At 61.3% G+C, this 57,671-nt stretch carries 49 protein-coding genes and 1 pseudogene (1 of these 50 running past the window's edge); 34 read left to right on the top strand and 16 right to left on the bottom strand.

Annotated features, from left to right (window positions below):
* The 7 genes from ACP7D4_RS07590 to ACP7D4_RS07560 form a co-directional block, all read right to left on the bottom strand.
* On the bottom strand, nt 1-54 hold the beginning of the coding sequence (locus ACP7D4_RS07590; RefSeq protein WP_426103256.1) for an ExbD/TolR family protein. 378 nt of this gene lie to the left of the window's left edge; only the first 54 of its 432 coding nucleotides appear in the window; it begins with the start codon at nt 52-54; its stop codon lies off the left edge, out of view.
* Between the two features lie 72 nt (nt 55-126).
* Nucleotides 127-567 (bottom strand): ExbD/TolR family protein, encoded by a 441-nt coding sequence (locus ACP7D4_RS07585; protein WP_426103254.1) that lies wholly within the window; start codon nt 565-567, stop codon nt 127-129.
* A gap of 5 nt (nt 568-572) precedes the next feature.
* Nucleotides 573-1,511: a MotA/TolQ/ExbB proton channel family protein gene (locus ACP7D4_RS07580; protein WP_426103252.1), complete on the bottom strand. Its 939-nt coding sequence runs from the start codon at nt 1,509-1,511 to the stop codon at nt 573-575.
* A gap of 83 nt (nt 1,512-1,594) precedes the next feature.
* Entirely contained in the window at nt 1,595-2,257 is a 663-nt protein-coding gene (locus tag ACP7D4_RS07575; RefSeq protein WP_426103250.1) for an energy transducer TonB, read from the bottom strand.
* Nucleotides 2,258-2,948: 691 nt separating this feature from the next.
* Complete coding sequence (locus ACP7D4_RS07570) at nt 2,949-4,475, bottom strand: SpoVR family protein (RefSeq protein WP_426208478.1); 1,527 nt, start codon at nt 4,473-4,475, stop codon at nt 2,949-2,951.
* 13 nt (nt 4,476-4,488) lie between these two features.
* Nucleotides 4,489-5,757: a YeaH/YhbH family protein gene (locus ACP7D4_RS07565; protein WP_426103248.1), complete on the bottom strand. Its 1,269-nt coding sequence runs from the start codon at nt 5,755-5,757 to the stop codon at nt 4,489-4,491.
* Between the two features lie 97 nt (nt 5,758-5,854).
* Nucleotides 5,855-7,777, bottom strand: a complete 1,923-nt coding sequence (locus ACP7D4_RS07560; protein ID WP_426208476.1) for a PrkA family serine protein kinase — start codon at nt 7,775-7,777, stop codon at nt 5,855-5,857.
* A 573-nt stretch (nt 7,778-8,350) separates the two neighbouring features.
* Between ACP7D4_RS07560 and ACP7D4_RS07555 the strand changes: the two genes are divergently transcribed.
* Both ACP7D4_RS07555 and ACP7D4_RS07550 read left to right on the top strand, forming a co-directional pair.
* Nucleotides 8,351-9,358 carry an adenosine deaminase gene (locus tag ACP7D4_RS07555; protein ID WP_426208474.1) on the top strand — a complete coding sequence of 336 codons (1,008 nt, stop codon included), beginning with the start codon at nt 8,351-8,353 and terminating at the stop codon, nt 9,356-9,358.
* A gap of 36 nt (nt 9,359-9,394) precedes the next feature.
* Nucleotides 9,395-11,950 carry an ABC transporter permease gene (locus ACP7D4_RS07550; protein WP_426208472.1) on the top strand — a complete coding sequence of 852 codons (2,556 nt, stop codon included), beginning with the start codon at nt 9,395-9,397 and terminating at the stop codon, nt 11,948-11,950.
* Nucleotides 11,951-11,980: 30 nt separating this feature from the next.
* Here ACP7D4_RS07550 and ACP7D4_RS07545 read toward each other — a convergent pair whose 3' ends face one another.
* Together ACP7D4_RS07545 and ACP7D4_RS07540 are read right to left on the bottom strand one after the other, a co-directional pair.
* Complete coding sequence (locus ACP7D4_RS07545; RefSeq protein ID WP_426103240.1) at nt 11,981-12,982, bottom strand: response regulator; 1,002 nt, start codon at nt 12,980-12,982, stop codon at nt 11,981-11,983.
* 29 nt (nt 12,983-13,011) lie between these two features.
* The gene (locus ACP7D4_RS07540) at nt 13,012-14,307 is read right to left on the bottom strand and encodes a sensor histidine kinase (RefSeq protein ID WP_426208470.1); all 1,296 of its coding nucleotides are present in this window, start codon (nt 14,305-14,307) and stop codon (nt 13,012-13,014) included.
* 170 nt (nt 14,308-14,477) lie between these two features.
* Between ACP7D4_RS07540 and cqsA the strand changes: the two genes are divergently transcribed.
* From cqsA to ACP7D4_RS07525, 3 genes are read left to right on the top strand one after another with little or no spacing between them, the layout of a single operon-like run.
* Nucleotides 14,478-15,719: an alpha-hydroxyketone-type quorum-sensing autoinducer synthase gene (cqsA, locus tag ACP7D4_RS07535; protein WP_426208468.1), complete on the top strand. Its 1,242-nt coding sequence runs from the start codon at nt 14,478-14,480 to the stop codon at nt 15,717-15,719.
* A complete protein-coding gene (locus ACP7D4_RS07530; RefSeq protein ID WP_426104769.1) occupies nt 15,719-16,120 on the top strand; it encodes a group II truncated hemoglobin in 402 nt (133 codons plus the stop codon). The genes cqsA and ACP7D4_RS07530 overlap by 1 nt, the downstream gene beginning before the upstream one ends.
* Nucleotides 16,121-17,434 (top strand): DNA recombination protein RmuC, encoded by a 1,314-nt coding sequence (locus ACP7D4_RS07525; protein ID WP_426104758.1) that lies wholly within the window; start codon nt 16,121-16,123, stop codon nt 17,432-17,434. It begins immediately after the preceding gene.
* 403 nt (nt 17,435-17,837) lie between these two features.
* Here ACP7D4_RS07525 and glp read toward each other — a convergent pair whose 3' ends face one another.
* The 4 genes from glp to ACP7D4_RS07505 all read right to left on the bottom strand — a co-directional run bounded on the left by glp (nt 17,838) and on the right by ACP7D4_RS07505 (nt 24,198).
* Nucleotides 17,838-19,121 carry a gephyrin-like molybdotransferase Glp gene (gene glp / locus ACP7D4_RS07520; protein ID WP_426208466.1) on the bottom strand — a complete coding sequence of 428 codons (1,284 nt, stop codon included), beginning with the start codon at nt 19,119-19,121 and terminating at the stop codon, nt 17,838-17,840.
* On the bottom strand, nt 19,118-19,741 hold the full coding sequence (gene mobA, locus ACP7D4_RS07515; protein ID WP_426104755.1) for a molybdenum cofactor guanylyltransferase MobA: 624 nt from the start codon (nt 19,739-19,741) through the stop codon (nt 19,118-19,120). Before mobA ends, glp begins: the two co-directional genes overlap by 4 nt.
* Nucleotides 19,742-20,872: a GTP 3',8-cyclase MoaA gene (gene moaA / locus ACP7D4_RS07510; RefSeq protein WP_426208464.1), complete on the bottom strand. Its 1,131-nt coding sequence runs from the start codon at nt 20,870-20,872 to the stop codon at nt 19,742-19,744. It lies immediately after the preceding gene.
* A gap of 113 nt (nt 20,873-20,985) precedes the next feature.
* On the bottom strand, nt 20,986-24,198 hold the full coding sequence (locus ACP7D4_RS07505; RefSeq protein ID WP_426208462.1) for an Rne/Rng family ribonuclease: 3,213 nt from the start codon (nt 24,196-24,198) through the stop codon (nt 20,986-20,988).
* 688 nt (nt 24,199-24,886) lie between these two features.
* Between ACP7D4_RS07505 and ACP7D4_RS07500 the strand changes: the two genes are divergently transcribed.
* The 5 genes from ACP7D4_RS07500 (at nt 24,887) to ACP7D4_RS07480 (ending at nt 29,126) form a co-directional block, all read left to right on the top strand.
* Nucleotides 24,887-25,879, top strand: coding sequence for an RluA family pseudouridine synthase (locus ACP7D4_RS07500; RefSeq protein ID WP_426104751.1), 993 nt, complete (start codon nt 24,887-24,889; stop codon nt 25,877-25,879).
* A gap of 58 nt (nt 25,880-25,937) precedes the next feature.
* Nucleotides 25,938-26,597: an HAD-IIIA family hydrolase gene (locus ACP7D4_RS07495; RefSeq protein ID WP_426208460.1), complete on the top strand. Its 660-nt coding sequence runs from the start codon at nt 25,938-25,940 to the stop codon at nt 26,595-26,597.
* Nucleotides 26,576-26,986, top strand: a complete 411-nt coding sequence (locus ACP7D4_RS07490; protein WP_426208459.1) for a Rieske (2Fe-2S) protein — start codon at nt 26,576-26,578, stop codon at nt 26,984-26,986. The genes ACP7D4_RS07495 and ACP7D4_RS07490 overlap by 22 nt, the downstream gene beginning before the upstream one ends.
* 7 nt (nt 26,987-26,993) lie before the next feature.
* Nucleotides 26,994-27,992: a S49 family peptidase gene (locus ACP7D4_RS07485; RefSeq protein ID WP_426208458.1), complete on the top strand. Its 999-nt coding sequence runs from the start codon at nt 26,994-26,996 to the stop codon at nt 27,990-27,992.
* Nucleotides 27,993-28,388: 396 nt separating this feature from the next.
* Nucleotides 28,389-29,126, top strand: a complete 738-nt coding sequence (locus ACP7D4_RS07480) for a GNAT family N-acetyltransferase (protein ID WP_426208456.1) — start codon at nt 28,389-28,391, stop codon at nt 29,124-29,126.
* Nucleotides 29,127-29,135: 9 nt separating this feature from the next.
* Here the strand turns inward: ACP7D4_RS07480 and ACP7D4_RS07475 are convergent, their stop codons facing one another.
* Entirely contained in the window at nt 29,136-29,474 is a 339-nt protein-coding gene (locus tag ACP7D4_RS07475; protein WP_426104743.1) for a hypothetical protein, read from the bottom strand.
* 233 nt (nt 29,475-29,707) lie between these two features.
* On the opposite strand from ACP7D4_RS07475, the gene ACP7D4_RS07470 reads away from it, so the two are divergent.
* Nucleotides 29,708-30,427 (top strand): pseudouridine synthase, encoded by a 720-nt coding sequence (locus ACP7D4_RS07470; RefSeq protein ID WP_426208454.1) that lies wholly within the window; start codon nt 29,708-29,710, stop codon nt 30,425-30,427.
* Nucleotides 30,424-31,422 (top strand): fumarylacetoacetate hydrolase family protein, encoded by a 999-nt coding sequence (locus ACP7D4_RS07465; RefSeq protein WP_426208453.1) that lies wholly within the window; start codon nt 30,424-30,426, stop codon nt 31,420-31,422. Before ACP7D4_RS07470 ends, ACP7D4_RS07465 begins: the two co-directional genes overlap by 4 nt.
* On the opposite strand, the gene ACP7D4_RS07460 is transcribed toward ACP7D4_RS07465, so the two are convergent.
* Nucleotides 31,419-31,907, bottom strand: coding sequence for a DUF6328 family protein (locus tag ACP7D4_RS07460; RefSeq protein ID WP_426208452.1), 489 nt, complete (start codon nt 31,905-31,907; stop codon nt 31,419-31,421). The two genes, ACP7D4_RS07465 and ACP7D4_RS07460, sit on opposite strands and share 4 nt — an antisense overlap.
* Nucleotides 31,908-32,605: 698 nt before the next feature.
* Here ACP7D4_RS07460 and ACP7D4_RS07455 point away from each other — a divergent pair.
* From ACP7D4_RS07455 to ACP7D4_RS07350, 22 genes and pseudogenes are all read left to right on the top strand, one after another.
* Nucleotides 32,606-34,576: an SLBB domain-containing protein gene (locus ACP7D4_RS07455; RefSeq protein ID WP_426208450.1), complete on the top strand. Its 1,971-nt coding sequence runs from the start codon at nt 32,606-32,608 to the stop codon at nt 34,574-34,576.
* Between the two features lie 57 nt (nt 34,577-34,633).
* Nucleotides 34,634-35,860: a GumC family protein gene (locus tag ACP7D4_RS07450; RefSeq protein ID WP_426208448.1), complete on the top strand. Its 1,227-nt coding sequence runs from the start codon at nt 34,634-34,636 to the stop codon at nt 35,858-35,860.
* Nucleotides 35,861-35,915: 55 nt separating this feature from the next.
* Complete coding sequence (pseB, locus tag ACP7D4_RS07445; protein WP_426208446.1) at nt 35,916-36,929, top strand: UDP-N-acetylglucosamine 4,6-dehydratase (inverting); 1,014 nt, start codon at nt 35,916-35,918, stop codon at nt 36,927-36,929.
* A complete protein-coding gene (pseC, locus tag ACP7D4_RS07440) occupies nt 36,929-38,092 on the top strand; it encodes a UDP-4-amino-4,6-dideoxy-N-acetyl-beta-L-altrosamine transaminase (RefSeq protein ID WP_426208445.1) in 1,164 nt (387 codons plus the stop codon). Before pseB ends, pseC begins: the two co-directional genes overlap by 1 nt.
* Complete coding sequence (locus ACP7D4_RS07435) at nt 38,089-38,991, top strand: aldo/keto reductase (protein ID WP_426208443.1); 903 nt, start codon at nt 38,089-38,091, stop codon at nt 38,989-38,991. The genes pseC and ACP7D4_RS07435 overlap by 4 nt, the downstream gene beginning before the upstream one ends.
* Nucleotides 38,991-41,018, top strand: a complete 2,028-nt coding sequence (locus ACP7D4_RS07430) for an aminotransferase class III-fold pyridoxal phosphate-dependent enzyme (protein ID WP_426208442.1) — start codon at nt 38,991-38,993, stop codon at nt 41,016-41,018. The genes ACP7D4_RS07435 and ACP7D4_RS07430 overlap by 1 nt, the downstream gene beginning before the upstream one ends.
* A gap of 7 nt (nt 41,019-41,025) precedes the next feature.
* On the top strand, nt 41,026-42,114 hold the full coding sequence (gene pseG, locus ACP7D4_RS07425; protein WP_426208440.1) for a UDP-2,4-diacetamido-2,4,6-trideoxy-beta-L-altropyranose hydrolase: 1,089 nt from the start codon (nt 41,026-41,028) through the stop codon (nt 42,112-42,114).
* The gene (gene pseH, locus ACP7D4_RS07420; RefSeq protein ID WP_426208438.1) at nt 42,111-42,626 is read left to right on the top strand and encodes a UDP-4-amino-4,6-dideoxy-N-acetyl-beta-L-altrosamine N-acetyltransferase; all 516 of its coding nucleotides are present in this window, start codon (nt 42,111-42,113) and stop codon (nt 42,624-42,626) included. Before pseG ends, pseH begins: the two co-directional genes overlap by 4 nt.
* Nucleotides 42,627-42,644: 18 nt before the next feature.
* Nucleotides 42,645-43,703 (top strand): pseudaminic acid synthase, encoded by a 1,059-nt coding sequence (gene pseI / locus ACP7D4_RS07415; protein ID WP_426208437.1) that lies wholly within the window; start codon nt 42,645-42,647, stop codon nt 43,701-43,703.
* Between the two features lie 43 nt (nt 43,704-43,746).
* A complete protein-coding gene (locus ACP7D4_RS07410; protein WP_426208436.1) occupies nt 43,747-45,540 on the top strand; it encodes an LIC12162 family transferase in 1,794 nt (597 codons plus the stop codon).
* Entirely contained in the window at nt 45,537-47,102 is a 1,566-nt protein-coding gene (locus tag ACP7D4_RS07405; RefSeq protein ID WP_426208435.1) for a lipopolysaccharide biosynthesis protein, read from the top strand. Before ACP7D4_RS07410 ends, ACP7D4_RS07405 begins: the two co-directional genes overlap by 4 nt.
* On the top strand, nt 47,093-47,755 hold the full coding sequence (locus ACP7D4_RS07400; protein WP_426208434.1) for an acyltransferase: 663 nt from the start codon (nt 47,093-47,095) through the stop codon (nt 47,753-47,755). Before ACP7D4_RS07405 ends, ACP7D4_RS07400 begins: the two co-directional genes overlap by 10 nt.
* Nucleotides 47,752-48,714: an NAD-dependent epimerase/dehydratase family protein gene (locus ACP7D4_RS07395; protein WP_426208433.1), complete on the top strand. Its 963-nt coding sequence runs from the start codon at nt 47,752-47,754 to the stop codon at nt 48,712-48,714. The genes ACP7D4_RS07400 and ACP7D4_RS07395 overlap by 4 nt, the downstream gene beginning before the upstream one ends.
* Nucleotides 48,704-49,957 (top strand): glycosyltransferase family 4 protein, encoded by a 1,254-nt coding sequence (locus ACP7D4_RS07390; protein WP_426208431.1) that lies wholly within the window; start codon nt 48,704-48,706, stop codon nt 49,955-49,957. The genes ACP7D4_RS07395 and ACP7D4_RS07390 overlap by 11 nt, the downstream gene beginning before the upstream one ends.
* Nucleotides 49,954-50,736, top strand: a complete 783-nt coding sequence (gene rfbF, locus ACP7D4_RS07385) for a glucose-1-phosphate cytidylyltransferase (RefSeq protein WP_426208429.1) — start codon at nt 49,954-49,956, stop codon at nt 50,734-50,736. The genes ACP7D4_RS07390 and rfbF overlap by 4 nt, the downstream gene beginning before the upstream one ends.
* On the top strand, nt 50,721-51,803 hold the full coding sequence (gene rfbG, locus ACP7D4_RS07380) for a CDP-glucose 4,6-dehydratase (RefSeq protein WP_426208427.1): 1,083 nt from the start codon (nt 50,721-50,723) through the stop codon (nt 51,801-51,803). The genes rfbF and rfbG overlap by 16 nt, the downstream gene beginning before the upstream one ends.
* Nucleotides 51,804-52,253: a dTDP-4-dehydrorhamnose 3,5-epimerase family protein gene (locus tag ACP7D4_RS07375; RefSeq protein WP_426208425.1), complete on the top strand. Its 450-nt coding sequence runs from the start codon at nt 51,804-51,806 to the stop codon at nt 52,251-52,253.
* The gene (locus ACP7D4_RS07370; protein WP_426208422.1) at nt 52,250-53,209 is read left to right on the top strand and encodes an NAD-dependent epimerase/dehydratase family protein; all 960 of its coding nucleotides are present in this window, start codon (nt 52,250-52,252) and stop codon (nt 53,207-53,209) included. The genes ACP7D4_RS07375 and ACP7D4_RS07370 overlap by 4 nt, the downstream gene beginning before the upstream one ends.
* The gene (locus ACP7D4_RS07365) at nt 53,206-54,012 is read left to right on the top strand and encodes a glycosyltransferase family 2 protein (RefSeq protein WP_426208420.1); all 807 of its coding nucleotides are present in this window, start codon (nt 53,206-53,208) and stop codon (nt 54,010-54,012) included. Before ACP7D4_RS07370 ends, ACP7D4_RS07365 begins: the two co-directional genes overlap by 4 nt.
* Nucleotides 54,013-55,284 carry a hypothetical protein gene (locus ACP7D4_RS07360; protein WP_426208418.1) on the top strand — a complete coding sequence of 424 codons (1,272 nt, stop codon included), beginning with the start codon at nt 54,013-54,015 and terminating at the stop codon, nt 55,282-55,284. It abuts the gene before it with no gap.
* Complete coding sequence (locus ACP7D4_RS07355) at nt 55,244-56,344, top strand: glycosyltransferase (protein WP_426208416.1); 1,101 nt, start codon at nt 55,244-55,246, stop codon at nt 56,342-56,344. Before ACP7D4_RS07360 ends, ACP7D4_RS07355 begins: the two co-directional genes overlap by 41 nt.
* Nucleotides 56,284-57,432, top strand: a pseudogene (locus ACP7D4_RS07350) (glycosyltransferase family 4 protein); the annotation flags it as partial. The gene ACP7D4_RS07355 and the pseudogene ACP7D4_RS07350, both read left to right, overlap by 61 nt.
* 59 nt (nt 57,433-57,491) lie before the next feature.
* On the opposite strand, the gene ACP7D4_RS07345 reads toward ACP7D4_RS07350, so the two are convergent.
* Nucleotides 57,492-57,671 (bottom strand): hypothetical protein (locus ACP7D4_RS07345; RefSeq protein WP_426208414.1); only part of this gene is annotated, 180 nt, incomplete at its 5' end.

Raw genomic sequence — 57,671 nt, 5'->3', positions numbered from 1 at the left:
CATTGGTTCCGGATCCGCGCCTGGGGCGGAAGAAGAACCGACATTCATACTCATGGTATTTCCTTTCTAATGTTGGGACCCGCAGCGCGCGGGGCAGGTGTCACCACCGCGCGCTACCGAAGGACGTTACTTACTGCCAGGAGTCTTATCTGGCGGTTCGGTAATGAATCCGACCTTCTGGATACCAGCACGTTGTGCCGTGTAGATCACCTTGCCGATGAACTCGTAGCGTGCTTCTTGATCGCCACGGACGTGCACTTCAGGCTGCGGCAGCTTGACCGATTCCTTCTTCAGGAAATCGAACAGTTCGTTCGTATCGGCCAGGCGCTTTTGGTCGAAGTACATGTCGCCATCTTTGTTGACCACAATGTTGACCGTGGTCGGCTTTGGCTTCAGTGCCTGGTTGGTCTCGGAAGGCAGCGAAATCTTTTGCAGCTTCAGAACAACCGGGCTCGTAATCAGGAAGATGATCAGCAGAACCAACATGATGTCGACTAGCGGCGTCGTGTTGATTTCTGACATGACCTGGTCTTCTTCTCCGCTATCGGAGCCGACGCTCATGGACATGGTGATTACCCGATCTTTTTAGCGCCGGCAGCGCGGCCAGCTTCGCTGGTCGACATGGCGCCAGAGATCAGGACCGAGTGAACGTCGGCGCTAAACGAGCGAACATCTTCCATTGCCGACTTGTTGCGGCGAACCAGCCAGTTGTAACCCAGAACAGCAGGAACGGCGACGAACAGACCGAAGGCGGTCATGATCAGCGCTTCACCCACGGGACCTGCAACCTTGTCGATCGATGCGTTACCCGACATACCAATGGCGGTCAGTGCATTGTAAATACCCCATACGGTACCGAACAGACCGATAAACGGCGAGGTCGAACCAACGGTTGCCAGGAACGACAGGCCATCTTGCAGACGCGACTGGACTTTTTCAACAGCGCGGGCGATCGACATCGTCACCCAGGTCGACAGATCGATCTGCTCTAGCAGGGCGCCGTCGTGGTGCACGGTAGCCTTGGTGCCGGTTTCAGCGATGAAGCGGAATGGGCTGCCTTCTTTCAGCGAAGCCGAACCTGCGGCGATCGACGAAGCTTTCCAGAATTTCTGCTGGACTTCAGCGGATTGCTTGAAGATTTTCATCTGGTCGATCAGTTTGGTGATGATGATGTACCACGAACCCATGGACATCAGCGACAGGATGATCAGCGTGCCTTTGGAAACGAAGTCGCCTTCGGCCCACAGTGCGCCGATGCCATACGGGTTGCGCACTTCTTCTTTGACTACCGGTGCGGCTGCGGCTTCTGCCGGCGCAACTGCTGGTGCTGCGTCGGCGGCGGCCGGCGCTGCTGCTGGTGCTGCCATTGGATCGGTTGCGGCCGCTGCTGGAGCGGAAGCTGCCGGTGCAGGAGCGTCAGCGAAGGCTGGTGCGGAAACCAGCGCTGAAGCTGCCGTAACCGAAAACAGGACAGCCGCCAAAACAGCGGACAAACGGGTATTCTTAAACATGCTTCCTCCAAATTTATAAAATAATCAGTTCGCTGAACATGATGACAACGAAAATCACGGTGTGAGGCTGAGCGCCTCGGTTTTTATTCCAGCGTCCACTGGTACTGTACTGGCTGCCAAACTTGTTCCGGCTTGCCGTCGACCATCGCAGGCTTGAAGCGGCATTTGCCGATCGCTGCCTGAGCGGCCTTGTCCAAGTCCCGGAAGCCGCTGGACTTGGTAATCTTCGAGTCGACCATGCGGCCATCGACGCCGATCAGGAACGACACGGTGACGGTGCCAGTTTCTTCATTACGCAGCGAAGCTTTTGGATACTCCGGTTTAGCGCAAGTATTGAAGTCTGCCACTGCTGCCGTCCGAACCGGGTTCGGGTTGGCGGGAGCGGCCGGTGCTGGCGCTGCCGGTGCCGAAGGGCGTGGCAGTTCAGTGGTTGCCGGCTTGACGTTGGTCGCGTTGGCGATCGCGGTCTGAACCGGTGGAGGTTGTTGCACGTTCACTTCGACCGGCGGAATGAATGGAGGCGGCGGCGCCTTCATTTCCGGCGGCGGCGGCGGCGGCGGCACTTCCTTCGGTGGAGGAGGCTTGACTTCCTCAATGATCTTGGTTTCAACAGCATCAGCCATTTTCGCGACCATGCGGGTGCCCAGACCAGAGACTATGCCCCAAGCAACCAACGCGTGAATCAAGATGACGACTGCAATGCCAGTGAAATTCTTCCCGGGGTTCTTCTCGTGCGAAAAATTCATGCCTGCTTTCTCCAATACCAACTCTTTTTGTAGCGACTAAACCCACAAAACACGACGAAACCTTGAGCCGTATCCGGGACGTCGGCGAATTATACCTACGTATTCATTTTTTACCATCCCTTTTTTGCACCTCCAAATCGGTTCGATTCATGGGGAGAAGCGGGTGCCGGAGTGGGTCTTTTCGCTCCGACCTGCACCTTCTGATAAAAAAATCAATACCCGGCGACCGCACCATTCTGGAGCATTCCTTCTAACCGCAGATAAAACGGTCGCATTCAGTATTGTGTGATGTTTCAACGGACCGAGGCGACCAATGCCGAACATAGTTTGCAGGCGCCGTGGCGTTTGTGCTAACAATAACTAGTTTCAGCAAGGCGGGGCGTTCTATTGACCGTCATCCGGGCGGACCAGTCAGGCGCATAAAAAGCGCCTGCGACACTGACTTTGCCGACGCTTCAGTGCGCGCTGTCGGGACTGGCTGGATCTCCTCAGCTATGCGGCTAGGGAATGACGGTCATCACGATCGCAATATAGCATATTGACGGACCCTGCCTAGTGTTTTTTGCGCGAGCATGGCAAATCTTCTTGCTTGACTCTGGCATGCAGGGCGGCAGGGGAGTTCGTAGTGTTGTTGCGAAGTCATATCAACAGCGAACGGGCCGCGAAAGCGGCCCGAAGATGGGGAAGGAGGTCAGTTGCGGTTGCGTTTTTCGCGTTTGCATTCCAGCGTACTAACCACGTTACCGTCAGGATCGACGGTATCGAGTCGCACGTCGAAGCCCCACAGGCGCGCCACGTGCTTGAGCACCTCCTGCGCCTGGCCGTTGAGCGGGCGGCGCTGGTATTGGGCGTGGCGCAGCGTGAGCGCCCTGTCGTCGCGGGTATTGACTTGCCAGACCTGGATGTTCGGTTCGCGGTTGCCCAGGTTGTACTGGTCGGCCAATTTCTGGCGCACGTCGCGGTAGCCGCGCTCGTCGTGAATGGCCGAGATGGTCAGCTTGTCGTTGCTGTCATCGTCGAGCACGGCAAAAAAGTGGAAGTCGCGGATCAGCTTGGGCGAGAGGTATTGCGCGATGAAGCTCTCATCCTTGAAGTTGCGCATGGCAAAGTCCAGCGTCTTGCGCCAGTCGCTGCCGGCAATCGCAGGGAACCATTCGCGGTCCTCGGGCGTAGGGTCTTCGCAGATGCGGCGGATGTCGGTCATCATGGCGAAGCCGAGCGCATACGGATTGATGCCGCTGTAATGCTGGCTGGTGGCCGGCGGCTGATAGACAACGTTGGTATGGCTTTGCAGGAATTCGAGCATGAAACCGTCGCCGACGACGCCTTCCTGGTACAGCTCCTGCAAGATAGTGTAGTGCCAGAAGGTGGCCCAGCCTTCGTTCATCACCTGCGTCTGGCGCTGCGGATAAAAGTACTGGGAAATCTTGCGCGTGATGCGGACCATCTCGCGCTGCCAGGGTTCGAGCAGCGGTGCGTACTTCTCGATGAAGTACAGCAGGTTTTCTTCGGGCTCCGGGGGAAAGCGGGGCGCGGCGACGTCGGCCAGTTCTTCGTCGCGCCGCGGCACCGTGCGCCACAGCGCGTTCACCTGCGACTGGGCGTACTCTTCGCGTTCTTTCTGGCGCGCATTTTCCTGGGCCATCGACAGCTTGGCGGGCCGCTTGTAACGATCCACGCCATAGTTTTGCAGGGCGTGGCAAGAGTCGAGCAGCAATTCGACGGCATCGATGCCATGCCGCCGTTCGCATTCGGCGATGTAGTTCTTGGCGAACACCATGTAGTCGACGATGGCGTCCGCATCGGTCCAGGTGCGGAACAGGTAATTGCCCTTAAAGAAGGAATTGTGCCCGTAGGCGGCATGGGCGATGACCAGCGCCTGCATCGTCAAGCTGTTCTCTTCCATCAAGTAGGCGATGCAGGGATTGGAGTTAATGACGATTTCGTAAGCCAGGCCCATCTGGCCGCGCTTGTAGCTCTTTTCCGTCGACAGGAAATGCTTGCCAAAGGACCAGTGGTTATACGACACGGGCATGCCCACTGACGTGTAAGCGTCCATCATTTGCTCGGCGGTGATGATTTCGAGCTGGTTGGGATAGGTGTCCAGGCCAAAGGACTTGGCCACGCGGCGGATTTCTTCGTGCGCATGCTCGATCAGGTCGAAGGTCCACTCCGACTGTTCGGGCAGGGCGCGCGGATGTTTTGGATCTCTTGGCATCATGCCCCCTGGTCTATTTGGCCTGCTTTTTGAACAGTTCGCGGAAGACGGGATAAATGTCGGCCGGCGTGACAATCTTTTGCATGGCGAAATTCTGGTGATGGTCGCCGACCTCGGCGTACTGCTCCCACAGGTTTTGCGGCGGCCCGTCGGTAATTTCCACGTAGGTGTAATACTGCACCGCCGGCATGATGGTGTTGACGAGCAACTGCTTGCACAGCACCGAATCATTGTCCCAGTTGTCGCCGTCGGAGGCCTGGGCCACGTAGCTGTTCCATGCGCCGCTGCCGTAGCGCTCGCTGATCACCTTGCTTAGCAAATGCAGCGCCGACGACACGACGGTGCCGCCCGATTCGCGCGAGTGGAAAAATTCTTCCTCGTCCACTTCGGCCGCGGCCGTATGGTGGCGGATGAAGACGACCTCGATCTTGTCGTAGGCGCGTTTTAAAAACAGGTACAGCAAGATGAAAAATCGCTTGGCCGTGTCCTTGCGCGACTCGTCCATCGAACCGGAAACGTCCATGATGCAAAACATCACGGCCTGGGTCATCGGCTTGGGTACCTTCACGCGGTTGCTGTAGCGCAGGTCGAACGGGTCGATGAAGGGAATCGCCAGCAGCTTGGTATGCAGGTGATGGATCAGGTGCTTGAGCTCGATGACGCGCGCATCGTCGAGCGGTATGCCTTCTTCGATCAGCGCGACCAGTTCGCGTTCGGCATGCAGCAAGGACTTGCGCGACGTGCCGCCCACGGCGATGCGCCGGCCCAGCGCACCGCGCAGCGAACGCAGCACGTGGATGTTCGATGGCGTGCCCGACATATTGTAGCCGGCGCGCTGGTTCTTGAATTCGGTGGTGGCGGTCAATTGGGTCTTGACCATATTCGGCAGCTCAAGATCCTCGAAGAAATAATTCATGAATTCTTCGCGCGACAATTCGAAAATGAAATCGTCTTCCGATTGCTGGTCGCTGTTGCCGGCCTTGCCGCGGCCCGCACCGCCGCCGCCGCGCGGCCGGTTGAACTGGTCGCCCTTCTGGTATTCCTTGTTGCCGGGGTTGATGGTTTCCCACACGCCACCGTGGGCGTGGCCAAAATTCGGCTCATTCACATCCTTGACGGGAATCGATACTTTCTCGCCACTTTCGATATCGGTGATCGAGCGGCCCTTGATGGCACGCCCGACAGCGTCCTTGATCTGGCTTTTGTAACGCCGTAGGAAGCGCTCGCGGTTGATCGCAGACTTGTTCTTGCCTTGCAAGCGTCGGTCGATGAGATAGGTCAAAACGGGCCTCCTGCCTTAAACCGTTTACTTCGCGCGCATCGCGCCGCTGTGCAAGCGGGCGGTGCGCGGCCGCGTTGGCGTACCGCCACGCGGCGGACTATGACGACTTGCGTACCCGCAAATACCATTCGCACAGCAAGCGCACCTGCTTGGCGGTGTAACCTTTTTCCACCATGCGGGCAACGAAGTCGGCGTGCTTGTTGGCGTCTTCCGCGCTTGCCTTGGCGTTGAACGAAATGACCGGCAACAGCTCCTCCGTGTTGGAGAACATTTTCTTCTCGATCACGGTACGGAACTTTTCATAGCTGGTCCAGGCGGGATTCTTGCCGCCGTTGGTCGCCCGCGCCCGCAGCCCGAAGTTGACGATTTCGTTTCGGAAATCCTTGGGGTTGCTGATGCCGGCCGGCTTTTCGATCTTTTCCAGTTCGTTGTTCAGCGAATCGCGATCGAAGCTCTCGCCCGTGTCCGGATCGCGGAATTCCTGGTCCTGGATCCAGAAGTCGGCGAACGTGACGTACCGGTCGAAAATATTCTGGCCGTATTCGGAATAGCTTTCCAGGTAAGCGGTCTGGATTTCCTTGCCAATAAATTCGACATAGCGCTGCGCCAGGTGTTCCTTGATATACGAGAAATAGCGCTGTTCGGTCTCGGGCGGAAATTGCTCGCGCTCGATCTGCTGCTCCAGCACATATAACAGGTGCACCGGATTGGCCGCCACTTCGGTGTTGTCGAAGTTAAAGACCTTGGACAGGATCTTGAAGGCGAAGCGGGTCGACAAGCCATTCATGCCTTCGTCCACACCCGCGTAATCGACGTACTCGTGCATCGACTTTGCCTTGGGATCGGTGTCCTTCAGGTTTTCGCCGTCGTAGACCAGCATTTTGGAGAAGATCGATGAATTTTCCGGGTCTTTCAGGCGCGACAGAATGGCGAACTGGGCCATCATTTTCATGGTGCCGGGCGCGCACGGGGCGTTTTCCAGCGACGAATTGCGAATCAGCTTGTCGTAGATCTTGATCTCGTCGGCCACGCGCAGGCAGTAAGGCACCTTCACGATATAAATTCGGTCGAGGAAAGCTTCGTTGTTGCGGTTGTTGCGAAACGTTTTCCATTCCGACTCGTTCGAGTGGGCCAGGATGATGCCGTCGAAGGGAATCGCGCCGAAGCCTTCGGTGCCCTTGTAGTTGCCTTCCTGCGTCGCCGTCAGCAGCGGGTGCAGCACCTTGATCGGCGCCTTGAACATTTCCACGAATTCCATCAAGCCCTGGTTGGCCAGGCACAGGCCGCCCGAATAGCTGTAAGCGTCCGGATCGTCCTGGGCATAATCCTCGAGCTTGCGGATGTCGACCTTGCCCACCAGCGAGGAAATATCCTGGTTGTTTTCGTCGCCAGGTTCGGTCTTGGAAATGGCGATCTGCTTGAGCACCGACGGGTAGCGCTTGACCACGCGGAACTGGTTGATGTCGCCGTTAAATTCGTGCAGGCGCTTGACGGCCCACGGGCTGGGGATGGTGCGCAGGTAGCGACGGGGGATGCCGAAGTCTTCTTCGAGGATCACGCCGTCTTCGTCTTCGTTGAACAGGCCCAGCGGCGACTCGTTGACGGGCGAACCCTTCAGGCAATAGAAGGGCACCTGCTCCATCAGTACCTTGAGTTTTTCCGCAATTGACGATTTGCCGCCACCGACCGGGCCCAGCAGATAGAGGATTTGCTTGCGCTCTTCAAGGCCTTGCGCGGCGTGCCGGAAGTAAGAGACGACTTGCTCGATGACTTCCTCGGTGCCGTAGAACTCCTTGAACGCGGGATAGATCTTGATGACCTTGTTGGCGAAGATGCGCGACAAACGCGTATCGTTACGCGTATCGACCAGCGTGGGCTCGCCAATGGCTGCCAGCATGCGTTCCGGGGCGCTGGCGTAGGTCTGCTTGTCCTTCTTGCACAGTGTCAAATACTCTGAGAGGGAATATTCCTCTTCCCGGGTACGCTCGTAGCGAGCTGCGTAGTTGTCAAAAATGGTCATTTGAATGTCCTTTAATGGGCTAACACTACATCACTGTCACTGGCAGGGATTTATTGGCGTTCCGTCCAGGCCGATTGCTTTGCGTACTCCTCTTTGAATCGTTACGACCATTCCAAGTTCCAATCTTTCTGAAACAAAAAAACGTGTAACGACGTTTTATTTTTGTTCCGGATTCCTCCGGTGAATTGTGCGTGCTGCAAGGTATTCTTACGCCTATGAAATTAATTATGTGCCTAATAGTTCTGGAAGTCAAAGCAATGTCGTGTGAGCGAATGTAACCGAATTAAGCGGTTGATTTAAAACGAAAAAAGTTCAACTTTATGTGGATAAAGCGTGACGTTTCGGGGTGATTCATCGCGCTTTCATATGCTTATTGCCACACGCTTTAGAGGGGCCGGGAAAGTAGTGCGCCGCATCCACAGAGGGCCGTTACATAGTGCACGATCTGGGCGGCCGATGGCGCACGAACATGGCGCGCGTGTCACACTTTCAAGGCCCGTCCAATCGGTCCGGCGCGCTTGCGCTACACTGCATGATTTGCAGCACGCCCCACCAACGCCACGGAGTATCCTCATGCCGAACGACCAACTGCGCGCCATTGTCCAACAGATGCCGAAGGCGGAATTGCACATCCATATCGAAGGTTCGCTCGAGCCCGAGCTGATCTTTGCACTCGCGCAGCGCAACGGCATCTCCCTGGCTTACCCATCGGTCGACGCCTTGCGCGCCGCCTACGCGTTTACCGATCTGCAATCGTTCCTGGACATTTATTACGCCGGCGCCAGCGTTCTCATTAAGGAGCAAGATTTTTATGACATGACCGCGGCCTACCTGGCGCGCGCGGCAGCCGACAATGTGGTGCATGCCGAAATCTTTTTCGACCCGCAAACCCACACCGAGCGCGGCATTGCCTTCGAGACGATGATCAACGGCATCTGGCGCGCCTGCCAGGATGGCCCCATCAGTGCCGGCCTGATCATGTGTTTCCTGCGCCACTTGTCCGAAGAGGAAGCATTGGCCACGCTCGAGGATGCCTTGCCGTTTCGCGACAAGCTGATCGGCGTCGGCCTTGACTCTTCGGAGCAAGGCCATCCGCCGGAAAAGTTCGCGCGCGTGTTCGCCCGTTGCCGCCAGCTGGGGCTGCACCTGGTGGCCCATGCCGGCGAGGAAGGTCCGCCCGCCTACATCAGCACCGCGCTCGACGTGCTGCAGGTGGAGCGGATCGATCACGGCGTGCGCTGCCTGGAAGATGCCGCGCTCACCAGTCGCCTGGCGCGCGAGCAGGTGGCGCTGACCGTGTGCCCGTTGTCGAACGTCAAGTTGCGCGTGTTTGGCGACATGGGATCGCACAACTTGCTCGACTTGCTCGACGCCGGTCTCTTGGCCACGGTCAACTCGGACGATCCCGCGTATTTTGGCGGCTACATGAATGATAATTTCCTGGCCGTATTTGATGCCTTGCCGCTCAGCCGTGTGCATGCCCAGCGCCTGGCCCGCAACAGTTTCCTCGCCGCCTTTCTCGATCCCGTGCAAAAGCAGGGCTACCTCGATGAAGTCGACCGTTTTTTCGCCACTATATAAATAGACGCGCCAACTCCTTTCCCGATGCCGACCGTCATGTCCACTCCCATGCGCACCCCGATCCTCGCCCAATCCCTGCGCATGACCGCGCGCGACTGGCGCGCCGGCGAGCTGCGCTTTTTGCTCATTGCCCTGATTGTTGCCGTGTCCGCGCTGTCGGCGGTGGGGTTTTTCATCGACCGCATGCGCGCCGGGCTAGAGCGTGATGCGCACCAACTGCTCGGCGCCGACCTGCTGATCAACGCCGACTCCCCGCTGCTGCCGGCCTGGCGCGCGGAAGCGTTGCGGCGCGGCCTGGTGCTGGCCGACACCGTCACCTTTCCCAGCATGGCGCAGGCGGGCGAGGGCGAGCAGTCGGTGGCCCAGCTGGCCTCGATCAAGGCCGTCTCGCCCGGCTACCCATTGCGCGGGCAACTCAAAATCACCACCGACGCATCGCAGGCCACGTCCGCGCTCGGCGTCAAGACCGACGCCACGCCGGCCAGCGGCACGGTCTGGGTCGACCCCAACATCCTTACTGCCCTCAAGAGTCGCGTGGGCGGCACCATCAAGGTGGGCGACAAGGATTTCACGATCACGCAACTGATCGCCTCCGAGCCCGACCGGGGCGCCTCGTTCGCCAATTTTGCGCCGCGCGTGATGCTCTCGACGGCCGACCTGGCCGCCACGGGCCTCATCGACAACGGTTCGCGCGTGACGTACCGCCTGCAAGTGGCCGCGCCGACTTCCCGCGCGCTGCCCGCCGTGGCCGCTTACGAAGCCTGGCTCAAAGAGCGCATCGAGGCCGGCGCCATCAAGGGCGTGCGCGTCGAGTCGCTTGAAAACGGGCGCCCCGAAATGCGCGCCACGCTGGAGCGCGCCGACCGCTTCCTGTCGCTCGTTGGCCTGCTTTCGGCGATGCTGGCGGCGGTGGCCGTGGCGATGGCGGCGCGCCGCTTCATGCTGCGCCACCTGGACGCCTGCGCCATGCTGCGCTGCCTGGGGCTCACGCAAAACCAGGTCACGGTGCTGTACCTGACCGAGTTCGCGCTGGTCGGCCTGGTGGGCAGCGCGCTGGGCGTGCTGGTGGGGCTGGGCGGGCATCTGGTGCTGCTCGAACTGATCGGCAAACTGATCGAAACCGAGCTGCCGCCGGTGTCCTGGATGCCGGCGCTGCAGGGCGTCGTCACCGGCATGCTGCTGCTGGTCGGCTTTGCGCTGCCGCCCATCCTGCAACTGCGTAACGTGCCGCACAACCGCGTGATCCGGCGCGAGCAGGCCGCTCCCGCACCGCTGGCGCTGGCCACCTACGCGCTGGGCGTGATCGTGTTTGCGCTGCTGCTGCTGTGGCAGGCGGGCGACCTGAAACTGGCGCTGGTCACGGCCGTCGGCTTTCTGGGCGCCTTTGGCGTGTTCGCGCTGGCCGGCTGGCTTGGCCTGCTCTCGCTCAAGCGCCTGCGCGGCGCCATCGACAACCAGAGCTGGCGCTTTGCCGTCACCTCGCTGCAGCGGCGCCGCGGCGCCACCATCGTGCAGGTGGTGTCGCTGGCGCTCGGCCTGATGGCGCTGCTGCTGCTGACCGTGGTGCGCGGCGACCTGATGGCGGCCTGGCGCAGCGCCACGCCGCCGGACGCGCCGAACCGCTTCATCATCAACATCATGCCCGACCAAAAGGCGGATGTGGCGCGCCGCCTGGCAGCGGCCAAGGTGGCCGCGCCGGTGCTGTACCCGATGATCCGCGGGCGCCTGACGGCCGTCAACGGCGTGCCGATCACCGGCGCCACTTATGAAGATGAAAACGCCAGGCGCATGTCGGACCGCGAATTCAACCTCTCGACAACCACCGACCTGCCGCCCACCAACCGCATCGTGGCGGGCACGTGGTACCAGGACAAGCCGGGCGTGGCCGAAGCATCGGTCGAGCAGGGCATCGCCACCACGCTGCGCTTGAAACTGGGCGACGTGATGCGCTTCGACGTGGGCGGGACGCTGGTGGACGCCAAGGTCACCAGCTTGCGCAAGCTTGAATGGGGTTCGATGCGGGCCAATTTCTTCGTCATCATCAATCCGTCCGCGATGGCGAACACGTCCCAGACCTACATGACCGCCTTCCACCTGCCGCAAAACGCATCGGGACTGACCAATGAACTGGCGCGCGCCTATCCTAACGTATCGGTGATCGACGTCTCGGGCATCATCCGCCAATTGCAAGATGTGCTTGACCAGGTGGTGACGGCAGTCGAGTTCCTGTTCGCCTTCACGCTGGCGTCGGGAGTGCTGGTGCTGTATGCGGCTTTGATGGGTTCGCAAGATGAACGCACGCGCGAGTCGGGCTTGCTGCGGGCGCTGGGCGCCACGCGCCGGCAGCTGGCGCGCGCGCAGTGGATCGAGTTTTCGCTGGTGGGCGCCCTGGCCGGCCTGTTGGCCGCGAGCGGCGCGGCGGCGCTGGGGTGGGCGCTGGCAACCTACCAATTCAAGTTCGAATGGACGTTCAGCCCGACGGTATGGCTGGCCGGCGTGGTGGTGGGCGCCGCCTGCGCCGTCATCGGCGGCTGGCTAGGATTGCGCCACGTCCTCAGCCAGCCGCCCCTGCAAACGCTGCGCGAAGCCTGACCCCGGGTGCCGTGATGCAGTCGCGAATTGTTACAGCGCCGGTTCGCGCTCGTGCAGGTAGTCGGAAAACGAGGTGGCCATCTCCGCCAATTCGCCCGGCGCCAGCTTGAACAAGGCCCAGTAATATTTTTGGGCGCCCTCGCACACCTGCGCCGGCGCGATGTATTTGTGCCAGCCGGCCGCAAAGTCGGCCGAGTACATGCCGTCGCCTTCGCGAAACCACGGGATGATGCAGCGCTCGCGCAGCGCCACCAGCAACGATTGCGGCGCCTCGTTGTCGCAGGCGACTTCATAGTGCGACGTCATGCTGGCCTCGGTTTCGACCACCATCAACTGCGCCTGCCCGTCGGCGTCGTACATCAAGATGCCGGCCGGGTTCGAGAACACGTAATGCTCGACGATCCGCTGCTCTTTGAGGATGCCCTTGACCAGCTGCGCGAACACCGGGTCGCTGACAAAGCTGTAATTGTGCAGCGCGAGCAGTTCACGCAGCGGATCGGACCTGGCTGCGAAATATTCGCGCTGGAGCGCCACGATCTCGGCCTCGAGTTTGTCGAGCGCGTCGTCGTCGCTCTTTTTGATGTAGCGGTCGATCAGGCCGCGGTTGAAGGCGTCCACCGCCACCTTTTCATCGGCCACACCGGTAAACAGAATCTTCTTGCAGGGCAGGTGGGCCAGCGCTTCGCACAGCTGCACCCCGTTCATCTGCGGCATCGAGTAGTCGACCACGAGCACCGAGGGCGTCACGAAGCGCCTGCGCTCAAAGCTGATGCGGTGGATCTGGTCGACGTCGAAGGTGACGTTGGCCTGTTCGTGCGAATTGGGATAGGTGTCATAGCTGGCGCACAGCTTGTTTTGGTGCGCCTCGTCGCGCCCGCCCTGGCCCGTCAGCCACGCGATCGCGGAACTGGTGTCGTGGAAGGCTTTGCTGGCCAGCGCCGGGTCGAGCTGGAACGAGAGGCTTTTCAGGAAGCTGTCGCTGTCGTCGATCAGGACGGTCAGGCTGGGATGGTGATAAATCGGCAGTGGCATGGAGCGGTATCCTGACAGAGTGGGGGCGATTACTTTGCTTTGGCGAGTTGGACCGGGGGGAATTCGAGGACGAAAATGGTGTACGCCCACTCGCGCGAGACGCAGCGGATGCGCGCCTTCCAGGCGTCCACGATTTCCTTGCACAGCGCCAGGCCGATGCCCGATCCCGATTTGGGCGGGTACGAATAAAAGCGCTTGAAGATCATCGGCAGCTGTGGCGCCGGAATGCCGCAGCCGGTATCGATGAACAGCAAGCGCGGGGTGGCGCGCTTGCCGTCGATGATGATCCGGATGCGACCCTTGCCGGCGCGGTGCAGCGCCTTGAGCGCGTTGCGCAGCAGGTTGAGCAGGATGACGACCGACAGTTCATGCTTGCCGGCGAAGGTGAAGTCGGCCCGCACGTCGATCCTGACGGCGTCGCGCTGTGACTGCGCGGTGAACGGATAGCGCCGCATGACCGATTCGACCACCTCCTGCATCGAGACATATTCGTCCGCTTCAAGCTGCTCGTTGACGGCCGCCGCCGACAGCAGGAACAGGTCGACCATGTGGTTCATGTGGTGCACTTCGTGCTGGATGCGCGTCATCGCTTCGCTCATCTCGTGCCAGTCGGCAGGCGACGGATTGGCAGCCGCGTTCAGGCGCCGGTGGATGCCGCGTACATTGGCGTCCACGCTCACCAGGGGCGTTCGCAATTCATGCGAAACTGTGGCCAGGCCCTGCGCCATGCCGGCCAGCTTTTCGTTAGCCAGCACGCGCCGCCCGACCTTGGACACCGCCACCACGACAATGGTAAAGGCGTAGATCGGCAGGTTTTGCAGTACCTGGTGGCTGCTTAAAAAAGCCGGGTCGCCAACCAGCGCGAACAGCGCGCAGGCGGCGGCCACGCCGGTCGCAAACGACATCAGCGCCCACGCGGTCGAGAAGTGAAACAGCACGATCAGCGCCACCAGCAGCGACTGGCTCCACACGCCGGAGGCATGGTTCATCAGGAACAGGAAGGTGAACTGGAATGGCAGTACGTAGGTGACGGCCACGAACAGGTAAGTGTCGCGCAGCGGGCCCTTGAACAGCGTGCCGGCCCATGGCGCCGGCACGCACAGGGCCGCTCCCACCAGGCGCAGGGGCAGGCTCTCGTAGGCCTGCGGGAAGACGTAGGTCCAGATCAGGTAATAAGTGGGCATGCCGAGGCAGCCTATCCACGCCAGCACGATGTAGCGCCAGGTGGCGTGATCGAATTTGCGTTCATAGCGCTGCACGGCCCGCAGCGAACTTTGCTGCAGCCGGCGTCTGGTCGTTTCAAAAGTGCGGCTCAGCAAGCCCATCTGCAGCCATCTCGTAAGTTCTTGATATTTATCAAATTGATTCGCATCAATCGTAATCCTGTCTTATGTTGACAATGGATAACTTGATTTAGATCAAACATCGTCGATGTTGCACCAATGCCAATAATTGAAGGCAGAAAATGAAATTTCTTTTCTCAGGAGAAATCATCATGACATCTGCCGCAAATCAAACGTTAAACCCCATCCGCGCCGAATTGCGCATGCCTTCTTTCGTAACAAAGCGTATGGACGAGCATTATGTGACGCGGGTTCAACAACTGCTCGGCGGTGAACACATGCATGTGTGGAAGCCGGCCGGCGCCGGCGCACTTATGCTTGCCGGCAACGATTACCTGTGCATTGCCAGCGAGGGTAAGCTGCTGGCGGCCCAGGCGCGTGCGCTAGGCGCTCACCAGGGCATGCTGATGTCGTCGGTGTTTCTGCAGGAAGGCAGCAGCCAGCACCGGCTGGAAGCCAAATTTGCCGCCTTCATGGGCGCCGAGGATGGCATCCTGGCGCAATCCGGGTGGGCTGCCAACGTGGGCCTGCTGCAGACGATCGCCGAACCGGGCGTGCCGGTCTACCTCGACATGCTGGCCCACGCCTCGCTGTGGGAAGGCGTGCAGTCGGCGCAGGCGCTGGGCGTGCCTTTTTTGCACAACGATGCGGGCCACCTGGCGCGCCAGGTCGCCAAGCACGGCGCCGGCGTGATCGTCGTCGATGCTCTCTACAGTACCAATGGCAGCATCGCGCCGCTGCATGAGATTGTCGCCATTGCCGAACGCAGCGGCAGCATCCTGATTGTCGATGAATCGCATTCGCTCGGCACGCATGGGCCGCGCGGCGCCGGCATCGTGGCCGAACTGGGGCTGGCCGATCGGGTGCACTTTCGCACCGCCTCGCTGGCCAAGGCGTTTGCCGGGCGGGCGGGCTTTTTGACGTGCTCGAGTCACTTCAAGGGTTACTTTTTGTCGGCTTCGCGCCCGGCGATTTTCAGCTCCTGCCTGCTCGAACACGAGCTGGCCTGGTTCGACGCCGCGCTCGACTTCATCGCGCTCGCCGACGCGCGCCGCAGCGCGCTGCACGCCAGCGCGCGCACGGTGCGCGCCGGCCTCACAGAACTGGGCTACAACGTTGCCGACGGCAGCGAGCAGATCATCGCGCTTGAAGCCGGGCCGGAGCCCAAGACGCTGGTGCTGCGCAAGGCGCTCGAGCGGCGCGGCATTTACGGCGCCGTGTTCTGCGCCCCGGCCACGGCCAAGAACCGCTCGCTGGTGCGCCTCACGCTCAATGCCAGCATGAACGGGGACGACTGCGCGCGCCTGCTGGACGCCTGCGCCGACATGCGGCGCGAAGTGGACCTGGACGGCTGGTCGTCCACGCGCCGCCTGCGCCGGCTGACGCTGGTATGATGTCGGCCATGGATGAACCACAAACTTTATACAGCGTGATCGGCGGCGGCGAACGCGTGCGCGAACTGGTTGACCGCTTCTACGACCTGATGGAACTGGAACCGGAGTTCGCCGGCATTCGCGCCATGCATCCGGTGCCGATGGACAGCTCGCGCGACAAGCTGTTCATGTTCCTGTCCGGCTGGATGGGCGGCCCGGACCTGTTCGTCGAACAGTTCGGGCACCCGCGCCTGCGCGCGCGCCACCTGCCGTTTGCCATTGGCTCGTCCGAACGCGACCAGTGGCTGCGCGCGATGGCGTGGGCGATGGAAGACATCGGCATCGAACAGCCATTGCGCTTGCGCCTGATGGAGTCCTTCTACCAGACTGCGGACTGGATGCGCAACAAGGCTGACGAATAGATGACCGACACCCAGTTCTGGCTTCTGGCTGCGGCAGTGGTGCTGGTGCTGGTGCTGCAGGTGGCAGCGCTGTTGCGCGCCGGCGCCGTAGATGCGCTGGAGCGCCTTGAACGCGAGTTGCGCCTCGAGGTGCAGGGCGGCGCCCAGGGCACGCGCCAGGAACTGGCGGCGGCATTGGCGCAGTACCACGGCGCCACCGTCCAGCAGCTTGACAGCATGCGCCAGCAGATCCACGTGGCCAGCAGCAGCGGGCGCGAAGAGCAAGGGGCCACGCTCAAACGCTTTGCCGACACCATGAACCAGACCCTCTCGACGCTGACCGAGTCGAACGCGCAGCGCATGCTGGAAGTGCGCGCCACGCTGGAAGCGCGCATCAAGGACCTGCAGACCGACAACGGCACGCGGCTCGAGGAAATGCGCAAGACGGTCGACGAGAAGCTGCACGCCACGCTCGAGACGCGCCTGACCGAATCGTTTCGCCACGTCTCGGAGCGGCTTGAAAAAGTGCACCAGGGACTGGGCGAAATGCAGCAGCTGGCGATCGGCGTGGGCGACCTGAAGCGGGTGCTCACCAACGTCAAGACGCGCGGCACCTGGGGCGAAGTGCAGCTGGAAATGCTGCTCGAACAGGTGCTCACGGTGGACCAGTATGCCAAGAATGTGGAGACGATTGCCGGCAGCGGCGCGCGGGTGGAGTTTGCGATCAAGCTGCCCGGGCAAATCGACGGCGGCGCGCCGCTCTGGCTGCCGATTGACGCCAAGTTCCCCAAGGAGCAGTACGAACGCCTGATCGACGCGGCCGAGCGGGCCGACGCCGACGGCGTGGCCCAGGGTGGGCGCGAGCTGGAACGCGCGGTGCGGCTGGAGGCGAAAACGATCTGCGACAAATACGTCTCGCCGCCGCAGACGACCGACTTTGCGATCCTGTTCCTGCCTACCGAAGGCTTGTATGCGGAAGTGATGCGTAGGCCCGGCCTGGCCGACGACCTGCAGCGCACCTTGCGCGTGTCGATTGCGGGGCCGTCGACGCTGGCGGCCATTTTGAACAGCTTGCAGATGGGCTTTCGCACGCTGGCGCTGGAGAAGCGCTCGTCTGAAGTGTGGCAGGTGCTGGGCGCGGTCAAAACCGAGTTCGGCAAGTTCGGCGACGTGCTGTCGCAGACTAGGCTGACGCTGGAACGGGCGGCCAAGAACATTGAGAACGCGGAAGTGCGCAGCCGCCAGATGGCGCGCAAGCTCAAGTCGGTCGAAGCGCTGCCAAGCGAGGCCGCCCAGCTGATGCTGGGGCCGGAAGAAGACAGCCAGGGGCCGTAGGGCGGATAAGCGCAAGCGCAATCCGCCATGCGCCGTCGGCGACGCTTGGCGGATTGCGCTTCGCTTATCCGCCCTACGATGGCTTCTACACCAGCCCGTCGAACAGCATGATGTCGACCGTGTCGCCGGCGGCCGGAAGAAGACAGCCAGGGTCCGTAGGGCGGATAAGCGTAAGCGCAATCCGCCGTGCGCCGTCGGCGACGCTTGGCCGATTGCACTTCGCTTATCCGCCCTACGATGGCTTTTACACCAGCCCATCGAACAGCATGATATCGACCATGTCGCCGGCGGCCGGAAGAAGACAGCCAGGGTCCGTAGGGCGGATAAGCGCAAGCGCAATCCGCCATGCGCCGTCGGCGACGCTTGGCCGATTGCGCTTCGCTTATCCGCCCTACGATGGCTTTTACACCAGACCGTCGAACAGCATGATGTCGACCATGTCGCCGGCGGCCACGTTGCCTTGTTCGTCGTGCAGCACCACCATGCAGTTCGCCTCCGACATCGAGCGCAAAATCCCCGAGCCTTGCGAACCGGTGATGCGCACCTGCTGTTGGCCATCCTCGCCGAGCGCCAGGATGGCGCGCTGGTATTCGGTGCGGCCCGGCTTTTTGCGGATCGGCGCCGCCGCCCTGGCCTTGACCAGCAACAGCGGCGCCTCGGCCCCCATCATGCGCAGCAGCGCGGCGCGCGCGAAAAAGTAGAACGACACCATCACCGCCACCGGATTGCCGGGCAGGCCGAACAAGAATGCCGTATGGCCGTTCGCGGCGACGCGACCAAAAGCGAGCGGGCGGCCCGGCCGCATGCCGATTTTCCAGAACGTGACGTCGCCCATTTTGGCCATGATGTCGCGCGTGTAGTCGGCCGCGCCGACCGACACCCCGCCCGAGGTGACGATGGCGTCGGCGCCGGCACACGCTTCGCGCAGCGCCGCTTCCAGCGCTTGCGGCTCGTCGCGCACAATCCCCATGTCGATGATCTCGCAACCGAGGCGCGTAAGCATGCCGAACAGCGTGTAGCGGTTGCTGTCGTAGACGCAGCCGGCATCCAGCGGCTCGCCAAGCGAACGCAATTCGTCGCCGGTTGAAAAAAAGGCGACGCGCAGGCGGCGCCGCACGCGCACCTGCCCGATGCCGAGCGAGGCCAGCAAACCCAGGTCGGCCGGGCGGATGATCTTGCCGCTTTTCAGCGCCGCGCTGCCGGCCATCAAGTCTTCGCCGGCGAAGCGGCGGTTCTCGCCAATGCCAATGGAACCGGGCGCGATGGTGATACTGTGCTCAGTGATGGCCGCCACGTGCTCTTGCGGGATCACGCTGTCGCAGCCGGCCGGCATCACGCCGCCCGTCATGATACGGATACACTGGCCAGGCCCAGGAACTGTATCAGATGGCCGGCCCGCGTAGACAGTGCCGACCACCGACAGCGTGGTCGGCCCGTGGGCGTCGAGTTCGGTGCCGCGCAAGGCATAGCCGTCCATCGCCGAATTGTCGTGCGCGGGCACGCTGATCGGCGAGATGATGTCGGCCGCCAGCACGCGGCCAAGGGCCGACAGCAGGGCGACGTCTTCGACGCCGCCGACCGGTTCGATGAATTGGCTGATGATGCGCTGCGCGTCGCGCACCGGCAGTGCATCGGGATCGTAGCCGGCCAGGCAGCTCGTGACTTCACTCAGGGTGGGAGAACTCATGCGTCTTTGTCGTCTTCATATTGCTGCAGTTCGCGCAGGGTATTGATGTTGCGGAAGGCGCCGGCGTCGGCAAAGCGCGCGCGCGCCACATTGATGCCGGCGTACCAGCCGTCCATGCGTCGTCCTCCGCCGGCCAGGTAGGCTGACAGCTGTGGCAGGGCGCTCGCTTTGATCAGCGCGAACACGGGATGCGGCTGGATGCGCGTGGTGCCGTCGCCAGAGACTTCTTCGGTCTCGGCCAGCGCCAGGTCGGCGCCGGCGTCCTGCATGGCCGCGTGCAGGCGCGCCACCAGGTCTTGCGGCAGAAAAGGGGAGTCGCAGGGAGCACTCACCAGCAGATCGGTGCGGCAGCGGCGCAAGCCCGTTTCCAGCCCGGCCAGCGGGCCTTCGAAGCCGGCCAGGTCATCGGGCCAGACTGGCGCGCCGAAGGTTGCATAGGTCTCCAGGTTCTGGTTGGCGTTAATGGCGATGGATGCGACCTGCGGGGCCAGCGTGCGCATCACGTGCGCTACCATTGCCTGGCCGCGAAACGGCTGCAAGCCTTTGTCGACCGTACCCATGCGGCTGCCGCGTCCGCCCGCGAGAATGAGGCCGGTGATGGTTGCGGGATCGATCGTCAATCAGCCTCCGATATACGACATCTCGACCCTGCGCTCGCCCGGCGCTTCGGCGTTGGCGATGCCGCTGGTGCTGATGGTGTTGATGGTGCGGGTTTCGGAATAGCGGTCGGCGCGCACGCGCCACAAGGCGCCAATCGCGCTCGACATTTCGGCATCGCTGCGACCGTCGCGCAGCAGTGCGCGCAGGTCGTGCCCGCGGGTGGCGAACAGGCAGGTGTACAGCTTGCCCTCGGTGGACAGGCGCGCCCGCGAGCAATCCTTGCAAAAGGCTTGGGTCACACTGGAAATCAAACCGATTTCGCCCTCGCCGTCGGCATAGCGCCAGCGCGCCGCGGTTTCGCCGGCGTAGTTGGCGAGCACCGGTACCAAAGGCATCTCGGCGGCGATGCGGCGCACCACCTCGGACGAAGAAATGACTTCGGCCAGGTTCCAGCCGTTGGAGGCGCCCACGTCCATGTATTCGATAAAGCGCAGGATGGATGGCGTGCCTTTGAAGTGGCGCGCCATCGGCACGATTTGCGCGTCGTTCATGCCGGCCTTGACGACCATGTTGATCTTGATGGGGCCAAGGCCCGCAGCATGGGCCGCGTCGATCCCGGCCAGCACGTCGCCGACCGCAAAGTCGACATCGTTCATGCGCTTGAAGGTGACGTCGTCGAGCGAGTCGAGCGAGACGGTGACGCGGTTCAGGCCCGCATCCTTCAGGGCGCGGGCTTTTTTTGCCAGCAGCGAACCGTTGGTGGTCAAGGTCAGGTCGAGCGGGGCGCCGGAAGGCGTGCGCAGGGCACTGAGCATGCCGATCAGTTTTTCGACATTCTTGCGCAAGAGCGGCTCGCCGCCGGTCAGACGCAGTTTTTCGACGCCGTGCGCGACGAACAGCGCGGCCACGCGCGTGATTTCCTCGAACGAGAGCAGCGACGAATGGGGCAGGTAGGCGTAGTCCTTGTCGAACACTTCCTTGGGCATGCAGTACACGCAGCGGAAATTGCAGCGGTCGGTAACCGAAATGCGCAGGTCGTGCAGGGGGCGCCCCAGCGCGTCGGCCAGCAGCCCGGTGGGCGCTTCCAGTTGCGCGGGAATTGCGGGGGCGGGCGAACGGGCGTCGCCCAGCATGATGATTTTTTCGGCCATGCCAGTACGATAGCACGAGGGCCGGATATGCACAGGTGGGCCTCGCTTTGACGGGGAAAGCTGGCGAAAAAAAAGGGAAGCACGAAGCTTCCCTTTTTAAGATCGCTACCGGATTACTGGCGGCTAGTGTCCACCTGGATCAGTGGCTCGTCCACCTGCGGCGGCAACGGCTTGCGCTCGCGCGGTACGTGTACTGGCTGGGCCGCCTGGGCTGCCGCTTCCTGGGCTGCGCGCAGCTTGTCAGGATCGGTCGCCGCCAGCGTCAAGCCAGCCGAGCTGAGGATCTCATTCAGATCCGCAACGGGCTTGATGACGGCTGGGGCTGCTACAGGTACTGGCGCAGGGGCTGCGGCAGGCGCTGGTGCAGGTGCAGGCGCAGGTGCAGGGGCAGGTGCAGGTGCAGCCTCAACCACTGCTGCAGCTTCGGCAACTGGTGCCGGCGCTACCTCGACCACGGCATCAGCTTCGGCTTCCGGCGTGAAAATGGTCTGCGGGACCACGGGGGCAGGAGCGGCAACGTCGACCGCTGCTTCGACGGCAACGTGCGCTGCGAGCGTTTCCTCGGCAACGATCACCGTGGCAGGTTCGACAACCACGACCGGCTCCGGCGCTGCAACGACAGGTGCCGGTGCAGGAGCTGGTGCAACATCTACAGCAGGAGCAGCTGCAAGGGCGGGAGCCGGTGCAGGTGCAACGGCAACCGCAACAGGAGCAACAGCGGCAGCATGACGGTATTCCGACACCGGTACCGGCGCTGCAACGGCAGCAACAGGCTCCGGCGCTTCGACCGGTGCATAGGCGGCAACTGGCTCTGGCGTTTCCACCGGTGCATAGGCTTGCATCGGCGCGGCAGCTTGCTCAGTAGCTACGGCAGGTGCTGCCGGAACCGTAAAGCTTGCTTCGTGCGCAACGCCGTCGGCATCGTTCTCGCCGGCGTCGTTCTCGGTGCCTTCGCCGTCCACGCCTTCAACGCCCTCGCCACCTTCGCGGTCGCGGCGGTTGCGGTTGCGGCCACCACGACGGCGGCGGCGGCGCGGCTCGTCGCCATTGGCTTCGACTTCGATCTCTTCGCCGTTCGGGCCGATGGCGGTCACCATTTTTGGCGCCACGATCACGTCGAGTTCGCCGACAGGACCGGCGTTTTGCACTTCAGCTGCGAACGGAGCGGCTGCCATCTCATCGAGCTTGCTTTCGGCTACCGGGGTGCGGTAGTCGGCGCGCTCGCGCGGTGGGCGCGGGGTGCGCTCAGGGCGCTCGCCGCGTTCAGGACGCTCGCCACGTTCGGCGCGCGGCGCCGGCGCCGGCGTTGTAGAGACGTCGGCCGGATCGCGCGCTTCGCGTGGCTCGCGCGGTGGGCGCGGCGTACGGGGCGGGCGCACCGGCTTGTCGGCATCGGCTGCCTTGACGCTGTCGTTTTCGCTTGCAATCTTGCTGCCCGGCTCGCGTTCTTCACGTTCGCGTCCGCCCGGCTTGCCGCCACGGCTGCGGCCACGGGGGCTGCGGCTGTTGCGGTCGGCCCCATTGCGATCGGTTGCCGTGGTTAATGCGGTCTTGACCGGCGCCACTGGCGCTGGTGCAACAACTGCAGGCTCTTCGACCCCGCGGAAGAAGTTCATCACCTTGGTGAAGAAACCCACTTCCACTGGTGCAACGAGAACGGGCACCGGCACGGGGACTGGCAGCGGCTTGGGCGCTTCGGTACGGTCGACCATTGGCGCTGGCTGGGCCGGGGTAATCGTCTTGACGACGGCTTCCTGGCGCGGCTTGGCTTCTTCTTTCTCGCGCTTGCTGTAGCCCATGTCGGTTTCCGCCGACTCGGCCAGACTGTAGCTCGACTGCACGTCTTCCAGGCGCGGATCGTCGTGCTTGATGCGCTCGAGCTTGTAGTGCGGCGTGTCGAGGTGCTTGTTCGGGATCAGAATCACGCTGATGCGATGACGGCTCTCGATTTTCAGCACTTCGCCGCGCTTTTCATTGAGTAGGAAAGCGGCAACGTCCACCGGCACCTGCACGTGAATGGTGGCCGAATTTTCCTTCATGGCCTCTTCCTGGATGATGCGCAGGACTTGCAGGGCGGACGATTCGGTGTCGCGGATGTGGCCGGTGCCGGAGCAGCGCGGGCACGTCACGTGGCTGCCTTCGGACAGCGAAGGGCGCAGGCGCTGACGCGACAGTTCCATCAGGCCGAAGCGGGAAATCTTGCCCATCTGGACGCGTGCGCGATCATGGTGCAGCGCGTCTTTCAGGCGTTGTTCGACTTCGCGCTGGTTTTTTGCCACTTCCATGTCGATGAAGTCGATGACGATCAGGCCGCCAAGGTCGCGCAAGCGCAACTGGCGGGCCACTTCTTCGGCCGCTTCGCAGTTGGTATTAAAAGCGGTGGTTTCGATGTCCGAGCCGCGCGTGGCGCGCGCCGAGTTGACGTCGACCGAAACCAGCGCTTCGGTGTGGTCGATGACGATCGCCCCGCCCGACGGCAAAGGCACCGTGCGCGAATACGCCGTTTCAATCTGGTGTTCGATCTGGAAGCGCGAAAACAGCGGCACATCGTCGCTGTAGCGTTTTACGCGGTGCACCATGTCGGGCATCACGTGGCTCATGAACTGGTGCGCCTGCTCGTAGATGTCGTCGGTGTCGATCAGGATTTCGCCGATGTCGGGCTGGAAGTAGTCGCGGATGGCGCGGATAACGAGCGACGATTCCTGATAGATCAGGAACGCGCCGTTGCCCTGCTTGCCGGCGCCTTCGATCGCGCGCCACAGTTGCATCAGGTAATTCAAGTCCCACTGCAGTTCTTCGACATTGCGCCCGATGCCGGCGGTGCGGGCAATCACCGACATGCCTTGCGGCAGGTCCAGCTTGTCCATGGTTTCGCGCAGTTCCTGGCGCTCTTCACCTTCAACACGGCGCGACACGCCGCCGCCGCGCGGGTTGTTCGGCATCAGGACCAGATAACGGCCGGCCAGCGATACAAAAGAAGTCAGCGCCGCGCCTTTATTGCCGCGCTCTTCCTTTTCGACCTGGACCATGATTTCCTGGCCTTCGCGCAGCGCTTCCTTGACCGAAGCGGTACGCACATCGACGCCTTCGCGGAAGTAAGTGCGGGCGACTTCTTTAAATGGCAGGAAACCGTGGCGGTCTTCGCCGTAGCTGACGAAGCAGGCTTCGAGCGATGGCTCGATACGGGTGATGACGCCTTTGTAAATATTGGATTTGCGCTGTTCGCGCCCTGCGGTTTCGATATCGATATCGATCAGTTTCTGACCGTCGACAATCGCGACGCGCAATTCTTCTTGCTGCGTTGCGTTAAACAACATGCGTTTCATTTTTATAAACTCCGCGGCCCGTAGGCCGTTCCAGTGCCGCCTTGTCAGGGCGGCAAAAAGTACAGGGGATGTACGCTAGAAGGGGAGAGCTGGAGGGTAATGCCTTAGCGTTGCGGTGCAGCGATGCGAGAAGCAACGCGGCCGCAACAGGGCGCAGTGAGGTCGATCGACATGCCGAGTGCACGCATCACCTGCAACTTGCCTGTATCGGCCCGGTCAGAACCGGGGGCGCAGGCAAAGCCAGGCGGTGAGCAATTCAGTGAGCCAAACCGTAGCCAGACAACATACCTAACTTCGATACCGAGGCATACTTTCTGCCTATATCCTCAAGCCCTGGTATGAGGCTGAACAATCGGGTCGGGCGAAAACGACAAGCGTTATCGACGCCAACATCCGGCGAGCTGACCATCAACACCGGCCAGCTTGCCAGTACTTATCCTTAAAATTCCAAGCCATCCACATCAGCAGCCCTGCGCGCTATCCGATTACAACAACGGTGCAACCTTGACCCGCGCAAAACTGTGCATACACATTTTTTCCATCGAATTTGCAATTTGGCGAGGCCGATGGAGACGCCCCTGTGTAAAATATCGTTTTAATTCTTACACCAGCAGAGGTTTGACCGCCGCCTGTCGATTATATATTCAAAATGAAGGACTTAGAGAGAATTTCTGGGAAGACAGAGCAAATGAAGATACAAACCGATGTTGCTCCCCCTTCAACACAGGCGACCCCCCAAGCATACTTTGTCACCATCTCCGAAGAAGACGCCGGCCAGCGGATAGATAATTATCTGTTAAGAGTTTGCAAAGGCGTCCCCAAGAGCCATATCTACCGCATCCTGCGTTCCGGCGAAGTACGCGTCAATAAAGGCCGGATCGACCAGCTGTACCGGCTGGTGGCCGGCGACGTGATCCGCATTCCCCCGGTGCGCGTTGCTGAAAAGTCCACGGCCGTGGTGCCGGGCGCAGAATTTACGATTTTGCACGAAGACAGCCATATTCTCGTCATCGACAAGCCGTGCGGCGTGGCCGTGCACGGTGGCTCGGGCGTGTCGTATGGCGTGATCGAACAATTGCGCGCCGCCCGGCCCGACGCCAAGTTCCTGGAACTGGTGCACCGGCTGGACCGCGAAACGTCGGGCCTGCTGATGCTGGCCAAAAAGCGCTCGGCGTTGACCAACCTGCATGAGCAAATGCGCGACGGCCTGACTGACAAGCGCTACCTGACGATGGTGTATGGCGACTGGAAAAATGCGCGCCAGCACATCAAGCTGCCGCTGCATAAATTTACGACGCCCGAAGGCGAGCGCCGTGTCTGCGTGCAGGCGGGCGGGATGGAGTCGCACACCGTGTTCACCTTGTTGCGAAAATTTAACAAATTCGCCTTGCTGGAAGCCGAGCTGAAGACAGGGCGTACCCATCAGATCCGGGTACATCTGGCTTCGTCCGGCTTTGCTATCGCAGGTGACGACAAATACGGTGATTTCGCGCTTAACCGCGTGCTGCTCAAGGCTGATGACACGCGCGGCGCGCTCAAGCGCATGTTCCTGCACGCACATCAAATTACGTTTACCCACCCGGAAACGGGCAAGCCCATGACACTCAACGCGCCGCTGGCCGGTGAACTTGAGCGTTTTTTGCTAAGCTTGGGGAAACCTTTAACTATCGCGACACGCTGATTCTGCGTTTCGCCTTCCGACATTGACAGGAGCCGGCCGCCACAAGCGGCTGAAATACATGGCACGAAAGCAATTTGACCTGATCGTTTTCGATTGGGATGGCACCTTGATGGATAGCACTTCCGCCATTGTGAAGTGCATCCAGGCATCCGCACGCGACCTCGGCTTGCCGATACCTCATGACGACGATGCCTCGCATGTGATCGGGCTCGGCCTGCACGAAGCGATGCAGGCTGTGATGCCCAATATCGATCCGGCGTTCTACCCCAAGATGGTGGAGCGCTACCGCATTCATTTCCTCTCCAAGCACCATGAATTGGTGCTGTTCGACGGCGTACGCGAGATGTTAAATGAACTGTCGCAAGATGGCTATTTCCTGGCCGTTGCCACGGGTAAGAGTCGGGTCGGCCTGAACCGGGCCCTGAACGCCGTCGGCCTGCTGTCGTTGTTTGACGCCACGCGCTGTGCCGACGAGACATTCTCAAAGCCGCACCCGGCCATGCTGCAAGAGCTCACGCGCGAACTGGGCCAGGACTTGAAGCGCACCGTCATGATCGGCGACACCACGCACGACCTGCTGATGGCGAGCAACGCCGGCGCAGCGGCCGTGGCGGTGCAGTATGGCGCCCATCCAAGCGACCAGCTCGACGCGTGCAAGCCGCTGTTTTCAGCCGCCACGGTCGGGGAACTGCACCAATGGCTGGCAACGAACGCATGAGGCTTGACGGCGCCATCTTGGTGTGCGCTTCCGGCGCGGTGCTCGAAGGTGGGCGCGGCGTGCGCTTTGACGTGCGCGCCTTTGGCGACAAGGCAACCGGCTTTGTGGTGCGCTACAGCGGCATGGCCTATGCCTACCTGAACCGCTGCGCCCACGTGCCCATCGAGCTGGACTGGGCGCAGGGCGAATTTTTCGAGTCGAGCGGGCTGTATCTGATGTGCTCGACGCACGGCGCCATTTACGTGCCCGAGAGCGGCTTTTGCGCCGGCGGGCCGTGCAAGGACGGACGGCTGCGCCCGATCGGCCTGCTGGAAGAAGACGGCAATATCTATTGGACGCCCGACGAATTCATCAAGCCGCCGGCGGCCGGACCCACTCCACACGGATGAAGACCCTATGAGCGAGACCCCCCGCAGCGACTTGCCGCACGAAACCCCGGCGCTGACGCTGCCTAATGGCAACTGGGAGCGCGATACGCTGGAAAGGTTGGTGTTCGCCACTGTCAACGAGCGCCGCGCCGCGCGCCGCTGGGGCATTTTTTTCAAGCTCAGTTTTTTACTGCTGGCGTTTTTTGCGCTGTGGTCGCTCTACGACTTCAACTTTACCGGGGCGGACGGCGACTTGGTCGGTAAGCACACGGCGCTCATTGAAATCAAGGGCGAGATCGAAGATGAAGGCAGCGGTTCGGCCGATGTTGTCATTCCAGCGCTAAACAAGGCGTTTTCGGACTTGCAGTCGGTTGCCATTGTGCTGCGCATTAACAGTCCAGGCGGCAGTCCCGTGCAGGCCGGCATCGTCGTCGATGAAATTCAGCGCTTGAAGCGCGGCTATCCGCACAAGAAGGTGTACGTGGTGGTGGACGAAATTTGCGCGTCGGGCGGGTATTACATTGCCGCCGCGGCCGACCAAATTTATGTGAACAAGGCCAGCATCGTGGGTTCGGTCGGCGTGCTGATGGATGGCTTTGGCTTTACCGGCACCATGGAAAAGCTGGGCGTGGAGCGGCGATTGTTGACTGCCGGCGAAAACAAGGGTTTTCTGGATCCGTTCAGCCCGCAGTCCGACAAGCACAAGGCGCATGCGCAATCGATGCTCAACGAAATTCACCAGCAGTTCATCGCCGTCGTGCGCAGCGGGCGCGGTGCGCGCCTGAAGGAAACGCCGGAAACCTTTTCAGGGCTGTTCTGGAGCGGCGCCCGGGCGGTTGACATGGGACTGGCGGACGGCTTTGGTACGGTTGAAACGGTGGCGCGCGACGTGATCAAGGCCGAAGACGTGGTTGACTACACCGCGCATGAAGGCTTGCCGGAGCGGGTGCTCAAAAAGTTTGGCGCGGCGGTGGGTGCCGGCGCAATCAAGACGCTGCATGCTGGCAGCCGGCCGAGCGTCAGGTGAGGTTAATCAATATTTCCCTTGAATGTTGAGACAGGTGTTCTATAGTGGAGATGTAGTCTTTGCAAAGGGGGCAATATAAAAAGTAACTGTGAGTGGACACCAAACCTATAGATGATTCACGGACTGCATTACTATGCGGCATTGAGAGAATTTATATTCCTCGCAAGTTGTCCTCGAATGGGGACCCGAAAACGACAGCGCAATGCTGTCGTTTTCATTTTGTATGCTCAGCATGAGCGAAGTGACGCGCAGCGGCCAAGGATGCACGCCTGCCGGTCGTGGGTCGTGGGTCATGGGTCTTGGGTTGTGGGTCATGGGCCAGTTTTTACCGCTTTCAAAGTCCCTTGATGTGTAATAAAGTGCAATCTTCAAGAACCCACAATTTCTGACTGCATAATGAATATATCCCTGTCCTCTATTGACAAGAGCCGCTTCGGCATCACGACCGCCAAGATGCAACTGTCAGGCGATGAGCCAGTCCCTGATATCAATGCCTGGTGCGACGCAAACTCCGTGGAGTTGCTAATTGCCCGCTGCCGCTGCGACGATATTGCGCTGGTGCAGAAGCTGGAAGCGGATGGGTTTTTCCTGACCGACACGCTGGTGTATTACCGCAACAAGGAACTGACGCAATCGGCAGACGTGCTGAAGGAAGGCTATAGCACGCGCTTCGCGACGGCCGCGGACGCCGCAACAGTCGGTGCGCTGGCGGAGGTCACGTTTGCGGGCTACACTGGGCATTACCATGCCGATCCACGGCTTGCGTCCGCCGATTGCGATGCGGTCTACTCATCGTGGGCGGCGAGTTCTTGCGCCAGTACCGCAGTGGCTGACCAAGTCATATTGATCGAGCATGGCGGCAAAACCGTCGCATTCGCAACGGTGAAAAAGGTCGAAAGTTACATGATGGAGGGGGTGTTGTTCGGCGTGTCACCGGAGCACCAGGGGCGCAGTCTGTACAATGCTTTGATGTTGCTTGCTCAAAACTGGGCAATGAACCATAACTTTAAGCAAATGATTGTCTCCACCCAAGTGACCAACTTGGCCGTGCAAAAAGTATGGTGCCGCCAGCGGTTCGAGCCGTTCAAGAGCTACTATACCTTCCACAAGTGGTTTGCGAAACCGGCCCGCTGAGCCGATCCGTCAGGCATCTACGCGGTCGTTACCGCAGTGAACTTCGTGCGTGCAGGTATGCATGGTAGGTCTGAGCGCGACCGGCCTCGGTTCGCCGGGGCCTTCAAATTGGGAAAATCCGCCGTGTTCGAAAAATGCCGCAAGCCCGCGCTGGGTCTCAGCCACCCAGCGCGCTTGGGGCGACACGCGGGACGTATCGCGCGGCAGAGCGGCGGCGGCGGGCGGCACCTTGCCGCTCCAGCGCGCAATCGCTTCGCGCGTGCTCTGCAATGCCGACATGGCCAGCGCATCGGCTGGCGGAAACTGGTTTGCCGTCAATGTCGGCTCGGTGTGCATCGGATTGCGCATGCTCGTCCTCTTTCTCGTCGCTTTTTATCCTAAGGAGGGTGGTAAGTTACCCTCTTCCTGTTCAGCCGATTCCTAATGATGTCTCAGTGTAACCACGCGATGCCGGTCAAATTTGATTTTGCTCAAAGGTCGGATCGCCGCTTTCTCGAAATGCTGAGAGGGTAGGGAAGTTGTCCTACGTCGTCGTAGTCTGCCACTGTCAGCCGCATGGCGCATCTGTTAAAGTTGCGGCCATGAGTAAATTATCTTTAGACCGCATCCTGCAATCCCAAGGCTTTGGCACGCGCAAGTATTGCCGCGCGCTGATCGACGACGGCGAAGTGGCCATTGCCGGCCAGATCCAGACCAGCTACAAGAACGCCATCGACACGGACGGCCTGGTGCTGACCGTGTTCGACGAAGAGTGGGTGTATCGCGAGCAGCTCTATATTGCGCTGCACAAGCCGGCCAACTTCGAATGTTCGCGCAAACCCAGTCACCACCCGGGCGTGCTGACCTTGCTCCCGGAACAGTTCACCTGGCGCGACGTGCAGCCGGTTGGGCGGCTCGACCACGACACCACCGGCATGCTGCTGATGTCCGACGACGGGCCCTTTATCCACGCCCAGTCTTCGCCCAAGCGCCACATTCCCAAGATTTATCAGGCGACGACCCAGGACCCGGTGACGCCCGAGCTGGTGGCCCAGTTGCTCGGCGGCGTCAAGCTGCATGACGAGCCGGCGCCGCTCGCCGCTGTGACCTGCGTGCAGCGCGGCGTACACTTGCTGGAAATTGTGCTGGAACAGGGGAAATACCACCAGGTCAAGCGCATGCTCGCTGCCGCCGGCAACCATTGCAGTGCCTTGCATCGCGCTGCGATCGGTCAGTTGACGATTGCGTCACTGGGCTTGGCCGAGGGCGAATGGTGCTTTCTGGAGCCTGCCCAGCTCGACCTGCTGGTGCCGCTCGCGTGAAGCTGGCCACCATCAACGACGGCACCCGCGATGGACAGCTGGCCGTGGTCGCGCGTGACCTGAAAACGGCGCACCTGGCCGACGGCATTGCGCCCACGCTGCAAGCGGCGCTGGACGACTGGCCCTTTATCGCGCCCCAGTTGGGCGACTTGTACCAGCTGCTTAATGGCGGACGCGCGGCCAAGAGCTTTGAATTCGACCCGACAAAGTGCATGGCCCCGCTGCCGCGCGCCTACCAGTGGGCTGATGGGTCGGCCTATGTGAACCATGTCGAACTGGTGCGCAAGGCGCGCGGCGCCGAGATGCCGGCGTCGTTTTGGGAAGATCCGCTGATGTACCAGGGTGGCAGCGATGACTTCAGCGGGCCGACGGACGATATTGTCATGGCGCATGAGGAGTGGGGGATCGATTTCGAGGCCGAGGTGGCGGTGATTACGGGCGACGTGCCGATGGGCATCACGCCCGATCAGGCCCAGCTGCATATTCGGTTGCTGATGCTGGTCAATGATGTGTCGTTGCGTAACTTGATTCCCGAGGAGCTGGCCAAGGGTTTCGGCTTTTTGCAGTCCAAGCCGGCGTCGAGTTTTTCGCCGGTTGCCGTCACGCCAGACGAACTTGGCGAGGCCTGGAAGGATGGCAAGGTGCATTTGCCGCTGCGCTCTACCTGGAATGGCAAGCTGGTGGGGCAGCCGAATGCGGGGGTGGACATGGTGTTCAATTTTCCGCAGTTGATTGCGCATCTGTGCAAGACGAGGAAGGCGGGTGCGGGCACGATTGTCGGGTCGGGCACGGTATCGAACAAGGATGCTAAGAAAGGTTATTCTTGCATCGCGGAGAAGCGCTGCCTTGAAATGATTGCCGATGGCGTGGCCAGCACGCCGTTCATGCTGTTTGGCGACACGATCGGGATCGAGATGCTTGACGAGGCGAACCGTTCGGTGTTTGGGGCGATCCGGCAGACAGTAAAGCAGGCCGAGGCGCGCAAGGGACGCTAGAAGCCGTGCCGACGCTTGAGGTACATGGGCAGGATCCACCAGGCCGAGCCGATCAAGGCGGCTATGGTGGCGCCGGCGAGGATGCCGATCTCGGTGCCGAAGACTTCCGCAATGACCAAGTTGGTGCCAAGGATGAAGGCGCAGCCGAGCGCAAAGGAGCCTGCCACGATCTGCCGGCTTGCAATGCGCTTGAAACGCGATTTGCTGATCAGCGGGCGCATCAGTCGGTGCTGGATTGCAGGTGCGCTCAGCAGGACCAAGCTGATCAGGGCACAGAAGAAGGTGACCAGGAACACGTAACGCTGGGTATGGATGATTTGGCGTGCGCTGCCGTTAAACGGCAGGATGATCAGGAATGCGGTCAGCATTTGGGCCCCTGGGAGCAGGATGCGCAATTCGCTCAGCATGTCGGAAAGGTCGCCGTCCTGGTGCAACTCGCCGTTGGCCGGGCTCTGGAGCGGGAGTTGCAGCGCATTTTTGGTCATGACGGTTCTGGAAATATGGGCTGTGCATTCCCGGCGGGAACGGGCTGTAGATAAGTACGACATTACACATTGCCCTATTCTGCTTCCCGCGCGTAATGCAATGTTGCGCAAACGCATATCTCCCTCTTTGATAGGTGGAAAGCGCGCTGGTGAATCAGGTCGGATATAATGCGACGCTACGAACCGTAGTGTCTGCCCCCCCAACTTGCTGCCCGAACAGCTTATAGAGTGGGACGTCAGCAAGTCGGGCGCCTCGAGCACGACACCGCCAACAAGTTGCCCGCTTCGGACGACGGTGGGTTCATTCCTTCCCAATCGTTCTTCGCGGTAGTCATTCCTTTTTGGAAACTTCATTTGACAAGATTGACCAAGAGGGATACGAATTTGTTGTCCTTCGAGTCGTTTGCGGTCTGTGCATGACGCAATTCGTCGCACATTCGCGACCGTCGCACTTGTCCATAATGTTAGAATCACGGGCTTTTGCCAAATCCCGATGCGATGATGCTGAAGGTTGTGCTTGCTGCCATCCTTACCGCGGGCGTATTAAATGGCGGATAGTGATCGCGCGCGAGCGGAACACGCGATAGTTGCGATTCATTTCAAGGTAAGAGACGGAGCACTGTTTTTTGGATGCAAGTTCGTTCATTGATAATTGTGATATTTACCGCCGAACAGTTAACCACATATATAAGCACAGAATGAAGAATATTTCAGTCGCAAGAAACTTGAAACTGGTAGCCGGCGTGATAGCACTGTTCGGATTGTCGTCGGGCATGGCTTTGGGACAAACATTTGATCAGCCTACGGAAGCGCGTAAAGCTTCGCCGTCTTCCGCCGCGTCGGCCGCCGCCGCCGCTCCGGAGAGCTATGGCGAGCGTGGTTTGCCGAGCATTACCAGTTCGCGGCCTGATCCCCGCATGCAGCAACTCCAGCAAGAAGCGCAGCAGCAGCAGCAGCAGCAGGCAGAGCGCGCACGCCAACGTCAACTGGGCAAAATCGGGGTCAACGGCAGGGATCCGAGAGACACATTCGGCGCTTACGTGCAAACAGTAACCGGCGCGCCTTTGGAGCGTTTTGGCAAGGACCTGTTCACCGAAGTGCCGACCACGTTTGCACCGTTTGACGCCGCGCAGGTGAACGGCGACTACGTCATCGGCACCGGCGACGAAATTCAGATCCGCGGATGGGGTATGGTCAGCGTTGACGTGACGTCGACGGTCGACCGCAGCGGCTCGATCTACATACCGCGGGTCGGTGCGGTGAAGGTGGCCGGCGTCAAATACCGCGATTTGCAAGGTTACTTGAAGCAGGCAGTCGGGAAAATTTTCAATAATTTCGAACTGACCGCCAGTATTTCGCAAACCCGCGCCGTGCAGATTTACGTTGTCGGCCACGCAGTACGGCCGGGTACTTACACCCTCAATTCGATGAGCACGTTGTTAAACGCCCTGTTTACGTCGGGCGGGCCGGATTCATCAGGTTCAATGCGCAACATTCAGTTGAAGCGCGGCGGCACGACCGTGGCCAACTTCGACTTGTACGACATGCTGGCCAAGGGCGACAAAAGCCAGGATGCGAGCTTGCGTGATGGCGACGTGATCTACATTCCGGAGGTCGGCCCGCTCGTTGCGCTGACCGGGAACGTGAAGACGCCGGCGATTTTCGAGCTGAAAGGCCCATCGTCGCTGGCTGATATCTTTGGTTGGGCCGGTGGCGTCGATTCCGCTGCGGAGCAGCGAAAGATTGTGGTGGAAAAAACCGTCGACAATAATTACCAGATGGTCGCTGAGCTGATCGCCGACAAGGCGACCATCGCCACGCGCCTGGTCGCGATCCCCATACGTGCGACCGACGTCATCCGCGTGTTCGCGCCCGGCGCTGTGCCGGTTCAGGCCCAACTGCAAAATGAATACGTACGTGTGTCCGGCGAGGCCAAGCAGACCGGCGTTTTCCAGATTCGCAAGGGTGAGACGCTGCGCGAGCTTATGTTCCGGCTCGGTGGTGCCACTGACGCCGGTTATGTTTATGCGACCCAGCTCAAGCGCGAATCCGTCAAGCGGGCGCAACAGGTTAAGCTGAACGAGCTGGCAGACCGCTTCGAGCGTGATGTGGAAAGCGCGGCGTCGAGCCGCGTGTCGGGCACGACCGACAAAGACGCCCTCACGATCCAGGCGGCTGAACTGGAACGTCAGCGCAGTGTCGCGCAAAAGCTGCGCTCCGTGAAGGCCGAAGGGCGCATCGTCCTCGAGCTCGAAGATGGCAATGCTCAGTTGAAGAACTTGCCCGAGCTGGCACTGCAAGACGGCGACAGCGTGTACGTGCCGCGCAAGCCGGGCACAGTCGAAGTGTTGGGCGCGGTATTCCAGTCCAATTCGTTCATTTACAAGCCGCGACGAAACGTCAAGGATTATGTCCTGATGGCTGGTGGCGAGACCGCCTCTGGCGATATGTCCGAAATGTACGTGATTCGCGCCGATGGCACAGCGCGCAGCGGAAAAAGCCGCGGCTGGTTCAGTGGTGTCAGCGGCGTCATTGTCAATCCGGGTGATACGATCGTCGTTCCGGAAAAGGTCGAGCGCGGCTCCTGGCGCCAAAGCTTGAAAGAGTGGACGGCGATCTTCTATCAATTCGGCCTTGGTGCGGCTGGCTTGCGCGTGCTGAAAAACTAGTAGTGGCATGTGGCCGATATCCCCCCACCGAGCGACAAAAATTATTGAAAGCGAACGATGCCTGAACGATTGGAAAGCACTATCCAACACAATCCCGCAGCGGATGAGGACATCAAACTGATTGACGTATTGATCGTCCTGGCCAAGCACAAGGCGCGCATCGCCGCAAGCGCGTTCGCAGGAGCGGTCGTGGTGGCCGGGGTCAGCTTGATGATGCCGAATATTTTTACGGCGGCGACGAAGATCATGCCGCCTCAGCAGGCGCAGTCGAGTGCGGCGGCGATGCTCGGTCAACTCGGCGCCCTTGGCGGCCTGGCAGGTAGTTCGCTTGGCATCAAGACTGCCACCGATACCTACCTTGGTATGCTGTCTAGTCGCACCGTAGGCGATCGTCTCGCAAGCCGGTTCGCGCTGCAAAAGGTCTACGGAACGAAGTTTCAGAGCGACACGCTGAAAGTGTTGGCAACGGCAAGTTCTTTCACGGCCGGCAAGGACGGCATGATCGAAGTGCAGGTCGATGACGTCGACCCCAAGCGTGCGTCGATGCTGGCCAACGCCTACGTGGAGGAATTGCAGAAACTGATGCTGACGTTGGCGGTGACCGATGCAGCGCAGCGCAGATTGTTCTTCGAGAAGCAGCTGCTGCAGGCCAAGCAAAACCTGGCCGAGGCCGAGGTGGCATTGAAACGCATGCAAGAGAAAACCGGCCTGATCCGCTTGGAAGGTCAGGCCGAAGTCATTATCTCGTCGGCTGCCCGGCTGAAGGGACAGATTGCAGCGAAGGAAGTCGAAATGGGCGCCCTGCGCACATTTGCGACGCCGAGCAATCCTGAGATCATTCGAATCGAGCGGGAACTGAGCGGGCTGCGCACCCAACTGGCGAAAGTCGAGACCGGCTTGAGCCAAGGAAGAGGGGATATCTCGCTGTCGACCAGTCAGGTCCCGGAAGCCGGCTTGGAATTCGTCCGGCGCGTGCGCGACGTGAAATATAACGAAGCCATTTTCGAGGTCTTGGCAAAGCAGTTCGAGATTGCCAAGATCGACGAGGCGAAAGACAGTTCCACCATACAGGTGCTGGACCGGGCGATCGAACCGGATCGCAAAAGCAAGCCGAAACGTGCAGTCATGGTGATTCTCGGCGCCCTCGCATGCGCCTTCCTGGCGATTTGCTGGGCGTTTGCCAAGGAGTGGGCCGAAAACGTGAGGGCGCCGTCGCGGTCGGACGAATATGTGCGCCTTGCAGTGCTGCGGCGCCACCTCAGGTGGAGAAAAACCACCGGCTGATTGCCATGGCAATACAGGCGATCTCTGGATTTTTGAAATTATTTGGAATAATATTATGTTGAACAACAAATCTATCTTAATCACTGGCGGTACCGGCTCGTTCGGCAAAGCCTTCGTACGCACCGTGTTGCAACGCTACCCCGACATCAAGCGGCTGGTGATTTTTTCGCGCGATGAGCTCAAGCAATATGACATGGCGCAAGAATTTTCCGACACCAAGTACACGGGCATCCGCTATTTCATCGGCGACGTGCGCGACGAGGCCCGACTGCGCCGCGCTCTCGAAGGGATCGATATCGTCATTCACGCCGCTGCCCTGAAACAGGTGCCGGCGGCCGAGTATAATCCGTTCGAATGCATCAAGACGAATGTTCTCGGCGCCCAGAACCTGATTGAGGCTTGCCTCGACAGCAAGGTGCAACGCGTGGTCGCGTTGTCGACCGATAAGGCGGCTGCGCCAATCAATCTGTATGGCGCGACCAAGCTGTGTTCAGATAAGCTGTTTGTCGCGGCCAACAACATCAAAGGATCACGCGATATCCGTTTCAGCGTTGTTCGTTATGGCAACGTGATGGGTAGCCGCGGGTCGGTCATTCCTTTCTTCCTCGACAAGCGCGCCAGCGGCGTGCTGCCGATTACGGATGCAGCAATGACACGTTTCAACATCAGCCTGCAAGAGGGTGTCGACATGGTGCTGTGGTCGATCGAGCATGCCTTGGGCGGTGAAGTGCTGGTGCCGAAGATTCCGTCCTACCGGATCACCGATGTCGCCGAGGCAATCGGTCCAGAGTGCGCCCGTCCAGTGATTGGCGTGCGTCCCGGTGAAAAAATTCACGAGGAAATGATTACTGCCAGCGACAGTTTCAATACCGTCGACATCGGCAAGTATTACGCCATTCTGCCGATGGGCGCACGTTACTCGATCCAGGACTATTGCCAGCAAATGGGCGGCGTCCCTGTGGCGCCCGGCTTCAGCTATGACAGCGGCACCAACGAGCATTTCCTGACCGCGGCCGAATTGCGGGAACTGATCCAGATCCACGTCGACCCTCACCACAGCGTCGAATGATGGGCACGATTCCGTACGGACGGCAAGACATTTCCGAGGACGATATCGCCGCTGTTGTCGCGGTGCTGCGGTCGGATTTTCTGACGCAAGGGCCGGTGGTGCCTGCGTTCGAGAAATCAATAGCGGATTACTGCGGCGTGGCCCATGCGCTGGCCGTCAACAGCGCCACCAGCGCCTTGCACATCGCCTGCCTGGCCCTCGGCGTCGGTCCAGGCGATCTGGTGTGGACCACGCCGGTGACCTTTGTCGCCAGTGCGAACTGCGCACTGTATTGCGGCGCCGCAGTCGATTTCGTCGACATCGACCCGCACACCTACAACCTCGACGCGGTGGCCTTGGCAGCGAAGCTGGCTGACGCAAAGGTGGCCGGGAGATTGCCCAAAGTCGTCATTCCTGTGCACCTGTGCGGCCAGTCATGCGATATGGCAGCCATTCACGCGCTGGCGCTCGAATACGGCTTTGGCGTGATCGAAGACGCCTCGCACGCGATCGGCGGCCGGTATCTGGGCGAGCCGATCGGCAATTGCCGCTACAGCGACATCACGGTGTTCAGCTTTCATCCAGTCAAGATCATCACCACCGCGGAAGGCGGCATGGCCGTGACCGGCCGTGCCGACCTGGCTGCAGCGATGGCGCTGTCGCGCAGTCATGGCATCACGCGTGAGCCGGCACAGATGAGCCATGCGCCGGATGGCCCGTGGTATTACCAGCAGGTGGCGCTGGGATTCAATTACCGCATGACGGAGTTGCAGGCGGCGCTCGGCGTCAGTCAGATGGGCCGTCTCGACGAATTCGTCGCGCAGCGCCACCGGCTGGCGCGCCGCTACGACACGCTGCTGCAGGCATTGCCGCTGACGCTGCCGTTCCAGCGCGAAGGGACCTATTCCGGCCTGCACCTTTATGTTGTGCGTTTGCATCTGGCCGACATCGGTCGCACACACCTGCAGGTCTTCGAATTTCTACGTGAGCGCGGTATCGGCGTCAACGTGCACTATATTCCCGTTCATACCCAGCCATATTACCGGCAGCTCGGCTTCACGGCCGGGCAGTTCCCGCAGTCCGAGCGCTATTATGCGGAGGCGATCAGCCTGCCGCTGTATTCCGGGCTCAGTTTCGGGGACCAGGACCGGGTGGTGGCCGCTCTCAAGGAGGCGCTATCGTGAGTCCAGGCACTCCCTTGGCACGAATCGGGCTAGGTGCGGCGCAGTTCGGCATGCCATATGGCCGTTTCAACCAGCGCGGCATGCCCACCGACGCCGACGTGGCGGCCATGCTGGCGCGCGCGGCGCAATATGGCTTGTCGTCGATCGATACCGCCCATTTGTACGGCGAGTCGGAGCAGGCGCTCGGACGTTGCGCCGACCTGCTGCCCGCATTCGAGATCGTCACCAAGACGCCGCGCTTTGCCGATGGCGCGATCGGCGCCGAGCAGGCGCAGGCCTTGCACGAGGCGTTCAGCGACTCGCTGCACGCGCTGCGCCTGGCCAGGGTGCACGGCCTGCTCATCCACCATGCGCCCAATCTGCTGGCGCCGGGCGGCGAGCGGCTCTACGAGGCCATGCTCGCGCTCAAGCGCGATGGCGTCGTTACCCATATCGGCGTGTCGGTGTATGACACCGAGATCGCCGAAGCAATCCAGGCGTGTTTTCCGATGGACATGGTGCAGCTGCCCATGAATGTGCTCGACCAGCGTCCGCTGCGCTCGGGCGGCTTGGCGCGCCTGGCTGCGGCCGGGGTCAAGGTGCAGGTGCGCTCGGCATTTTTACAAGGACTGCTGCTGGCTGATCCGGGCACGCTCGATCCTCATTTCACCGGGATTCGCGCGGCCCTGCAGCGCTTCCATGAGTGCGCGGCGTGCGCCGGCATCAGCCCGGCGCACGCCGCCTTGCATTTTTTGCTGGGCAACGCCGACATCGATCGGGTCATCGTCGGCGTCGAATCGGTGGCCCACCTCGACCAGTTGTTTTCCCATTTCCCGGCACCGGCTGCAATCGATTACGCCGCATTTGGAATCAACCAGTCGGAGATTTTGAACCCGGCCATGTGGCCGCAGGAGTCATGATGAAAACCGTCGCTATCGTCCAGGCTCGCATGGGCTCTACCCGCCTGCCCAACAAGGTCATGCGCACGATCGCGGGGACACCGATGATCGAGTTGCTGTTGCACCGGCTGAGCCGTTCGCGCGAGATCAACGAAATCGTCGTGGCCACGTCCGACAATGCGCGCGACGAGACGCTGGCGCAGTTCGTCAAGAAGCTGGGGTACCGCTGTGCACGCGGCAGCGAGAACGATGTTCTGGACCGCTACCTGGTAGCGGCCAGGATGGCCGGCGCCGACGTCGTCATCCGCATTACCGGTGATTGTCCGCTCGTCGATGCGGGCCTGGTCGACGCTGCAGTGGCGCGCTTTCGCAGCGCCGGCGTCGATTACCTGAGTAACGTGGCGCCACCGACCTTTCCGAACGGCCTAGACATCGAAGTGTTTTCGTTCGCCGCACTGGCGCGCGCGGGGCGTGAGACGGACGCCAAATTCGACCGCGAGCACGTGACGCCTTATCTGCGCGAAAGCGGAAAGTTCACGCAGGAAGCGATCGTCGGCAACGAAGATTTGTCCGCGTTGCGCTGGACGGTAGACGAGCCGATCGACCTGGAAGTGGTGGCGAGGGTGTATGCCCATTTCGCGCCGGAAATCGATTTCTCCTGGCTGCAGGTGCTCGCACTGCAGCGCGCACAACCGCAATTGTTCGAAGCAAACCAACAACTGATACGTAACGAGGGATCTGAAATGGGCACCGGCCAAAAACTCTGGAAGCGCGCCAAGAAAATTATTCCTGGCGGCAATATGCTGCTGTCGAAACGGGCCGAGATGTTCGCGCCGGACCAATGGCCTGCCTACTTCAGCAAGGCCAAAGGCTGCACGGTGTGGGACCTGGACGGCAATGCATATACCGACATGTCAATCATGGGCATCGGTACCAACATCCTTGGCTACGGCCACCCGGAAGTGGATGCGGCCGTTCAGCAGACCGTGGTTGCCGGCAACATGTCGACGTTTAACTGCCCGGAGGAAGTGTACCTGGCCGAAAAGCTGATTGAAATGCATCCGTGGGCCGATATGGTGCGCTTGGCGCGCACCGGCGGCGAGGCCAATGCGATCGCGATCCGCATCGCCCGCGCCGCCTCCGGCCGCGACAAGGTGGCCGTGTGCGGCTACCATGGCTGGCACGACTGGTATCTGTCGGCCAATCTCGGCGACGGCGAAAACCTGGCCGGGCACTTGCTGCCCGGCCTCGATCCGGCCGGCGTGCCGCAAAACCTGCGCGGTACGGTGTTTCCATTTACTTACAATAATTTCGAAGAACTCGAGGCCTTGGTCAACGAGCACGACATTGGCGTGATCAAGATGGAGGTGGTACGCAACAAGGGCCCGGAAAACAATTTCCTGCAAAAGGTGCGTCAGTTGGCGACCGAGCGCAAGATCGTGCTGATTTTCGACGAATGCACGTCGGGCTTTCGCCAGAGCTTCGGCGGCTTGCACAAGCTGTACGGTGTCGAGCCGGACATGGCGATGTTCGGCAAGGCGCTCGGCAATGGCTACGCCATCACGGCTACCATCGGGCGCCGTGAAGTGATGGAGGCAGCGCAGTCGACTTTTATCAGCAGCACCTTCTGGACCGAGCGCATCGGCCCGACCGCCGCATTGAAAACACTCGAGGTGATGGAGCGCACCGGTTCTTGGGACACCATCACCAAGACTGGACTGGCCATTCGCGCCGGCTGGCAGAAACTGGCCGATCAGCACGGCTTGCAGATCGACCACTGGGGTTTGCCGGCGCTGACCGGTTTTAGCTTCCTGAGCGAGAACGCGCTGGCCTACAAAACGTTGATCACCCAGGAAATGCTGGCAAAAGGCTACTTGGCCGGCAACAGCGTATACGTCTGCACCGATCACACACCAGCCGTGGTTGATGCTTTCTTCAACGCGCTCGATCCGGTCTTCGCCTTGATTCAGCAATGCGAAGAAGGACGCGATGTGATGGGCCTGCTCAAGGGGCCGCTGTGCCACGCCGGTTTCAAGCGTTTGAACTGATGCAGCGATGAAGGTATGCTTTCGGGTCGATGCGTCGGTCGACATCGGCAGTGGTCATGTGATGCGGTGCCTTGCGCTGGCCGCTGCCTTGCGGTTGGGCGGCGCCGACTGCCATTTCATCTGTCGCGACCTGCCCGGCCATCTGACAGGGGCGGTACGCCAGCACGGTTTCGAAGCAACGCTGCTCAAGCCGGCCGGCGCGTCCTTCGGTGGCGCGCCCGCGCCGGCGCATGCCGCGTGGCTCGGCTGCCGCTGGCAGGACGACGCCGCCGAGGTGGCGCCGCTGTTGGCCGTGCTGCAAGCGGACTGGCTGGTGGTCGATCACTACGCGCTCGACGCGCGCTGGGAATCAATGCTGCGGCGCGACTCCATGCGGCTGATGGTGATCGACGACCTGGCCGACCGGGCCCACGATTGCGACGTGCTGCTGGACCAGAATCTGGGGCGCACCGCCGCGCACTATCGGGACCTGCTGGCGCCGCACTGCCCCGTGCTGGCCGGTCCTGCGTATGCGCTGCTGCGCCCGGAATTCGGGGCGCTGCGCCGGCACAGCCTGGCGCGCCGCGAGGGCGCCGAACTGGCGCGTGTGCTGGTCAATATGGGCGGCGTCGACCAGTTCAACGCGACCGCCGCGGTGCTACAGGCACTCGCGCGCAGCGACCTGGCGCAACAGTGCGCAATCAGTGTCATCATGGGGCTAAATGCGCCATGGATCGGCGCCATCCGGACCCTGGCGGCGAACGCCGCGCGCCCGATCGAGGTGGCGGTGAACGTGTCGGACATGGCGCTCCGCATGGCCGAGAGCGACCTGGCGATCGGCGCGGCCGGCAGTACCTCGTGGGAGCGGTGCTGCCTTGGTTTGCCCACGCTGGTGGTGGTGCTGGCGCCAAACCAGGCGGGCGGCGCCGCAGCGCTCGAGCATGCCGGTGCGGCGCTGGCGCTGGGCACGCCTGCCCAGATCGGCGCGCGCCTGCCGGCGGCGCTGCGGCACATGGGCGAAGGCGGCGCGCTTGCGGCGATGAGCATGGCGGCGCGCGCGCTGGTCGATGGACTGGGCGTAGGACGGGTACTGGCGGCGATGCGGGAGGTGCCATGAACGACAGCGCCGGCACAGCACTGCGGCCGATGGCCGAAAGCGACGTCGAGCGCGTACTGGCATGGCGTAACCATCCGGACGTGCGGCAGTACATGTACACTGCGCAGGAGATCACGCCGCAAGCGCATCGTTCGTGGTTCGAGCGGGTCAGCCAGGACGGCGCCAGACGCGTGCTCATCTATGAGGAGCAGGGGCGCGCGCTTGGCCTTGTCAACCTGCGCCTATTCGCTGGCGACACGATCGCCGAGTGGGGCTTTTATGCGGCGCCGGGGGCGTTGCGCGGGACCGGCCGCCGGCTCGGCGCGGCCGCGCTGCAGCATGCCTTCGACACGCTGCAGTTGCACAAGGTGTGCGGTGAAGCGCTCGCCTGGAACGAGCGTTCGATCGGTTTTCACCGGGCCTTTGGCTTTCGCCAGGAAGGCACGCTGCGCGATCAGCATTTCGATGGCCAGCACTATCATGACGTCATTTGCTTTGGCCTGCTGCGCCACGAGTGGCATGCCCGTTTGTAGTATTTCAAAAGAACTCATATGTCAAATTATCCAAGCATCACCATCGCCGGACGCCGCATTGCCGTCGATGAAGCGCCGTATATCATTGCCGAACTGTCGGCCAATCACAACGGCCAGCTGGCCACGGCGATGGCGATCATCGAGCAGGCCAAGCTGGCCGGCGCCGACGCCGTCAAGTTGCAGACTTACCGCCCCGACACCATCACGCTCAACAGCGACGCCGAGGATTTCCGCATTCGTGGCGGGCTGTGGGACGGCCGTTCCCTGTACGAGCTGTATCAGGAAGCCCACATGCCGTGGGAATGGCACGCGCCGCTGTTCGACTACGCGCGCCAGCTTGATATCACCATCTTCAGCTCGCCGTTCGACAGCACTGCCGTCGACCTGTTGGAGGACTTGAATGCGCCCGCCTACAAGATCGCCTCGTTCGAAGCGGTGGATCTGCCGCTGATCCGCTACGTGGCGGCGACCGGCAAGCCGATGATCATTTCGACCGGCATGGCCGATGCCGAGGAGATTGCCGAGGCGGTCAATGCCGCGCGCGAAGGCGGCTGCCGTGAATTGGCGATCTTGCACTGCGTCAGCGGCTACCCGGCGCCGTCGGAAGACTACAACCTGCGTACGATCCCGGACATGATGGCGCGTTTTAAACTGGTGACTGGCTTGTCCGACCATACCCTTGACAACACCACCGCATTGATCAGCGTGGCGATGGGTGCGGCGTTGATCGAGAAGCATTTCACGCTGAACCGCAATGGCGGCGGCCCCGACGACAGCTTTTCGCTCGAGCCAAAAGAGCTGGCCGCGCTGTGCCACGGTGCACGAACGGCGTGGGCTTGCCTCGGCAAGGTTGACTACGGCCGCAAGTCAAGCGAACAGGGCAATGCCCAGTTCCGCCGCTCGCTGTACATTGTCAGGGACCTCAAGGCCGGTGACGTGATCGACGCCGGCGCGGTGCGCAGCGTGCGCCCGGGCTTTGGCATGGCGCCCAAGCTGCTCGACCAGGTGATCGGCAAGAAGGTCACGCGCAACGTCGCCGCCAATACAGCCCTGACGCCCGACCTGATTGGCGGGTGAGGGCCGTGGAGGGAGCAATGATGGCGCTGACCTTCTGATGACCATGCCCGATACTGGCGGCAGTGACGTGTTTCTTGCCACCACGGCCCTCGAGGCGTTCTGGGACACCGGCCGACCGATGGTGTTCCTTGGCCCCTGGTGCCTGGCCGACCAGCGCACGGCGCTGGCGGCGCGGCGCACCGGCTTGCTGGTGAGCCCGTTTGCCCAGGCGCACGAGGCCGAGGCTGCCTACGAGCACGTCAATGGCTTGTACGAAGACATATTGCCGCGACTGGCTGACGCGCTCAACCGCCTTCACGGGGAGCAACATCCGGTGCGCTACTGGCGTATCGTGGTCGGCCCGTGGCTGCACATTTACCTGTCGGTGTTGTACGACCGTTTCCGCCACCTCGAGGCGGCGCTGGCCGCCTATCCCGCGCTCACCACCATCGGCCTGGCGCGCGAGGCCTACGTCACGCCAGCCGACACGCAAGATTTCGCCGCATTCCTGCTCGAGGATGCCTATAACCTGCAGCTTTACACGGCGCTACTGGCGGCAATGGGCCGGCGTTTCCCTGTTGCCGGCGCCGACATGCGCCAGGCCGCCGGCTACGTCAAGGGCCAGCCCGGCAGCTGGAAACAGCGGGCAATGCGCTGGGTCGCGCGGCGCTACGTCGCCGTCGCCGCCGCAAGCGGCGCCACGGTGTTGATGAAGGATGCCTACTTCCCCAAGAAGGTGCTGCTGGCGCTGTGCCTGCGCCGCTTCGGTCGGATTTTGCCCAGCCTGGGCGCGGCGGCGGCACCGGCGCTGGCCGGCGGCCAGCAGGCATTGCGCGCCGCGCTATCGGGCGTCGCCCTTGGCGAGAGCGCATTTGCGCGCTGCGTGGCGGCGATGCTTCCCACCGACCTGCCGACCTGTTTCGTGGAAGGCTATGGCGCGATCGGCGCCGCTGCCGCCGCCCACTACCCGCGCCGCATCAAGGCCATCTGCAGCGCCAACGGGTGGTACTACGATGAAATTTTCAAGCGATGGGCCGCGGCATCGGCGCTGCGCGGCACCGCTTTGCTGGGCATTCAGCACGGCGGCAATTATGGCGCCCTGGCGATGATGCCGAGCGAAGAGCACGAGATCGCCATCACCGACCGCTATTACACCTGGGGATGGCAGCGCACAGGGTGCGCGGCGATGGTAGCGCCGATGCCGGCGCCGAAACTGATCGGGCGCGCCGCGCGCTCTGCCTGCCCTGGCGGCGGGATACTGTGGGTGGCCACCATCGCGCCGCGCTATCTGGTGCAGTTTCCCTGGGTTCCTGGCGACTTCGCCACGTATCTCGATTGGCAACAGCGCTTTGCCGGCGCGCTCGATGCCGCCACGTTCGCCCGCTTGCGGCTGCGCCCGCACCGTGAGGACAATCAGTGGCAGCTGGTCGATCGGCTCGCCGCAAGCTTTCCGCAGTTGCCCGTCGAGGGCTGGGACGTCAGTTTTGAACAGAGCATGCGCCAGTGCGAGCTGTATGTGTGTGATCACCTGTCGACGACCTTTATCGAGGCGCTGGCAGCAAATACCCCGACCATCTTGTTCTGGGAAACGCGCAGCAACAAGCTGCGTCAGGAAGCTGTGCCCTATTACGCACTGTTGCGTGAAGCCGGCATCCTGTTCGACGACCCGGCCGCCGCCGCCGCCGCCGTCAATGCGGTGATGGCGACCGGTGCCGAGATCTGGTGGGCCGCACCGGAGCGCCAGCGCGCGGTGGCGGCATTTTGCGCCCGCTTCGCCTGCACCGACGCGCACGCGCTCGACGCCTGGGACGCCGAGCTGGCGCGCCAGCTGGCCGCGCCGGCTGTGGCGGCAACGTGAGCATCGCTGCCGTGTCGGTGAAAAAGCGCCTGCTGGTGGCGGTCGGCTCGAACGGCGTGCGCGCCGCGCTCAGCTTCGCCACCGGGCTGCTGATCGCCCGCGCCCTGCTGCCGGCCGCCTACGGCGACCTGATGTATCTGCTGGCCAGCTTCATCGCGATCCGCCCCCTGCTCGATCTCGGCGGGGCGACCGCATTCTTTACTTTCCTGTCGCAGCGCGCGCGCGGCCCGCGCTTTTACCTGCGCTATTTTGCCTGGCTGGGCCTGCAGTTCACGGTGGCCCTGCTGCTGGTGGCGGTGCTCATTCCCGATGACGTGTTCGCCCGCATCTGGCTCGGCTACGACCGTGGCATCGTCGTGCTGGCCTGCGTGGCCGCCTTCCTGCAGCAGCAGGTGTGGCAGACGGTGGGCCAGATCGGCGAGGCCAGCCGTAATACGGTGCGCGTCCAGTTGCTCAACATGATCGTTGCCGTATGCTATCTGGTGGCCGTCGCGGTGCTGGCCGGCGCCGGCGCCATGTCGGTCACGCGCGTGCTGTGGATCCTGGTCGTGCAATACACGGTGGTAACCTTGTTCGCGTTGCGCTACTTGCGCCACAGCGTGCAGGGCGAGGACGACGCTACGCCGCTGGCGGCGGCGCTGCTCGAGTATTGGGTCTATTGCAAGCCGCTGATCGCGCTGTCGATCATCAGTTTCATGTTCGATTTCCTCGACAAATGGTTATTGCAGCGCTTTGGCGGCGCCGCACAGCAAGGCTTCTTCCAGATTGCCAGTCAGTTTTCCGCGATCAGCCTGCTGGCGACGGCGTCGATCCTAAACATTTTCTGGAAAGAGGTGGCCGCCGCCTGGGCCGAACGCGACTTCGAGCGGGTGGCGCTGCTGTATCGGCGCGTCAACCGCGGTCTGGTCATGCTGGGCGCGGCCGCGACGGGCTTGCTGATGCCGTGGGCGCGCGAAATCGTCACGGTGGTTTTGGGACCGTCGTATTTGCAAGCCTGGCCGGTGTTAGCGATCATGCTGCTCTATCCGATCCATCAATCAATGGGGCAAATCGGCGGTACCATGCTGTACGCCAGCGGCCAGACGAAGAAATACATGTGGGTCAGTGCAGCGGTAATGCTGCTGTCGATTCCCATTTCCTACCTGATGCTGGCGCCCCGCTCGGGCGTGTTGATCCCCGGGCTTGGGCTCGAAGCGATCGGCATGGCGTTCAAGATGGTGCTGGTCGGCGTCATTTCCGTCAATATCCAGGCTTGGGTGATCGCCCGCGCCTGCGGCTGGAAGCTCGACTGGCAGTTCCAGCTGGTCGGCATTTCGGCGCTGATCGGCGCCGGCTACCTGGCGAAACTGGTGGTGACGACGCTCTGGCCGATTGCCGCGCTCAGCGCTGGCGCCTTGCTGGTGCCAGTCATGGCGACCGCCTTTTTGTATGTCTGCTTTGTGATCGTCATCATCTGTGCGCTGCCGTGGTTGATCGGAATGGAGCGCGCCGAGTTATCCTCTGCTGTTGTAAAATTGCGCAAATTAGTGAAACCTAGAAATGGAATTCAGGCATGCGATTGATGCGATTGCTGAGCAAGGCGTATGACAAGCTGTTTTACGATCCTTATACATTGGTAAGAAAGAATCCGTTCATCCGGATCGGTAATTCGCGCCTGGGCAAATCGTTTCGCGTCACCTTTTTAACGCCCCGGGAACAAGACAGTTTTGTTGCCGGCAATGATTGCATTTTGTATTGCCAGATTTTTTTCGAAAGCGCCGCCGGCAATGTGGAACTCGGCGAGCGGGTCTACATTGGCGACCGCACCCAGTTCATCTCGCGCAGCAGCATCAAGGTTGGTAGCGACGTCCTCATTTCGTGGGGTTGCACGATTTATGATCACGACGCCCATTCGATCGACTATCGCCACCGTATGGCCGACCATGCGGGCCATTTGCAGCATTGGGAATCAGGCGCACTGTTGACCGGCAAGGATTGGTCCACCGTCAACTGCGCGCCGATCACGATTGGCGACCACGCCTGGATCGGCTTTGACGTCGTCATCCTGAAAGGTGTCACGATCGGGGAGGGCGCCGTGATCGGCGCGCGCTCAGTGGTCACGTCCGACATCCCCGCCTGGAGCGTGGCGGTCGGCAGCCCGGCCCGGGTGGTCAAGACGATCCCGACGCACTTGCGCAAGCCGCATGCAAACATTGCACCAGTCAGGATGGCATGATTTCTGCTGCACGGGAAGGCTTACACAACGCCTACAATACCAAGCGTTTGCTCATTACCGGTGCCACCGGCTTTGTCGGCACGCACCTGTTGCGCGCCCTTGCCAAGAGCGGCGCCGCGATCGCGGCCATCTCGCGCAGCGGTGCGCCGCTGCCGGGGGTGGCGCAAATGTTCACCGGCGACTTGGCTGACAGCGGATTTGTCAGCGCCAGCATTGCGGAGTGGCAGCCGGAGGTTATCTGGCATTTGGCCGGCGCCCGCGAGCGCAGCTTGTCGCGCGACGCGTTCGACCGCAATATCGCGGCCAATCTGATCGGCACGCTCAACCTGCTCCAAGCCACGCTCGGCCATACGCCACTCAAACGCATCGTGGTACTCGGTACCGGCGAGGAATATGGCCGCAACGTCGCGCCATTTTGCGAAACGATGCGCGAAGCGCCGGTCAGCGCCTATTCGTTCTCCAAACAGTGCGCCACCCACCTGTCGCAACTGATGCACGCCAGCTTTGGCTTGCCCGTGGTGGTGGTGCGGCCGTCGCTTGCTTATGGGCCGGGACAGCACAGCGACATGTTTTTGCCGGCGCTGATCCACAGCTTGCTGCGCGGCGAACCGTTCGCCATGACGCATGGCGACCAAACCCGCGACTACGTATACGTGGGCGACCTGGTCGAGGCGCTGCTGCGCGCCGGAGTGGGTGCGGGCATCGACGGTGAAATCATCAATATTGGCAGCGGACAGGCGACCAGGATTGCTGAACTGGTACGGCAGGTCGAGACCTTGCTCGACGCTCCCGGCCTGGTGCGGCTCGGCGCGCTCGAGTACCGCACCGGCGAGGCGATGGAGTATTCTTTCGATGTGCACAAGGCACGTGCCGCGCTGGGCTGGGTCCCGCAAACGTCGATTGACGCCGGATTGCGAAGCACGATCGCGTGGTTCAGGGCACAGCACGATGCGCGCTAAGTCACGCCTGCACTATCACAGCGATTGCGATTTTTTCGCCGGTTGCGAAAATATGCTCGTCAATTTTTTTGGCGACGCGCGCCTGCTGGCCACCTACGATGTGTCGTTCAGCTGCCGCTGGTCGGCGCAGTACGAGGAGGGTTTGCGCCGGCGCGTCGCGCAGGCGCCGCTCATCGAGCGCCCGGCGCTGCTGTCGGGCACCTTGTTCACCCGCCACGCGGCGCGCCTGCCAAGACCGCTGGCGGTGCTGCTGCGCGGTTTGAATTACTTGCTGTTGGTACGCTATTGGGTGTTGCTGTGGAATGCGCTGGTGCTGTACCGCGCCTGGCGCGGTCGCGGCATCGATCTCTTGCACATCAACAACGGCGGGTATCCGGCGGCGCTGTCCTGCCTGTCTGCTGCGATCGCCGCGAAATGGTGCGGCATTCCGCGCGTGCTCATGGTGGTCAACAATATTGCCCAACAGGGGCGCTACCGCTACTGGTGGCTGGACCGGCCCCTTGATCATCTGGTCGGTAACAGTGTGGACGTGTTCGTGACCGGGTCAAGCCACGCTGGAGGCGTGTTGCGCTCGGTGTTGCGTCTGCCGCAAGAGCGGTTTCGCACGTTGCACAACGGCATCGCCGCGCGCGGCGTCACCGAAACGCCGGCCGCTACCCGCGCGCGCCTTGGCGTGGCGCCGGACCAGATGGTATTTGGCATGGTGGCGCTATTGGAATGGCGCAAGGGCCATCGGGTCTTGCTGGAAGCGGTGGCGCGCTTGCCTGCCTTGCTCGGCGAGCGGGAAATGCCGCTGTTTCTGATCGAGGGCGATGGTCCCGACCGGGATGAATTGGCGCGCCTGGTCCAGCAATTGCAACTGGCCCGATGGGTCCGTTTTATTGGCGTCGAAAGCCATGTTTTTAATTTTGTAGTAGCGCTTGATGTTATGCTGCTGCCCTCGGTTGCAAACGAGGATTTCCCGAATGTTATTCTGGAAGCGATGAGCCTGGGCAAGGCCGTTATCGCCAGCAGCCTTGCCGGTACACCCGAACAAATTGATGAGGCCATCACCGGCGCTCTGGTGCCGCCAGGCAACAGCGTCGCGCTGGCGCAGCAGATCGCGACATTCGTCGGGACGCAGTGCCAGATACCGATGGGAATGCGCGCGCGTGCGCGATTCGAACAGGAATTTACCGCCAGCGCCGCCGTGGCCCGTTATATGAAATTGTATGAATCACTCTTGAATCGGAGAATGAATTGAAAGTCGTTATTTTGTGCGGGGGCCAGGGCACTCGAATTCGTGATGTCAATGAAAGTCTCCCGAAACCAATGATCCCGGTGGGACGGTTGCCGATTCTGTGGCATATCATGAAGTACTACGCCACCGCCGGTCACAAGGAGTTTGTCTTATGCCTTGGCTATAAAGGTCAGGTGATCAAGGACTTCTTCATGAATTATGAGTCCCATACGCGCGACTTCAGCTTGCGCCTGGGCGCGGCCGACCGGATCGAATACCATACCGAGCACGAGGAAGCGGACTGGCGCGTGACGCTGGCCGACACCGGGCAGGATGCGCTGACCGGCGCGCGCGTGCGCAAGATCAAGAAATACATCGGCGACGACGAGCATTTCATGCTCACCTACGGCGACGGGGTAGGCGATATCGACATCGGCAAGCTGGTCGACTTTCACCGCAGTCATGGCAAGATTCTGACCGTTACCGGCGTGCGCCCGCCGGGGCGGTTCGGCGAAATGATGAATTCGCCCGATGGCCTGGTGACCGAATTCAATGAAAAGCCGCAGGCAACGGGCGGGCGCATCTCGGGCGGCTACTTCGTCTGCAGCCGCCGCATTTTCGATTACCTCGACGATCGCGAAGACTTGACGTTCGAAACCGAGCCAATGCGCCAGCTAGTGGCCGACGGCCAGATGATGACGTTCGAGCACGACGGCTTCTGGCAGCCAATGGACACTTACCGCGACTATGCGTACCTGAACGGCTTGGAAGCGAAAGGCGATGCACCATGGATCAAATGGTAAATCCGGACCATCCCCTGCGCAAGGCCTTCGAAGGCAAGCGCGTCCTGGTGACCGGCGACACCGGCTTCAAGGGTTCCTGGCTGTGTCTGTGGCTGGCCAAGATGGGGGCGCAAGTGATGGGCTATGCGCTACCGGTCGAGCGTGCCGACGACCATTTCGCGCTGCTGGGGCTCGATGGGATCATTGAGCACGTTGACGGCAACATCCTCGACGCGGCTGCGCTCAACGCGGCGTTCGAGCGATTTCAACCGGAAGTGCTGTTCCACCTCGCCGCTCAGCCGCTTGTGCGTTTCTCCTATGCCGAACCAAAGCTGACGTTCGACACGAATATTGCCGGCTCGGTCAACGTGCTCGAGGCCGTGCGGCTGTCGCATTCGCTCAAGGCGGTGGTGTACGTCACCTCCGACAAGTGCTACCGCAACAACGAATGGATCTGGGGCTACCGCGAAAACGACGAACTGGGCGGGCACGATCCGTACAGCGCCTCGAAGGCGGCCGCGGAACTGGTGTTTTCCTCGTATCAGGATTCCTACTTCCATGCGCGCGCCAACTTCGGTGCCGCAACGGTACGTGCCGGCAACGTCATCGGCGGCGGCGACTGGGCGCTCGACCGCATCGTTCCCGATGCCGTGCGCGCGCTGCGCGCGGGTCTGCCGATCGAGGTGCGCAATCCGCATTCGACGCGGCCGTGGCAGCACGTGCTCGAACCACTGTCGGGCTACCTGACGACGGCGGCGCGCCTGCTCGACGAGCCCAAACGCTTCGCCGGCGCCTGGAATTTCGGCCCCGACACCACCTCGGTGCGCACGGTGGGCGAGTTGGCGACGATGATTGTGGGCGAGTGGGGCAGTGGCGCCGTGCGCATTGCCGAGCAGGAGCACGCGGTGCATGAGGCGCGCCTGCTGCACCTCAATTGCGACAAGGCGCACCAGTTGATGGGATGGCGGCCGAAATGGACAGCCGACCGTGCCGTGGCGGAAACGATCGCGTGGTACCACGGTGTCCATCACGGCCATGACCCGCTGGAAATTTCCACCAAACAAATCTTAGCGTACATGGAGTCGTAAATGATCGAAGGCGTCGTCATCACCCCCCTCAAGCAAATCCTCGACGAGCGGGGAAAAATCATGCATATGATGCGTGCCGACGGGCCTGGCTTTGCCGGCTTTGGCGAAATTTATTTTTCGTGCGTGCATCCTGGCGCCATCAAGGGTTGGCACATCCATTCAGAAATGGTGCTGAATTACGCAGTGCCACATGGCAACATCAAGTTCGTACTGTACGATGACCGCGAAGGCAGCGCGACCAAGGGCGAGCTGCAGGAAATTTTCATAGGCCCGGATAATTATTGCCTGGTCACGGTGCCGCCCCTGGTGTGGAACGGCTTCAAGGGCATGGGCAAGGACATGGCGATCGTCGCCAATTGCACCAGCATCGCCCATCGCGCCGATGAAATCGATCGCCTGGATCCGTTTGACCAGCGCATTCCATATAACTGGGAAATCAAACACCGATGACACGCGACATCTTGGTAACGGGCGGGCTGGGCTACGTCGGCGGGCGCATCGCGCGCCATCTGGCGACGGTGGATGGCTTGTCGCTGCGGCTGACCTCGCGCACGCCGCCGGCGCTCGCGCCATCCTGGCTGGTGCAGGGACGGCTGGTGGCCTGGGACAGCGGCGACACTGACCTGACGGCTCTGCTAGCCGGCGTCGACACCGTGGTGCACTGCGCGGCCCTCAATGAAATCGATAGTGCGCGCGATCCGCTCGCCGCCCTGCAGGTCAACGGGGTCGACAGTGTGCGCCTGTTACTTGCAGCGCAGCAAGCGGGAGTTCGCCGATTCATCTATTTCTCGACCGCCCACGTCTATGGCGCCCCGCTGGCCGGCGTGATCGACGAGCGCACGCTCACGCGCCCCGTGCATCCGTACGCCATCAGCCATAAGGTGACGGAAGATTTCGTGCTGGCCCAACACGACCAGAAAAAGATCGACGGCGTGGTGGTGCGCCTGTCGAACGGCTTCGGCGCGCCGATTGCCGCCGACGTCAACCGCTGGACCCTGATCGCCAACGACCTGTGTCGCCAGGCGGTCAGCGCGCGCAAGCTGGTGCTCAAGTCGAGCGGCTTGCAGCGCCGCGATTTCGTAACGCTGGACGACGTTGCCGCGTGCGTGGCGCACTTGATCGACTTGCCTTCGGACGGCTTGCAGGATGGCTTGTTCAACCTCGGCGGCAAGCATGCGATGAGTATGCTGGAACTGGCCGAATTCATCGCCATCCGCTGCGAAGCCGTGCTCGGTTTCCGGCCGGCGCTCGAACGACCGGCGCCTTTGCCGGGGGAAACCGCGCCCGAGTTGCGTTACGTTGTCGACAAGCTCGAATCGACCGGCTTCGTGCTGCGCGGCGGGATGAGCGACGAGATCGACGCTACCTTGCGTTTGTGTCAGGGCGCCTTCGGGGCTGCCGCGTGACGCTGGCGCGGCCATCCGGGGCGGACCTGCCGCGCGTCTCGGTGGTGCTGCCCACGTTCAATCGGGCCGCTTTGTTGCAGGATACCGTCGCGTCGATTTTGGCGCAGACGTTCGGTGACTTCGAACTGATCATTGTCGACAACCTGTCGGCCGACGGCACGCAGGCTTACGTGAACGGGCTCGCCGATCCGCGCGTGCGCTACTTGCGGCATGCCAATCATGGCGTGATCGCGGTCAACCGCAACCATGGTATTGCTCATGCGCGCGCGGGCTTGATCGCCTTGTGCGACGACGACGACCTGTGGCTGCCGACCAAGCTGGCGCAGCAGATTGAAGCGCTGGACGCCGATCCCGCCACCGGCCTGTGCTACACCAACGCATCGACCTTCAGCGGCGCGCGCGTCATTCTCCAGGCGTGGATGATGAAGCGGGTAGCGGGCCAGCATGGCGCCCATCTGCTGACCGGTAATTTTATCCCGAACTCTTCGGTGGTGTTCCGGCGCGACCTGTTCCAGCAATGCGGTGGCTTCGACGAGGCGCCTGAATTGATGGCAGTCGAGGATTATGACATGTGGCTGCGCATGTCGCGCCGCTGCAGGTTCGCTTACATTGACGCGCCCTTGCTGCTGTACCGTGTGCACGGCATGGCGGCAAGCGGCTCAAAGTCGCGCATGGCTTGCAAGCACTTCGCGGTGTTGTGGCGCGGCTTGAACGGCGAGACGGTTTCCGTGCGCTACCTGGCAGGCTTACTGCGCTCGCTGCTGCGGGCGGCCTATTTCTCGCTTCGCTCAAGGCCCGGATAAATGGCCAATCTGCTGCTGGGGATCGTTGCCCTGATCGCCTTCTCGTTCTACGACCCCTCGCTGATCATCTATCAGATCGGGATGGTCAACGAAATTGCGGTCGGCCTGATCGGCGCGCTCGCCCTGTTCAATCACGACAAAGTGATCGGGCTGCTGTTCCTGTCGTGGCGGCGCCAGCGGGCGCTGACGGTGTTTTGCGCGGTGTGGCTGGTGTGGGCTCTGTACTTCGTGGCACACAGCGCCATGGGCCTGACCTCGTTCGGCTTTGCCGCCACGCGCGTGATCCGCATCGGGTTCATCATTCTGTTTTTTTTCAATATCCGTAAATATTGGCATTTGACCAGTTACATCAGAGTGGTGGTCGTCTTCGCCGTCACCTATTCCGTCCTCAGCATCGTATTTCACCTGGTAACGCTGAATTTCGGGATACCGGCGGCGACGCTGACCCATATCCCGGTAGTCGATCTCGACTACGCCGACCTGGGCATATACGGCTATATGTGGCCAAACAATTACAGCTTCCCGATGCGATTTGGCAAAGTGGCGATCTATCGCACCGGGTCGTTTTTCAACGAGTCGGCAGCCTTTGCCTTTTTCCTCGAGCCCGCCTTGTTTTATGTACTCCATCTGCGCGCGAGCGCACGCTACAAGTTCGCCTATTCAGCCGCCTTCGTCGTGATCTTGCTCGGCATCGTGGCATCGACCTCGGTGGCCGGTCTGGCGGCGGTGATCCTGTCGTTCCTGGTGCTCGTGCTATTCCTCAATATCGGCATCGGCAAGCGCATCGGCGCCGGCCTCGCCGTCGCTTTCGGGGTGTACCTGTTCATGTATTCAGGCGCCGGCGTGCTCGACAGCGTCCTTACCACCAAGCAGGCGACCCTGGCCCTTGAGGCGGAAGGATTGGAACGGGGCATGGGCTTGCTGCACGGTATGGCATTGCTGACCGGCACCGGTTACGACTTTATCATTGATGAAGACATGTACGTTTCCGCCAACGCGGTGCTGGCTAACCTGCAGCGCGGCGGGCTTATTGGGCTGGCCTTTTTTGCCCTGACCATCCTGATGATGCTCAAGCAACTTTGGTCGGCCAATCCTGCCAAACTGATGCAGCACGGGCGATGGGCGGCCTTTGCCATGCTGCCCAACTTCATTCATATGGTCATCAAGGTCAACTATGAATTTACCTTCATTTACCTGATCAATTTCAGTTTAGTTTTTTGGTACCTCAACTATGTCCGCGCAAACTATCCTGCTCCTGACCGTCCGGGCTGACCACGGCGGCGGGCCCGAGCACATGCTATCGCTGCTCAAGGGGCTGCATCGCCGACATCGCTTCATCATCGGAGCGCCGGCCGGACAAGCGTATTCACAGCGGTTTGCGGAATACGGCGCGCTTGCGGCCCTGCCGTTCCGGCGCTTCTCGCTGCGCGCCTTTTTGCAATTGGCACGCCTGGTGCGGCGCGAGGGCGTCACCGTCATCCACAGCCATGGCAAGGGTGCGGGAATTTATGGGCGTCTGTTAGGCCTGGTGACGGGGCGGCCAGTCATCCATACTTTTCATGGTTTTCACTTTCGCCACCTGTCGCCGCCGAAACGGCTGATATATCTGACAATCGAACGCTGGCTGGCCAGATGCACTGCCTTGCTTCTCAACGTGTCGATGTCCGAGAGCCAAATGTGCGCCGAGGCGGGCTTGCTTGCCGGTGGCCGTGGCGTTGTCATCCCAAATGGGGTGGCGGTGAGTCCTGAACTGGCGCCGCACCGCGAGCGCACGCCCCCGGCGATCCTGATCAATGTGGCGCGCCACGAGCCGGAAAAAGGTGTTGATGGCGTACTGGCAATCGCGCAGGTGCTCTCGGCGCGCGCTTTCGCTTATGAACTGTGGCTGGTGGGGGATGGCGAGCAGGCGCAGCAGTTGCGGGCGCAGGTGCATAGCGCAGGGATAACCGAGCGGGTGCGTTTCCTGGGTTTCCGCGACGATGTGGCGACGCTTCTGTGTTCGGCAGACCTGTTCGTTTCTGCCTCACATGGCGAGGGCATGCCACTGACCTTGCTCGAAGCGATGGCCGCCGGTTTACCGTCGGTGGCGTCGGACGTGGTCGGCAATCAGGATGTGGTGGAAAACGGCCGCACCGGATTCTTGTTTGCCTTGAATGCACCACAGCAAGCGGCCGACGCGATCATGGGCCTGATGGCCGATCCCACGTTGTATCAACGCTGCGCGCAGACCGCCCACGCACGCGCACGCGAAAAATATTCGGTCGAAGCGATGTGCGAGCGGATCGACCAGGTGTATGCGGAAGTGGCCGCGATAAATCGAATGGAGAAATAGTAATGCGAATAGCAGCAGTACACGAATGGCTGGTCAACTACGCCGGCTCCGAACGGGTGCTCGAACAGATGATCCAATGCTTTCCGGCCGCTGAGCTCTATTCGGTAGTGGACTTTCTTGGCGACGACGAACGTAGTTTTTTGTCAGGCAAGCGTGCGCGCACGTCATTCATCCAGCGCTTGCCGTTTGCCCGCTCGAAATATCGTCATTATCTGCCCTTGATGCCGCTGGCGATCGAACAGCTCGACATGTCCGCGTACGACGTCGTGTTGTCGAGTTCGCACGCGGTTGCGAAGGGTGTCCTGACCGGCCCCGACCAGTTGCACATTTGTTACGTTCATTCACCGATCCGTTATGCATGGGATCTGCAGCATCAGTACCTGGATGAATCGGGCATGGCGCAAGGCGCGAAAGGCGCGCTGGCACGCTTGATTCTCCATTACATGCGGCTATGGGACTTGCGCACAGCAAATGGCGTCGATTATTTCATCGCCAATTCGGAGTTTATTGCCAAGCGCATCTGGAAGGTCTATCGGCGCGAAGCGAAAGTGATTTATCCGCCAGTCGACGTGGAGGGGTTCGCGTTCTGCACCGCCAAGCAAGACTATTATCTGGCGGCATCGCGGCTCGTCCCTTACAAGAAAATGGACCTGATCGTCGAAGCCTTTTCCGCAATGCCTGACAAGCAGTTGGTAGTGATTGGCGATGGCCCGGATATGCACAAGGTGAGGGCCAAGGCGGGACCGAATGTGCAGATCCTTGGTTATCAGTCATTCGCCAAGCTGAAGGAAACCATGCAGAATGCGAAAGCGTTCGTTTTCGCTGCGGAGGAAGATTTTGGCATCACCCCGGTCGAATCGCAGGCGTGCGGCACCCCCGTGATCGCGTATGGCAAGGGCGGGGCGCTCGAGACGGTCCGTGCGCTGGGCCAGCATGCGCGTCCTACAGGCGTCTTTTTTTCGCAGCAAAGTGTCGCCTCCATTCAAGAGGGGGTGCGCCAGTTTGAGACCAGCCAGGCGGCATTCGCGCCGGAATATTGCCGGGAAAATGCGATGCGCTTCAGCGTGCAGGAATTCTGTAGACAGTACAGCGAATTCGTGGAGGAGTGCGTGCGGCAATCCACCCAAGTTAGCGATGGGCGTGCATTTCAGTAAATTATTATCAATTTTTTCACAATAACACTTGACATCACCTTAAAATCGCGGCGCCCAGCATGGATTTTTACTATCCCTGCCTGCCATGTCCGTTCTGACCACGCTGTTCCAAGATTTCGCCGCGCGCCTATGCTCAACAGAATTTCTCCGCGATGCCCGCCATCCGGATCACC

The organism is Massilia sp. TWP1-3-3, from assembly GCF_049897805.1.
GTDB lineage: Bacteria > Pseudomonadota > Gammaproteobacteria > Burkholderiales > Burkholderiaceae_D > Telluria_A.
Note: the sequence above shows the minus strand (reverse complement) of the source record. Positions and strands in the feature narration are given on the sequence as shown.

Coding starts and splice junctions, on each gene's coding strand:
- ACP7D4_RS07585 (WP_426103254.1), bottom strand. CDS start 567: ATGTCCATGAGCGTCGGCTCCGATAGCGGAGAAGAAGACCAGGTCATG.
- ACP7D4_RS07580 (WP_426103252.1), bottom strand. CDS start 1,511: ATGTTTAAGAATACCCGTTTGTCCGCTGTTTTGGCGGCTGTCCTGTTT.
- ACP7D4_RS07575 (WP_426103250.1), bottom strand. CDS start 2,257: ATGAATTTTTCGCACGAGAAGAACCCCGGGAAGAATTTCACTGGCATT.
- ACP7D4_RS07570 (WP_426208478.1), bottom strand. CDS start 4,475: ATGCCAAGAGATCCAAAACATCCGCGCGCCCTGCCCGAACAGTCGGAG.
- ACP7D4_RS07560 (WP_426208476.1), bottom strand. CDS start 7,777: ATGACCATTTTTGACAACTACGCAGCTCGCTACGAGCGTACCCGGGAA.
- ACP7D4_RS07555 (WP_426208474.1), top strand. CDS start 8,351: ATGCCGAACGACCAACTGCGCGCCATTGTCCAACAGATGCCGAAGGCG.
- ACP7D4_RS07550 (WP_426208472.1), top strand. CDS start 9,395: ATGTCCACTCCCATGCGCACCCCGATCCTCGCCCAATCCCTGCGCATG.
- ACP7D4_RS07545 (WP_426103240.1), bottom strand. CDS start 12,982: ATGCCACTGCCGATTTATCACCATCCCAGCCTGACCGTCCTGATCGAC.
- ACP7D4_RS07540 (WP_426208470.1), bottom strand. CDS start 14,307: ATGGGCTTGCTGAGCCGCACTTTTGAAACGACCAGACGCCGGCTGCAG.
- cqsA (WP_426208468.1), top strand. CDS start 14,478: ATGACATCTGCCGCAAATCAAACGTTAAACCCCATCCGCGCCGAATTG.
- ACP7D4_RS07530 (WP_426104769.1), top strand. CDS start 15,719: ATGTCGGCCATGGATGAACCACAAACTTTATACAGCGTGATCGGCGGC.
- ACP7D4_RS07525 (WP_426104758.1), top strand. CDS start 16,121: ATGACCGACACCCAGTTCTGGCTTCTGGCTGCGGCAGTGGTGCTGGTG.
- glp (WP_426208466.1), bottom strand. CDS start 19,121: ATGAGTTCTCCCACCCTGAGTGAAGTCACGAGCTGCCTGGCCGGCTAC.
- moaA (WP_426208464.1), bottom strand. CDS start 20,872: ATGGCCGAAAAAATCATCATGCTGGGCGACGCCCGTTCGCCCGCCCCC.
- ACP7D4_RS07505 (WP_426208462.1), bottom strand. CDS start 24,198: ATGAAACGCATGTTGTTTAACGCAACGCAGCAAGAAGAATTGCGCGTC.
- ACP7D4_RS07500 (WP_426104751.1), top strand. CDS start 24,887: ATGAAGATACAAACCGATGTTGCTCCCCCTTCAACACAGGCGACCCCC.
- ACP7D4_RS07495 (WP_426208460.1), top strand. CDS start 25,938: ATGGCACGAAAGCAATTTGACCTGATCGTTTTCGATTGGGATGGCACC.
- ACP7D4_RS07490 (WP_426208459.1), top strand. CDS start 26,576: ATGGCTGGCAACGAACGCATGAGGCTTGACGGCGCCATCTTGGTGTGC.
- ACP7D4_RS07485 (WP_426208458.1), top strand. CDS start 26,994: ATGAGCGAGACCCCCCGCAGCGACTTGCCGCACGAAACCCCGGCGCTG.
- ACP7D4_RS07480 (WP_426208456.1), top strand. CDS start 28,389: ATGAATATATCCCTGTCCTCTATTGACAAGAGCCGCTTCGGCATCACG.
- ACP7D4_RS07475 (WP_426104743.1), bottom strand. CDS start 29,474: ATGCGCAATCCGATGCACACCGAGCCGACATTGACGGCAAACCAGTTT.
- ACP7D4_RS07470 (WP_426208454.1), top strand. CDS start 29,708: ATGAGTAAATTATCTTTAGACCGCATCCTGCAATCCCAAGGCTTTGGC.
- ACP7D4_RS07460 (WP_426208452.1), bottom strand. CDS start 31,907: ATGACCAAAAATGCGCTGCAACTCCCGCTCCAGAGCCCGGCCAACGGC.
- ACP7D4_RS07455 (WP_426208450.1), top strand. CDS start 32,606: ATGAAGAATATTTCAGTCGCAAGAAACTTGAAACTGGTAGCCGGCGTG.
- ACP7D4_RS07450 (WP_426208448.1), top strand. CDS start 34,634: ATGCCTGAACGATTGGAAAGCACTATCCAACACAATCCCGCAGCGGAT.
- pseB (WP_426208446.1), top strand. CDS start 35,916: ATGTTGAACAACAAATCTATCTTAATCACTGGCGGTACCGGCTCGTTC.
- pseC (WP_426208445.1), top strand. CDS start 36,929: ATGGGCACGATTCCGTACGGACGGCAAGACATTTCCGAGGACGATATC.
- ACP7D4_RS07430 (WP_426208442.1), top strand. CDS start 38,991: ATGAAAACCGTCGCTATCGTCCAGGCTCGCATGGGCTCTACCCGCCTG.
- pseG (WP_426208440.1), top strand. CDS start 41,026: ATGAAGGTATGCTTTCGGGTCGATGCGTCGGTCGACATCGGCAGTGGT.
- pseH (WP_426208438.1), top strand. CDS start 42,111: ATGAACGACAGCGCCGGCACAGCACTGCGGCCGATGGCCGAAAGCGAC.
- pseI (WP_426208437.1), top strand. CDS start 42,645: ATGTCAAATTATCCAAGCATCACCATCGCCGGACGCCGCATTGCCGTC.
- ACP7D4_RS07410 (WP_426208436.1), top strand. CDS start 43,747: ATGCCCGATACTGGCGGCAGTGACGTGTTTCTTGCCACCACGGCCCTC.
- ACP7D4_RS07400 (WP_426208434.1), top strand. CDS start 47,093: ATGCGATTGATGCGATTGCTGAGCAAGGCGTATGACAAGCTGTTTTAC.
- ACP7D4_RS07395 (WP_426208433.1), top strand. CDS start 47,752: ATGATTTCTGCTGCACGGGAAGGCTTACACAACGCCTACAATACCAAG.
- ACP7D4_RS07390 (WP_426208431.1), top strand. CDS start 48,704: ATGCGCGCTAAGTCACGCCTGCACTATCACAGCGATTGCGATTTTTTC.
- rfbG (WP_426208427.1), top strand. CDS start 50,721: ATGGATCAAATGGTAAATCCGGACCATCCCCTGCGCAAGGCCTTCGAA.
- ACP7D4_RS07375 (WP_426208425.1), top strand. CDS start 51,804: ATGATCGAAGGCGTCGTCATCACCCCCCTCAAGCAAATCCTCGACGAG.
- ACP7D4_RS07370 (WP_426208422.1), top strand. CDS start 52,250: ATGACACGCGACATCTTGGTAACGGGCGGGCTGGGCTACGTCGGCGGG.
- ACP7D4_RS07360 (WP_426208418.1), top strand. CDS start 54,013: ATGGCCAATCTGCTGCTGGGGATCGTTGCCCTGATCGCCTTCTCGTTC.
- ACP7D4_RS07355 (WP_426208416.1), top strand. CDS start 55,244: ATGTCCGCGCAAACTATCCTGCTCCTGACCGTCCGGGCTGACCACGGC.